The organism is Thiemannella venezuelensis, from assembly GCF_014203605.1.
In the GTDB taxonomy this organism is placed as follows: domain Bacteria; phylum Actinomycetota; class Actinomycetes; order Streptosporangiales; family Streptosporangiaceae; genus Planomonospora_A; species Planomonospora_A venezuelensis.
Map to the genome: position 1 here is coordinate 169,157 of NZ_JACHJJ010000008.1, position 56,524 is coordinate 225,680.

At 72.2% G+C, this 56,524-nt stretch carries 54 protein-coding genes and 2 riboswitches (1 of these 56 only partly in view); of the genes, 17 read left to right on the top strand and 37 right to left on the bottom strand.

What is annotated here, in order from left to right:
- Positions 1-199, top strand: the 3' portion of a protein-coding gene (locus FHS22_RS14570) for a hypothetical protein (protein WP_184941965.1). 20 nt of this gene lie to the left of the window's left edge; 199 of the gene's 219 nt are visible here — the last part of the coding sequence; its start codon lies beyond the left edge, outside the window; its stop codon occupies positions 197-199.
- A gap of 163 nt (positions 200-362) precedes the next feature.
- Here the strand turns inward: FHS22_RS14570 and FHS22_RS38970 are convergent, their stop codons facing one another.
- Positions 363-1,463, bottom strand: a complete 1,101-nt coding sequence (locus FHS22_RS38970; protein WP_184941966.1) for a coiled-coil domain-containing protein — start codon at positions 1,461-1,463, stop codon at positions 363-365.
- Between the two features lie 141 nt (positions 1,464-1,604).
- Here FHS22_RS38970 and FHS22_RS14580 point away from each other — a divergent pair, with 141 nt between their 5' ends.
- The 3 genes from FHS22_RS14580 to FHS22_RS14590 all read left to right on the top strand — a co-directional run bounded on the left by FHS22_RS14580 (position 1,605) and on the right by FHS22_RS14590 (position 4,074).
- Entirely contained in the window at positions 1,605-2,147 is a 543-nt protein-coding gene (locus FHS22_RS14580) for a gamma carbonic anhydrase family protein (RefSeq protein WP_184941967.1), read from the top strand.
- Between the two features lie 92 nt (positions 2,148-2,239).
- A complete protein-coding gene (locus FHS22_RS14585; RefSeq protein ID WP_260407936.1) occupies positions 2,240-3,679 on the top strand; it encodes a hypothetical protein in 1,440 nt (479 codons plus the stop codon).
- A 233-nt stretch (positions 3,680-3,912) separates the two neighbouring features.
- Positions 3,913-4,074 carry a hypothetical protein gene (locus tag FHS22_RS14590; RefSeq protein ID WP_184941968.1) on the top strand — a complete coding sequence of 54 codons (162 nt, stop codon included), beginning with the start codon at positions 3,913-3,915 and terminating at the stop codon, positions 4,072-4,074.
- Between the two features lie 122 nt (positions 4,075-4,196).
- Here FHS22_RS14590 and FHS22_RS14595 read toward each other — a convergent pair whose 3' ends face one another.
- The 6 genes from FHS22_RS14595 to FHS22_RS14620 all read right to left on the bottom strand — a co-directional run bounded on the left by FHS22_RS14595 (position 4,197) and on the right by FHS22_RS14620 (position 10,373).
- Complete coding sequence (locus FHS22_RS14595; RefSeq protein ID WP_184941969.1) at positions 4,197-4,478, bottom strand: metal-sensitive transcriptional regulator; 282 nt, start codon at positions 4,476-4,478, stop codon at positions 4,197-4,199.
- An 18-nt stretch (positions 4,479-4,496) separates the two neighbouring features.
- Positions 4,497-5,573 (bottom strand): glycosyltransferase, encoded by a 1,077-nt coding sequence (locus FHS22_RS14600; protein ID WP_184941971.1) that lies wholly within the window; start codon positions 5,571-5,573, stop codon positions 4,497-4,499.
- A complete protein-coding gene (locus FHS22_RS14605) occupies positions 5,570-6,331 on the bottom strand; it encodes a hypothetical protein (protein ID WP_260407937.1) in 762 nt (253 codons plus the stop codon). The genes FHS22_RS14600 and FHS22_RS14605 overlap by 4 nt, the downstream gene beginning before the upstream one ends.
- A 211-nt stretch (positions 6,332-6,542) precedes the next feature.
- Positions 6,543-8,660 (bottom strand): (Fe-S)-binding protein, encoded by a 2,118-nt coding sequence (locus tag FHS22_RS14610; protein WP_184941974.1) that lies wholly within the window; start codon positions 8,658-8,660, stop codon positions 6,543-6,545.
- Between the two features lie 202 nt (positions 8,661-8,862).
- On the bottom strand, positions 8,863-9,504 hold the full coding sequence (locus FHS22_RS39235) for a TetR/AcrR family transcriptional regulator (RefSeq protein ID WP_184941976.1): 642 nt from the start codon (positions 9,502-9,504) through the stop codon (positions 8,863-8,865).
- 56 nt (positions 9,505-9,560) lie between these two features.
- A complete protein-coding gene (locus FHS22_RS14620; protein WP_184941977.1) occupies positions 9,561-10,373 on the bottom strand; it encodes a sugar phosphate isomerase/epimerase family protein in 813 nt (270 codons plus the stop codon).
- Between the two features lie 279 nt (positions 10,374-10,652).
- On the opposite strand from FHS22_RS14620, the gene FHS22_RS14625 reads away from it, so the two are divergent.
- The gene (locus FHS22_RS14625; protein ID WP_184941979.1) at positions 10,653-11,351 is read left to right on the top strand and encodes a class I SAM-dependent methyltransferase; all 699 of its coding nucleotides are present in this window, start codon (positions 10,653-10,655) and stop codon (positions 11,349-11,351) included.
- Between the two features lie 39 nt (positions 11,352-11,390).
- Here FHS22_RS14625 and FHS22_RS14630 read toward each other — a convergent pair whose 3' ends face one another.
- Entirely contained in the window at positions 11,391-11,987 is a 597-nt protein-coding gene (locus tag FHS22_RS14630) for a phosphatase PAP2 family protein (protein ID WP_184941981.1), read from the bottom strand.
- Between the two features lie 233 nt (positions 11,988-12,220).
- Here FHS22_RS14630 and FHS22_RS14635 point away from each other — a divergent pair, with 233 nt between their 5' ends.
- The 6 genes from FHS22_RS14635 to FHS22_RS14660 all read left to right on the top strand — a co-directional run bounded on the left by FHS22_RS14635 (position 12,221) and on the right by FHS22_RS14660 (position 17,634).
- Positions 12,221-12,601: a MerR family transcriptional regulator gene (locus FHS22_RS14635; protein WP_184941983.1), complete on the top strand. Its 381-nt coding sequence runs from the start codon at positions 12,221-12,223 to the stop codon at positions 12,599-12,601.
- On the top strand, positions 12,598-12,912 hold the full coding sequence (gene trxA / locus FHS22_RS14640; RefSeq protein WP_184941985.1) for a thioredoxin: 315 nt from the start codon (positions 12,598-12,600) through the stop codon (positions 12,910-12,912). The genes FHS22_RS14635 and trxA overlap by 4 nt, the downstream gene beginning before the upstream one ends.
- A 97-nt stretch (positions 12,913-13,009) precedes the next feature.
- Entirely contained in the window at positions 13,010-14,407 is a 1,398-nt protein-coding gene (gene radA, locus FHS22_RS14645) for a DNA repair protein RadA (protein ID WP_184941987.1), read from the top strand.
- Positions 14,408-14,687: 280 nt separating this feature from the next.
- Positions 14,688-15,773 carry a DNA integrity scanning diadenylate cyclase DisA gene (gene disA, locus FHS22_RS14650; RefSeq protein WP_184941989.1) on the top strand — a complete coding sequence of 362 codons (1,086 nt, stop codon included), beginning with the start codon at positions 14,688-14,690 and terminating at the stop codon, positions 15,771-15,773.
- A gap of 312 nt (positions 15,774-16,085) precedes the next feature.
- Positions 16,086-16,889 (top strand): lytic polysaccharide monooxygenase, encoded by an 804-nt coding sequence (locus FHS22_RS14655; RefSeq protein ID WP_184941991.1) that lies wholly within the window; start codon positions 16,086-16,088, stop codon positions 16,887-16,889.
- 67 nt (positions 16,890-16,956) lie between these two features.
- Positions 16,957-17,634, top strand: coding sequence for a DUF305 domain-containing protein (locus FHS22_RS14660; RefSeq protein ID WP_184941993.1), 678 nt, complete (start codon positions 16,957-16,959; stop codon positions 17,632-17,634).
- Between the two features lie 27 nt (positions 17,635-17,661).
- On the opposite strand, the gene FHS22_RS14665 is transcribed toward FHS22_RS14660, so the two are convergent.
- Complete coding sequence (locus FHS22_RS14665) at positions 17,662-18,342, bottom strand: hypothetical protein (RefSeq protein WP_184941994.1); 681 nt, start codon at positions 18,340-18,342, stop codon at positions 17,662-17,664.
- A 103-nt stretch (positions 18,343-18,445) separates the two neighbouring features.
- Here FHS22_RS14665 and FHS22_RS14670 point away from each other — a divergent pair, with 103 nt between their 5' ends.
- Positions 18,446-19,321, top strand: a complete 876-nt coding sequence (locus tag FHS22_RS14670; protein WP_338047752.1) for an HhH-GPD family protein — start codon at positions 18,446-18,448, stop codon at positions 19,319-19,321.
- 45 nt (positions 19,322-19,366) lie between these two features.
- Here the strand turns inward: FHS22_RS14670 and FHS22_RS14675 are convergent, their stop codons facing one another.
- From FHS22_RS14675 to FHS22_RS14700, 6 genes are all read right to left on the bottom strand, one after another.
- Entirely contained in the window at positions 19,367-20,317 is a 951-nt protein-coding gene (locus FHS22_RS14675) for a TIM barrel protein (RefSeq protein ID WP_184941998.1), read from the bottom strand.
- A gap of 409 nt (positions 20,318-20,726) precedes the next feature.
- Complete coding sequence (locus FHS22_RS14680; protein WP_184942000.1) at positions 20,727-23,234, bottom strand: ATP-dependent Clp protease ATP-binding subunit; 2,508 nt, start codon at positions 23,232-23,234, stop codon at positions 20,727-20,729.
- A gap of 289 nt (positions 23,235-23,523) precedes the next feature.
- A complete protein-coding gene (locus FHS22_RS14685) occupies positions 23,524-23,859 on the bottom strand; it encodes a histone-like nucleoid-structuring protein Lsr2 (RefSeq protein WP_184942002.1) in 336 nt (111 codons plus the stop codon).
- A gap of 541 nt (positions 23,860-24,400) precedes the next feature.
- Positions 24,401-24,904, bottom strand: a complete 504-nt coding sequence (locus FHS22_RS14690) for an RDD family protein (protein ID WP_184942004.1) — start codon at positions 24,902-24,904, stop codon at positions 24,401-24,403.
- A 214-nt stretch (positions 24,905-25,118) separates the two neighbouring features.
- Complete coding sequence (locus FHS22_RS39240; RefSeq protein ID WP_184942005.1) at positions 25,119-26,246, bottom strand: RDD family protein; 1,128 nt, start codon at positions 26,244-26,246, stop codon at positions 25,119-25,121.
- Positions 26,247-26,331: 85 nt separating this feature from the next.
- A complete protein-coding gene (locus FHS22_RS14700) occupies positions 26,332-26,916 on the bottom strand; it encodes an amino-acid N-acetyltransferase (RefSeq protein WP_184942007.1) in 585 nt (194 codons plus the stop codon).
- 332 nt (positions 26,917-27,248) lie between these two features.
- Positions 27,249-27,400: riboswitch (cyclic di-AMP (ydaO/yuaA leader) on the top strand.
- 5 nt (positions 27,401-27,405) lie between these two features.
- Between FHS22_RS14700 and FHS22_RS38020 the strand changes: the two genes are divergently transcribed.
- Positions 27,406-28,461 carry a C40 family peptidase gene (locus tag FHS22_RS38020; RefSeq protein ID WP_338047753.1) on the top strand — a complete coding sequence of 352 codons (1,056 nt, stop codon included), beginning with the start codon at positions 27,406-27,408 and terminating at the stop codon, positions 28,459-28,461.
- Positions 28,462-28,495: 34 nt separating this feature from the next.
- Here FHS22_RS38020 and FHS22_RS14710 read toward each other — a convergent pair whose 3' ends face one another.
- The 7 genes from FHS22_RS14710 to FHS22_RS14740 all read right to left on the bottom strand — a co-directional run bounded on the left by FHS22_RS14710 (position 28,496) and on the right by FHS22_RS14740 (position 36,488).
- On the bottom strand, positions 28,496-28,681 hold the full coding sequence (locus FHS22_RS14710; RefSeq protein ID WP_221473640.1) for a helix-turn-helix domain-containing protein: 186 nt from the start codon (positions 28,679-28,681) through the stop codon (positions 28,496-28,498).
- Between the two features lie 398 nt (positions 28,682-29,079).
- Entirely contained in the window at positions 29,080-30,585 is a 1,506-nt protein-coding gene (gene lysX, locus FHS22_RS14715) for a bifunctional lysylphosphatidylglycerol synthetase/lysine--tRNA ligase LysX (RefSeq protein ID WP_184942009.1), read from the bottom strand.
- Positions 30,586-30,685: 100 nt separating this feature from the next.
- Positions 30,686-31,468 carry a type III pantothenate kinase gene (locus tag FHS22_RS14720; RefSeq protein ID WP_184942011.1) on the bottom strand — a complete coding sequence of 261 codons (783 nt, stop codon included), beginning with the start codon at positions 31,466-31,468 and terminating at the stop codon, positions 30,686-30,688.
- On the bottom strand, positions 31,468-34,017 hold the full coding sequence (locus FHS22_RS14725; RefSeq protein WP_184942013.1) for an L-aspartate oxidase: 2,550 nt from the start codon (positions 34,015-34,017) through the stop codon (positions 31,468-31,470). Before FHS22_RS14725 ends, FHS22_RS14720 begins: the two co-directional genes overlap by 1 nt.
- A 144-nt stretch (positions 34,018-34,161) precedes the next feature.
- A complete protein-coding gene (panD, locus tag FHS22_RS14730) occupies positions 34,162-34,578 on the bottom strand; it encodes an aspartate 1-decarboxylase (RefSeq protein WP_184942015.1) in 417 nt (138 codons plus the stop codon).
- A gap of 162 nt (positions 34,579-34,740) precedes the next feature.
- Positions 34,741-35,607 (bottom strand): pantoate--beta-alanine ligase, encoded by an 867-nt coding sequence (panC, locus tag FHS22_RS14735; RefSeq protein WP_184942017.1) that lies wholly within the window; start codon positions 35,605-35,607, stop codon positions 34,741-34,743.
- The gene (locus FHS22_RS14740) at positions 35,598-36,488 is read right to left on the bottom strand and encodes a Rossmann-like and DUF2520 domain-containing protein (protein ID WP_184942019.1); all 891 of its coding nucleotides are present in this window, start codon (positions 36,486-36,488) and stop codon (positions 35,598-35,600) included. Before FHS22_RS14740 ends, panC begins: the two co-directional genes overlap by 10 nt.
- 449 nt (positions 36,489-36,937) lie before the next feature.
- Between FHS22_RS14740 and FHS22_RS14745 the strand changes: the two genes are divergently transcribed.
- Positions 36,938-37,903, top strand: coding sequence for an SAM-dependent methyltransferase (locus FHS22_RS14745; protein WP_338047754.1), 966 nt, complete (start codon positions 36,938-36,940; stop codon positions 37,901-37,903).
- 10 nt (positions 37,904-37,913) lie between these two features.
- Here the strand turns inward: FHS22_RS14745 and FHS22_RS14750 are convergent, their stop codons facing one another.
- The gene (locus tag FHS22_RS14750) at positions 37,914-39,113 is read right to left on the bottom strand and encodes a cytochrome P450 (protein WP_184942021.1); all 1,200 of its coding nucleotides are present in this window, start codon (positions 39,111-39,113) and stop codon (positions 37,914-37,916) included.
- 51 nt (positions 39,114-39,164) lie between these two features.
- Complete coding sequence (locus FHS22_RS14755) at positions 39,165-39,923, bottom strand: TerC family protein (protein WP_184942023.1); 759 nt, start codon at positions 39,921-39,923, stop codon at positions 39,165-39,167.
- A gap of 173 nt (positions 39,924-40,096) precedes the next feature.
- Positions 40,097-40,212: riboswitch (SAM riboswitch) on the top strand.
- A gap of 52 nt (positions 40,213-40,264) precedes the next feature.
- On the opposite strand from FHS22_RS14755, the gene FHS22_RS14760 reads away from it, so the two are divergent.
- Complete coding sequence (locus FHS22_RS14760) at positions 40,265-41,656, top strand: aminotransferase class V-fold PLP-dependent enzyme (RefSeq protein WP_377296369.1); 1,392 nt, start codon at positions 40,265-40,267, stop codon at positions 41,654-41,656.
- 79 nt (positions 41,657-41,735) lie between these two features.
- The gene (locus FHS22_RS14765; RefSeq protein ID WP_184942025.1) at positions 41,736-42,896 is read left to right on the top strand and encodes an NADH-quinone oxidoreductase subunit D; all 1,161 of its coding nucleotides are present in this window, start codon (positions 41,736-41,738) and stop codon (positions 42,894-42,896) included.
- 15 nt (positions 42,897-42,911) lie between these two features.
- On the opposite strand, the gene FHS22_RS14770 is transcribed toward FHS22_RS14765, so the two are convergent.
- The 11 genes from FHS22_RS14770 to dacB form a co-directional block, all read right to left on the bottom strand.
- Positions 42,912-43,367, bottom strand: coding sequence for a DUF3180 domain-containing protein (locus FHS22_RS14770; RefSeq protein WP_184942027.1), 456 nt, complete (start codon positions 43,365-43,367; stop codon positions 42,912-42,914).
- The gene (gene folK / locus FHS22_RS14775; protein WP_184942029.1) at positions 43,364-43,900 is read right to left on the bottom strand and encodes a 2-amino-4-hydroxy-6-hydroxymethyldihydropteridine diphosphokinase; all 537 of its coding nucleotides are present in this window, start codon (positions 43,898-43,900) and stop codon (positions 43,364-43,366) included. Before folK ends, FHS22_RS14770 begins: the two co-directional genes overlap by 4 nt.
- Complete coding sequence (gene folB, locus FHS22_RS14780) at positions 43,897-44,259, bottom strand: dihydroneopterin aldolase (protein ID WP_184942031.1); 363 nt, start codon at positions 44,257-44,259, stop codon at positions 43,897-43,899. Before folB ends, folK begins: the two co-directional genes overlap by 4 nt.
- A gap of 50 nt (positions 44,260-44,309) precedes the next feature.
- Complete coding sequence (locus tag FHS22_RS14785; protein ID WP_184942033.1) at positions 44,310-44,756, bottom strand: nuclear transport factor 2 family protein; 447 nt, start codon at positions 44,754-44,756, stop codon at positions 44,310-44,312.
- Complete coding sequence (gene folP / locus FHS22_RS14790; RefSeq protein ID WP_184942124.1) at positions 44,753-45,553, bottom strand: dihydropteroate synthase; 801 nt, start codon at positions 45,551-45,553, stop codon at positions 44,753-44,755. The genes FHS22_RS14785 and folP overlap by 4 nt, the downstream gene beginning before the upstream one ends.
- A gap of 177 nt (positions 45,554-45,730) precedes the next feature.
- Positions 45,731-46,342: a GTP cyclohydrolase I FolE gene (gene folE / locus FHS22_RS14795; RefSeq protein ID WP_377296372.1), complete on the bottom strand. Its 612-nt coding sequence runs from the start codon at positions 46,340-46,342 to the stop codon at positions 45,731-45,733.
- Position 46,343: 1 nt separating this feature from the next.
- Positions 46,344-48,317 carry an ATP-dependent zinc metalloprotease FtsH gene (ftsH, locus tag FHS22_RS14800; protein WP_184942035.1) on the bottom strand — a complete coding sequence of 658 codons (1,974 nt, stop codon included), beginning with the start codon at positions 48,315-48,317 and terminating at the stop codon, positions 46,344-46,346.
- A 291-nt stretch (positions 48,318-48,608) separates the two neighbouring features.
- The gene (hpt, locus tag FHS22_RS14805) at positions 48,609-49,166 is read right to left on the bottom strand and encodes a hypoxanthine phosphoribosyltransferase (RefSeq protein WP_184942037.1); all 558 of its coding nucleotides are present in this window, start codon (positions 49,164-49,166) and stop codon (positions 48,609-48,611) included.
- Positions 49,167-49,176: 10 nt separating this feature from the next.
- Complete coding sequence (gene tilS / locus FHS22_RS14810; protein ID WP_184942039.1) at positions 49,177-50,283, bottom strand: tRNA lysidine(34) synthetase TilS; 1,107 nt, start codon at positions 50,281-50,283, stop codon at positions 49,177-49,179.
- Between the two features lie 145 nt (positions 50,284-50,428).
- Entirely contained in the window at positions 50,429-51,532 is a 1,104-nt protein-coding gene (locus tag FHS22_RS14815) for a zinc-dependent metalloprotease (protein WP_184942040.1), read from the bottom strand.
- A 78-nt stretch (positions 51,533-51,610) separates the two neighbouring features.
- Positions 51,611-52,972: a D-alanyl-D-alanine carboxypeptidase/D-alanyl-D-alanine endopeptidase gene (gene dacB, locus FHS22_RS14820; RefSeq protein WP_338047755.1), complete on the bottom strand. Its 1,362-nt coding sequence runs from the start codon at positions 52,970-52,972 to the stop codon at positions 51,611-51,613.
- A gap of 113 nt (positions 52,973-53,085) precedes the next feature.
- Between dacB and FHS22_RS14825 the strand changes: the two genes are divergently transcribed.
- Positions 53,086-53,583, top strand: coding sequence for an inorganic diphosphatase (locus tag FHS22_RS14825; RefSeq protein ID WP_184942042.1), 498 nt, complete (start codon positions 53,086-53,088; stop codon positions 53,581-53,583).
- 2 nt (positions 53,584-53,585) lie between these two features.
- Here the strand turns inward: FHS22_RS14825 and FHS22_RS38025 are convergent, their stop codons facing one another.
- Both FHS22_RS38025 and FHS22_RS14835 read right to left on the bottom strand, forming a co-directional pair.
- On the bottom strand, positions 53,586-54,824 hold the full coding sequence (locus FHS22_RS38025) for a C40 family peptidase (RefSeq protein ID WP_184942044.1): 1,239 nt from the start codon (positions 54,822-54,824) through the stop codon (positions 53,586-53,588).
- A gap of 239 nt (positions 54,825-55,063) precedes the next feature.
- Positions 55,064-56,509 (bottom strand): hypothetical protein, encoded by a 1,446-nt coding sequence (locus FHS22_RS14835; protein WP_184942045.1) that lies wholly within the window; start codon positions 56,507-56,509, stop codon positions 55,064-55,066.
- Positions 56,510-56,524: the final 15 nt, after the last annotated feature.

Sequence of the window (56,524 nt, forward strand, 5' to 3'; positions counted from 1 at the left end):
GGCGGAGATAGCCCGGGAGTTTCCCGACTGGACGATCTGGCGGAGCGACGCGGGCAGGTGGTGGGCGACCCGGCACCACCCGCTGACCTCCGCCCAGCGCGAGGCCGGCTGCGCGATGACCATCGACGCGGACGACCCGGAAGGGCTGCGCGAGCAGCTACGGGACCAGGGGGAACGTTTCGACGGAACGTTCCCCTGACGGCCGCCCGGTGCCGGGGCCGGCGGTGTCACGCGGCTCCGGTGCCGGGCATCCAGACGGAGGCCTCCGACCCATCGGGGGCGGAGGCCTCCGCTCGGTCTCCCGGAGGGTCCCAGGCGGTCCTCCCGTACGGCCGCGTGCCCGCACGGCGCCGCCCGGCGCCTCACTTGCGGGCGGCGAGCTCCTCGTCGTCCTCGCGGACCGCGACGAGGTCCGCGCCGGCGTCGTCGGCGACCACGACGTGCCGCCCGTCGGCGGGGAGGCGCTCCTCGCCCTCCCTCTCGTCCACGATCACCCGGACGGCCTCGACGTCGGGGCCGTTCTGCGGGACGGGCGCGATGGCCGCAGGGGCGGGGCCTCCGGCGGGGACGGCCGGAGCCGGGGCGGGGCTCGCGGGGGGCAGGACCGCGCTCTCGTCGATCAGGGCTCCGGCGGCGTTCTCCCGCTGGATCAGGTCGCCGAGGACCGCGCCCATCTCGTTGAGGCGGCGCATGACCTCGCGGTGCGTCTCGGTGAGGTAGGCGACGCGCCGGCCCGTGCTCTCATCCAGGACGGAGGCGCGCTGCTGGGCGGAGGTGAGCGTGGCGTGCGCCTCCGCGGTGGCGGAGGACAGGGCCGACTCGGCCTCGGTGCGGGCGGACGTCAGCGTGGACTCGGCCTCGGCGCGGGCGCCCTCGATCGTCCGCTCGGCCTGGTGCCTGGCGGAGGCGAGCGTGGACTCGGCCTCGGCGCGCGCGCTCCGCAGGGTCTCCTCTGCCTCGGCGCGGGCCGCGCCGAGCTTCTCCTCCGCGTCGCTGCCCGCCTGCGCCAGCATGTGCTCGGCGGTGGCGGTGGCCTCGCCGACCCGGCGCTCGGCCTCCTGCTGCGCGGCGGTCAGGATGCCCTCGGCGCGCTCGCGGGCGGAGCCGACCAGCCGCTCGGCCTCCGCCGCGGCCTCGTCCCGCAGCCGGCGGGCCTCGGCGTCGGCGACCTCGCGCTTGGCCGCGGCCTCCTCCTCGCCCAGCTTCAGGATCTGGCTGAGCCGCTGGCCGAGCTCGTCGTAGTCCTGGGGGGCCTCGGAGAGCCTGCGCCGGGCCTCGGCGAGCTCCAGCCTTCCCTGCTCGGCCTGGTCGATCGAGCGCGCGACCCGCTCCTCCAGCTCGCGGATCTGGTTGCGCGTCCGGATCATGTAGTCGTGGACCTGGCGGCGGCTGTAACCACGCATGACGACCTCGAACGAGTCCTCATGCATCAGGTCGGGGAAGTTCTCGTGCTGGTTCGTCATGGAGTCTGCCCGTAGAGGTCGTGTAGCGGGAAAGGAGGCGTCAGGAGACGACTTTGCTGCCATCTACCCGAGACCGCAACCGGAACGCGTGACCTGCTTGCGGAAATACCGGACAAGCTCACTCCCCGTAACATCCTCCGCATGAGCATCACTCCCTATGTAGCCGCCCTTGACGGTGACGCGTCCCCATATATCCACCCGGAAGCATACGTAGCACCGGGCGCAGCCGTGATCGGCCGCGTCCGGCTCGGCCGCGCGGCGAACGTCTGGTACGGCTCGGTCCTGCGGGGCGACGACGAGGACATCGAGGTCGGCGAGGAGTGCAACATCCAGGACCTGTGCTGCCTGCACGCCGATCCGGGACAGCCCGCCGTGCTGGAGCCCCGGGTCAGCCTCGGCCACAAGGCCATGGTGCACGGCGCGCACGTGGAGACCGGGGCGCTCGTCGGCATCGGGGCGATCGTGCTGGGCGGGGCGCGGATCGGCGCGGGCACGCTGGTCGCGGCGGGCGCCCTGGTCGGGCCGGGCAAGCGGATCCCGGCGGGGGTGCTCGTCGCGGGCGTCCCGGGGAAGGTCGTCCGCGAGCTCACCGACGACGACCGCGCCTCCTTCGCCCGCACCCCGGACAACTACGTGGCCAAGGCCGCCCGTCACCGCGCCGCGGTGCCCGTGCCCCCGGCCTGAAGCTCCCTCCCGCGTCCGTGCGGCACCGGGCCGGACGCCCCGCCGCGAGCCGTACGGACCTGACCCGGGAACTCCCGCCGGGGGGCGGGCCCATGGGTAACATGACCGCCGTGCGGCACTGGGACGGCTTCGACGCCATCGAGAGCGAGGTGCGCGCCATGGTCGCCGATCCCCGCTGGCCGGCCATGCCGCTGCCCGCCCGCGCCCGCGCCGTCGCCCTGCGCACGCTGGCCACGCCGGACGGAGGGCGGTGGCTGTTCGGCGCGCATGCCCGGTGGTACCGGCAGGATCCGGGAGACGGCCGCTGGCAGCTCGCCCCGCCTCCCGCGGACGCGGGGCTCCGCGCCGGGGCGCACGTGGTGGACGCCGCCTCCGCGGTCCTGCCGCACCTGGTCCCGGCCGGTCCCGACTTCACCGCGGACCGGGGATCGGTCCAGGGCTTCGTCGGCCCGGACGTGCCGCCGGAGGTCACCGAGCGGGTCCGCGCGCTGGTCGTCTCCCAGCGCGGCCGGCGCAGGGAGGACTTCCCGCTGCACGGCCCGTTCTCCGAGGTCTTCGCCGGGGAGGTCGCCAGCCCGGTCGCCGCGATCTGGGGCACCCTCATGTGGTGCGCCTACGCCCCGGCCTTCGACGGCAACGAGCTGCTGCTGTCGGTGTTCGGGGAGTTCCTGGCCCGCCCGCTCCCGGGTGACGAGTGGGTCCGCTGGCTCCCGCCGGTCTCGCTCGACGACCTGGCCGCCCTGTACGGCGAGCGGGTCAGGGCGGGCCATCCCGAGGCGGGACGGCGGCTGGTCGCACTGATGGCCGACACCGCCGGAGCCGTCCGCGGCGACCCCCGCTTCCGGCCCCGGGCCGCCGCGCTGGCGGTGATGCTCGCACCGGTCCTCCGCCGGACCGGGCAGGACGCCGCCGCCGCCGGCCTGGGCGACGAGGAGGTACGGCAGGCGTGGCTGTCGCGCTGCCCGCCCCACGTGACGCTGGCCGAGTCGTCTCCCGGCGAACACTTCCAGCACACCGTCTACGACCTCGTGCAGGCCCTGGGCTTCCTCGCGGCCAGGGGGGCCGACCCCCGGGCGGTGGCGGGCGCGCTGCTCGCCGCCGACGTCGCGGCGCACGCCCCGCGGGCGGCCGACCGGCTGTACGCGTGGCTGGACCCGGAGCTCCGCCACGTCCTGCGCGACGTGCTCACCGATCCGGCGCACCCCCTCCGGCGCTGCTGGCCGCGCCCCCGCGGCGCCGGGTCCTCCACCGGTTCCTTCAGCGGGCCCTCCACCGGCTCCTTCGCCGTGCCCTCCCCGGCCCCTCCTCCGGGGCCCGCCACGCTGCCCTCGGCCCTGCACCCGCCCGACCGGGCCTCGGCGGCCGCGCTCCTGGGCGCCGCCTACGCCACCGGGCTCGCCTGGTGCCGCCTGACCGGGACCGCCGTGCCGGAGCGGGGATTCCCCACGGCCTCGGCGCTCGTGCACCGCCTGGCCCACGAGCGGGACGACCCGGTCCCGGGATCCTCGGGAACCTACCCCCGCCACTTCTGACACAACAAAGAAGACTTAAACCACAAATCCAGTTATTTCATCCTTACTACCCCTATATCCTTCTACCACCCCCAGTGTCGGATAATTGGCTGAATTGTGATCTCGCATTCGGGAAATGATCCTTCAGGGTGCACGGTGGGGTCGTACCGAATGGTCCCGATGGGCCATGGGCACGAAAGACCCTCCACCGTAACCTCGAAGTGGGTGTGGGCTGCGGAAGGAAGGACGACGCGGTGGGGCACGACGAGCTGGACCTCAGGGTCCACGACCGTGTCGCGTTGGACGAGATCGCGCTCTATGCCGAGGTACTCAGCGCCGTCGCTGACAGCGAACGGCCCCTGACCCTCGCGGAGCTCGACAACGCGCTCGGATTGAGCGCTTCGGCGACCTGCTGAAGCGGTTGCGAAACCGTACGACCTAGTCCCGGACTCCCCCGGTGGGGTCCGGGACGTGGTACGAAAAGGCCCGGCGGTGACTAGTCACGGACGGCCACGCGGACGGACCTCGCGGGCGGGCGTCACGAGCGGACGAGCCGGGCGATCGCCGCCGAGGCCTCCTTCACCTTCTCCTGCGCCTCCGGCCCGCCGGTGCTGACGGCGTCGGCCACGCAGTGCCCGATGTGGTCCTCCAGCAGACCGAGCGCCACCGCCTGCAGCGCCCTCGTCGCGGCCGACACCTGGGTCAGCACGTCGATGCAGTAGGCGTCCTCCTCGACCATCCGCTGCAGGCCCCTGATCTGTCCCTCGATCCGCCGCAGACGGGTGAGATAGGCCTGCTTGTCTCCGCTGTACCCATGCATGACCCAAAGGTACCCGCGTCAGGGACGGACGGAGGCGGACGCGATCAGTTTCTCCCACCGCTCGGCCACCGCGGGAGCCTCGTACGCGGCCGCGGCGGCCAGCGCGCCGGCCGCCAGTTTCCGGCGCCGGCGCTCGTCGTCGATGAGCGCGAGCAGCGCCGCGGCGTACGCCTCGATCTCGTCCTCCCCCTCCGGGACGAGCACCCCGCTGCGGCCGTCCGCCACGAACTCGCCCGGCCCCCGCGAGCTGTCGAAGCCGACCACCGGCACCCCGCTGGCCATCGCCTCGATCACGGTCATCCCGAGCACCTCGGCCCGCGAGGTCACCGCCACGATCGACGCCTTGGCGAACTCGCCCGTCAGGTCGGGGGTCGTTCCCATGAAATAGACGTGGTTGTGCAGGTTCAGCCCCGCCACCAGGGCCCGCAGGCGTTTCTCCTCGGGGCCGCCGCCGTACAGCCGCAACCGCCAGTCGGGGCGCTTGTCGGCGATGGCCGCGAACGCGCGGATCAGCCGGTCGTAGGCCTTCACCGGCACCCAGCGCCCCCCGGCGGCCACGATGCGGTTGTCCATCCGGGAGCGCGGCCACGGCCCGGCGGGCAGCGCGTCGGGGATCAGGTGGACCGGGACCTCCCCGTCCAGCAGGCGCTCCCATTCCTGGCGGCCGGTCTCGGTGGCGGCGACGACCGCGTTCAGGCGCGGGTAGAACCTCCTGATCGGCCCCGGCACCGGCGGGCGGCCCCACTCGCGGGCGATCCGCACCGTCTCGCGCGGGGCGTGCCGGGCGGCCTGCACGCCCAGTCCCGGCCTGGTGGTGATCAGGACGTCGGCCCTGAGCGCGCGCAGCCGCCGCCAGAGGGCGACCTCGGTCCGGATCTGCCCCTGCGGGAGCAGGTGGCGCACCCCCGGCCTGGCGTCGACCGCCCAGGAGAGCCGCACGCCCGGTTCCACCGGGAAGAACGGCCGGTCCTTGTGCCGGCGGACGCTGAGGATCTCGACCTCGTGCCGGAGTGCCAGCTCTCCCGCGAGGTTGATGGCGGAGCGGACGTCACCGCGCATGCCGTACACCGAGGGGACGAGCAGGCAGATCCTCACCCACCCACCTCGATCATGAGCGCGTCGTCGGCGGTGTAGCGGGGCCTGATCGGCACCCCGTCGATCCGGGCTGCCGGGTAGTGCAGGCGGCGGCGTTTGCCGTCCACGTCGTCCAGGCGCGAGCCCAGGCGGAGCGGCTCGGACAGACCGTCCACCTGCAGCACGGGCTCCCAGGTGCCGGGCTCGTCGGGCGCGGCGTCCACCACGTCGCACAGGGAGAGCGCGGCGTGGAAGCGCACGCCCTGGACCGTCGCGGCGGCGGTCAGCTCGGCGCCGCTCCCGCTGCGGCGCAGCGCCAGGCGCGCCTCGTGACGGGACTCGTCGTCGTCGAGGCCGGTGAAGGCCAGCAGCCCGGTGACCTCGAAGCGGCCCTCCCTGAACCAGACCGCGCGGACCTCGGCGGCCGGCTCCACCTCGTCGATCTTCAGGGCGAGGAAGCCGTTGCGGGTCCGGTAGGCCCGGTAGGCCAGCGCGCGGCGGCTCAGCGCGTAGGCGTCGAGGTGGTCGAGGGAGAAGCCCGGGTCGACGCTGCGCAGCCGGGTCCGCCGGCCGTCCTGCGTCAGGTAGGCGTCCCAGCGGCCCGGGCCGAGCCCGAGCGGGGCCAGGGAGATCGCGAGCGCGGCGTCGCGCACCCGCGCGCCCGGGGTGCCGAGCGCCACCCGGCGCTCGTCGGCGGTGGTCCGGTGGCGCAGCGTCAGCTCCGCGTCGTCGGCGAGGGGGTCGTCGACCGCCAGGCGGAGGGACAGGACGTCAGCCAAGGTGACTTCGGCATCCGTGACGACGACACGCACCGCCAGCCCCCTCCCCGTCGAATGAGCTACGCGACGTTGAGGTTACCGTGATTTTTCCGTAATCAGAAGGAAGAGTTTCGGACCTGTCGTCCTTTTCGCGAATACTTGACCACAGTCAGGTACGGCCCGCAAGTGCGGGCCGCACCCAATCATGATCGTCATTATCCCGGAGACCGGGTCAGGAAGCCTCGACCGGCTCGCCCTTGATGGACTTGATCAGGAGCTGGGAGACGTCCACGACCTCCAGCGTCTCCTTGGCCTCGCCCGAGTTCTTCTTCTCGTTGATCGAGTCGCCCAGCATGACCAGGCAGAACGGGCAGGCGGTGGAGATGGTGTCCGGGTCGGTGGTCAGCGCCTCGTCCACGCGCTCGGTGTTGATGCGCTTGCCGAGCCGCTCCTCCATCCACATCCGCGCGCCGCCGGCGCCGCAGCAGAAACCGCGGTCCTTGTGGCGGTGCATCTCCTGCGTCTTGACGCCGGGCACCTTGGCCATGATGTCGCGGGGCTGCGCGTACACCTTGTTGTGGCGGCCGAGGAAGCACGGGTCGTGGTAGGTGATCTTCTCCTCGATCGGGGTGACCGGGACCAGCCTGCCCTCGTCGACCAGCTTGGCCAGGAGCTGGGTGTGGTGGACGACCTCGTAGGTCCCGCCGAGCTGCGGGTACTCGTTGGCGAGGGTGTTGAAGCAGTGCGGGCAGGTCGCGACGATCTTCTTGACCCCGGCCTCGTTCAGCGTCTCGATGTTCTGCTGGGCCAGCATGTTGAAGAGGAACTCCATGCCCAGGCGGCGGGCCGGGTCACCGGTGCAGGCCTCCATCGGGCCGAGCACCGCGAACTTCACGTCCGCGATGTGCAGCAGCTCGGCGACGGCCTTGGTGGTCTTCTTGGCCCGGTCCTCCAGGGCGCCGGCGCAGCCGACCCAGAACAGGTACTCGGTGTCCTCGGGCATCTTCTCGTCGATGAGCTGGACCTCGAAGTCGAGCTCCTCGATCCAGTCGGCCCGCTTCATCTCGGACATACCCCACGGGTTGCCCTTGTTCTCCAGGTTCTTGACCATGACGCCGGCCTCGGACGGGAAGTTCGACTCCACCATCACCTGGTAGCGGCGCATGTCGAGGATGTGGTCGATGTGCTCGATGTCCACCGGGCACTGCTCGACGCAGGCGCCGCAGTTGGTGCAGGACCACAGCACGTCCGGGTGGATGACGCCTTCCTCGCCGACCAGCGGCTTCTCCAGCAGGGCCAGCACGTCCTGGCCCGCGTGCGCGCGCTGCTCCTCGCTCATCATCAGGTACGGCGCGACCGCGAAGGCGTGGTCGCGCTGGTCCAGGATGAGCATCTTCGGGGAGAGCGGCTTGTCGGTGTTCCACGCCGGGCACTGCGACTGGCAGCGGCCGCACTCGGTGCAGGTGTAGAAGTCGAGGAAGCCCTTCCAGGTGGTGTCCTCGATCTTGCCGCGGCCCAGCTTGTCGCCGTCGAGGTCCTCGTCCTCGAAGTCGACGACCTTGCCGTCGATCCGCATCTCCTGCGCCGCGCCGAGCCCGTCGGGGCGCCGGGAGAAGAGCACGTTCAGCGGCGCGGTGAAGATGTGCAGGTGCTTGGAGTTCACCACGATGACCAGGAACACCAGCATGACGCCGATGTGCAGGAGCAGGCCGATCTCCTCCAGCAGGGTGCTGGCGGGCAGGAGCTTCGCGACGGCCTCGGAGGCGAACGCGCCGGACTCGTACGGGAAGTTGCCGGTGTTGACCGCGGCGCCGCGGGCGAGGAACAGCGTCCAGATCACGTTGAAGATCATGATGAGGACGAGCCAGGCGCCGCCCAGATGCGAGCCGGAGAAGCGGGAGCCGCGGCCGAGCTTCTTCGGGGAGTTCTTGATCCGGATGACCGTGAAGGCGGCCAGGCCGAGGAGGCAGGCGAGCGCGATGAAGTCCTGCAGGAAGCCCAGGACCGGCCAGGTGCCGACGATCGGGATGTGGAAGTCAGGCGTGCCGGTGATCGCGCCCTGGATCAGCGCGCCGTACGCCTCGACGTAGACCGTGCCGAGGATGAGGAACGCCCACATGACGAAGAAGTGCGCCACGCCCGAGGGCGTCCACTTCAGCAGCTTCTTCTGCCCGAAGACCTCGACGAGCTGGGCCTTGACCTCGACGCCGACGTTGTTCCTGGCGTACTCGATCCGCTCGGGGGCGGGCGGGCCGATGACGGCGAGCTTGTACAGGAACAGGACGCGGCGCGCGGCGAGCGCGAGCGCGGCGACTGTCATGACGAGCCCGATGATGGCTACCCAGAGCACGGGTCCTCCCACAGACGGCGTTGGCTGCCAGCGTATGACCGCCGGTCATCCACGGTGACAAGGGGTCACCCTGGATCCTACCCATGAGTAACTTATGTCCGGCATAGGACCCGCGGTAACCGTGGTCACCATATGGTCAATTTGCACTCCGGAACAATGCTCTAGAATACGCGAATCCCCGGAGATTACGCTCCCCGGCCCCTCAGGATCCGTCGACGTAGCGCTGGATCGTGGGGGCGAGCAGCTCGACCAGCTCCTCCAGCCCGGCCGAGGCCAGCGGTTCGAGCCGGATCACGTAGCGCACCAGGACCACGCCGAACATCTGCGCGAACGCCGCCTCCATCCGGATCGGCGGGATCTCCAGCGCCTCGGCGACCTTCTCCAGCAGCGCGTGCGTCATGAACTCCCGGATCATGCCGACGACCCGCTCGTTGGTCATCGCCGTGCGCATCAGCGCCAGCACCGGCTGGCGGGCCTCGGCGTCGGCGGTGATCGTGAGGATGAGCCGGACCAGCCGCTCGCCCGTCTCCTCGCGCGGCCCGGCCAGCAGCAGCGGGACGACCTCCGCGGGATCGACCGGCAGCTCCATCGCCGCGACGAACAGGCCCTCCTTGCTCGCGAAGTAGTGGTGGACCAGGGCCGGGTCCACGCCGGCCGCGCCGGCGATCCCCCGGATCGTGGCCTTGTCGAACCCCTTCTCGGCGAACGTCCTGCGCGCCGCCGCCACGATCTCCCCGCGCGTGTCCGCGGACCCCGGCCTGCGTCCCGGCCGCCGGCGCCCCGCCGCCGTGTTCTCCGGCGCGGTGTTCCCCGGCGTCGTGTTCCCCGGCGCCGCGTCACTCACCCGGCCTTCTCCGCCGCCGTCCGCGCTCGCGCCGCCGCCGCGCCCGCCCCGCTCGCTCACGCGTTGGCCGAGGCCGCGAGGTGCAGCCGGGCGAAGGCCAGCGCCTCCGCCAGGTCGTCGACCCGCTCGGTACGGCTGGCCGCCTTGCGCGTGTTGATCTCCAGCACGACCAGGCCGCCGAAGCCGTTGGCCGCCATCCGCTCCAGGATCGGCGCGCACGGCTGGTTGCCCCGCCCGGGGACCAGGTGCTCGTCCCGGTTGGGGATGCCGACCCCGTCGGCCAGGTGCAGGTGGGCCAGGCGGTCGCCGAGCTTGGTGAACATCTCCCAGGCGTCGGAGCCGGAGACCGCCGTGTGCGACAGGTCCAGCGTGACCTGCGGGAAGTCGTAGTCGACGGGGTTCCAGTCCGGGGAGTACGGCACGACCTTGTTGCCCCGCGCCTTCAGCGGGAACATGTTCTCCACCGCGAAGACCACGTCGGTCTCCTCGCGCATCCTGGCCAGGCCGACCTCGAAGTCGCGCGCGTAGTCGCGCTGCCAGCGGAACGGCGGGTGCACCACGACCGTCTTGGCGCCGACCCGCTCGGCGGCCTGCTGGGCGCGCTTCAGCTTGGCCCACGGGTCCTTGCCCCACACCCGCTGGGTGACCAGCAGGCAGGGCGCGTGGATGGCCAGGATCGGCAGCTGGTAGTGGTCCACCAGCCGCTCCAGCACGTCGATGTCCTGGCTCACGGGGTCGGCGCCCACCATGATCTCAACGCCGTCGTAGCCCAGGCGCGCCGCCAGCTCGAAGGCGTCCGGGGTGCGCTCCGGATAGACCGACGCGGTGGAGAGCGCGATCTTCGCGCTGGGCACCCGGATGACGCTCATCGAGACTCCCTGCCTTCGCGTCCGCGACCGCGAACGCCTCGGTGCCCGCCGGCTCGCTCGCTTCGATCCCTCACAGTGCCAGCCTAAGCGTGCCCGGAAAGGAATGGCGTCCGCCCACCCCCGTGCGGCCGAGATCACACGCCCGGCCCTCCGGGGCCCGCCTCGGGCGCGCGGCGGATCCCGCCCGGAGCACCCCAGGTCACGGCCCGGAGCGCCCGGGGACTCGGCCGCCCCCGCACGCCCGGACGGCCCGCCCGGATCCCTGGCTACGGTGAGGGCATGCCGCGGTTCATGAAAGGGGCCATCCCCAGCCCCAACATCTGGAACACCCCCCACGTCTACGAGCTGGAGAACCGGGCGGTCGACCCCGAGGGCCGGGCCGAGGCCGCGATGGCCGCCGTCCGCCCGTGGACCGGCGCGACCGTCCTCGACATCGGCTGCGGCACCGGCTACCACCTCCCCCGGCTGTCCGCCACGGCGGCCCGGGTGATCGGCGTCGAACCGCACGCCGACCTCGTCGAGCTCGCCGGGCGCCGCTGCCGGGCCCTGCCCAACGTGGAGGTCCACGCCGCCACCGCGCAGGCCGTACCGCTCCCCGACGCCTCGGTGGACGTCGCGATCGCCCGCTGGGCCTACTTCTTCGGCCCCGGCTGCGAGCCCGGCCTGGCCGAGCTCTCCCGGGTCGTACGGCGCGGCGGCGCGGCCTTCGTCATCGACGTCGACGCCTCCCGGGGCGCCTTCGGCCGCTGGTTCAGCCAGTCGATCCCGGCCTACTCCGCCAGGTCCGTGGAGGACTTCTGGTCCCGCCAGGGCTGGACCACCCAGCGGCTCGACCTCCGCATGGCCTTCGAGCGCCGCGCCGACCTGGAGTCCGTCCTGCGCATCGAGTTCACCCCGGCCGTCGCCGAACGCGCCATCGCCGAGACCCCCGGCCTGGAGATCGCCTACCCCAACCTCCTGCGCTGGAAGCTCTACTGAGGGGCCGCCCCGCCGTACCGGCGGCGCACCCGCGGCGGGCTACCGGCGGCCCGCGGCGCCCCCGCCCACCGGCAGGTCGGGCCCGTGCGGCGGGGCGGCCATCATCCACCCGCCCCACCGGCGCACCAGCGGGGTGCCCGCCCCCACCAGCAGCAGCACCAGCAGCGGGGCCAGTGCCACGCCCAGCAGGAACCCGGCCGCGACGTCGTGCGGGTAGTGCACGCCGACGAACACCCGGGAGAAGGCCATCAGCGCGGCCAGCGGCAGCACGAGGGGAGCCAGCGCGCGCCAGGCCAGGACGAGGGTGCCGGCCGCGGCCGCGGCGATCACCGAGTGGTTGCTCGGGAACGACCAGTCCCCCGCCTCCGGGCAGGCCGCGATGGTCACCAGCCCGCGGCACGGCCGGTCCTCCCGGACGAGGATCTTGACGACCTCGCTGAACAGGTAGACGAGGACCACGGCCACCGGGCCGAGCAGGACCAGCGCCATGTCGCGCGGCGGCCGCCGCCGGGCCCGCCACCAGGCCAGGACGAACAGCGCGGCGAAGGCGAACAGTCCCGCGTCGGTGCCGGTCTCGGCGAAGGCGTGCAGCCACCCGGGCGTGCTCCGGGCGAACTCGACGATGTCGCGGTACACGTCCGGCCCCCTGAACGACGATGAACGACGGATGAACAGACGATCCTAGATCTTTCCCGCGCGTCCCGCCCCCTTTCCGGCGCATGACGGCCCCTCCGGGGGTGATCGGCCTCCGGCGCGGCCGGCCTCCCCGCGTGCGCCGCCGCGGCGGAGGCCCCCGCGCGGAACATCGGGGCCGGGCTTGACCTTGACGTTGACGTCAACGATTACGGTGACGGCACAAGGAGGGCCGGATGCGCATCGGGGAACTCGCCCGGCGGGCGGGGATCAGCACCAGGGCGCTGCGCTACTACGAGCAGCAGGGGCTCATCACCGCGCGGCGGGCGGCCAACGGCTACCGGGAGTACGGCGAGGAGGACCTCAGGCTCGTCACCGAGATCCGCTCGCTGCTCACCGTCGGCTTCACGCTGGAGGACGCCAGGCCGTTCGTGGCCTGCCTGCGGGCGGGGCACTCCTCGGGCGGATCGTGCCCGGAGTCGGTCGCGGTCTACCGGCGGAAGCTGGCCGAGATCGACGACGAGATCCGCACCCTCCTGGCCCGCCGGGCCGAGGTGGCCGCGCAGCTCACCACGGCCTGCCCCGGGTGCCCACCGAGAGAGCAGGAGAAGAAATGATCACTCTGACCGCCGACAACTTCGCCGAGCAGGTCCTGGGCAGCGACAAGCCCGTCCTGGTGGACTTCTGGGCCGAGTGGTGCGGCCCGTGCAAGATGATCGCGCCGGTGCTGGAGCAGATCGAGGCCGAGTACGGCGACCGCGTCACGATCGCCAAGCTGAACGCCGACGACCACCCGGAGATCTCCAGCCGGTACGGGGTCCTCGGCCTGCCCACGCTCAGCCTCTTCAAGAACGGCGAGGTCGTCCAGCAGATCAAGGGCGCCAAGCCCAAGCGCATGCTCCTGGCCGACCTCGAGGGCCACATCTGATCCGGGAGCCGCCGGGATCCGCGGGCGCACCGGCTTTCACCGCCCGCGGTACGCCGGGGCGGTGAAAGTTGTCGGTGCGGGCCGGTAGCGTGCGGCCATGGCGAAGAAGGTCGGCTATCGCTGCGGCGAGTGCGGTTGGCAGACGGCCAAGTGGGTGGGGCGCTGCGGCGAGTGCCAGGCCTGGGGGACGGTCGAGGAGGAGTCGGCCCGTTCCGGCGTGACCGTGGCCACCGGCGGGGCGGTCTCGGCTCCGGCGGTCCCGATCGGTCAGGTCAAGGCCGAGGTCGCGCACGCGCGCAGCACCGGCGTGCCCGAGCTCGACCGGGTGCTCGGCGGCGGTCTGGTGCCCGGCGCGGTCGTGCTGCTGGCCGGGGAGCCCGGCATCGGCAAGTCCACGCTCCTGCTGGAGGCGGCCTCCAAGATCGCGAACCAGCAGACCGTGCTCTACGTGACGGGCGAGGAGTCGGCCGCCCAGGTCAGGGTCAGGGCCGACCGGATCGGCGCGATCCACGACGCCCTCTACCTCGCGGCGGAGACCGACCTGAGCGCGCTGGTGACGCACGTGGAGAAGGTCCAGCCCGGCCTGCTCGTCGTCGACTCGGTGCAGACGATCGGCTCCGCCCAGGCGACCGGTGTGCCCGGCGGGGTCACCCAGGTCAGGGAGGTCGCCGGCAACCTGGTCAGGATGGCCAAGGAGCGCGGCATGTCCACGGTCCTGGTCGGCCACGTCACCAAGGAGGGCTCGATCGCCGGCCCCCGGACGCTGGAGCACCTCGTCGACGTGGTGCTCCACTTCGAGGGCGACCGCCACTCCCGGCTCCGCATGGTCCGCGCGGTCAAGAACCGGTACGGCCCGGTCGACGAGGTCGGCTGCTTCGACCTGCACGAGGGCGGCATCGAGGGCATCACCGACGCCAGCGGCCTGTTCGTCTCCCACCGCACCGAGCCGGTCCCCGGCACCTGCGTCACGGTCACCATGGAGGGCACCCGCCCGCTGCCCGCCGAGGTCCAGGCGCTGGTCGCGCGGACCGAGGCCCAGCAGCCCCGGCGCTCCTCCTCCGGGCTCGACCCCTACCGCGTGACGATGGTGCTGGCCGTGCTGGAGCGGCGGCTCAACGCCAAACTCGGCGGCTGCGACGTGTTCACCGCGACCGTGGGCGGCATCAAGCTCAGCGACCCGGCGATCGACCTGTCGGTGATGCTCGCGGTGGCCAGCGCGGCCGGGGACCGGGCGCTCCCGCCGGGGCTGGTCGTGCTGGGCGAGGTGGGCCTGGCCGGGGAGCTCCGACCGGTCCGCGACGTGCGCCGCCGCCTCTCGGAGGCGGCCCGGCTGGGCTTCACCCGCGCCCTGGTGCCGATGGGCTCCCTCGACGTCGGCAAGGGCCGGGGCGGGGGCTCCCTGGTCCGGGTCAACGGCGGCTCCACGAGCTTCGCCCCCGGGTTCGACGTCGTCGAGGCGGAGAACGTCTGGGACGCGCTGACCCACGTCACCTGAGCGCGCCGCCCGGCCCGCGGGCGGCCCCGGAGGGGCCTCGGAGCGGCCTCGGGCGGAAACACGGCACGGCGCCATGCGGTTTGGTAGGTTGGGGCCGTCCGATGGTGGATACCGTCTGACCTACCGCCGGGTCGGCGGGATGTGAAGCCTGTGGAGGCTGTGTAAGACCGTTGGGCGGTTCCCCGTCCCTAGCCTTGACCGGAACGGCAATCGCCTGCGAAGCAGGAAGGCCCGCCTGCGAGGGTGGGAACCCCCAGCTTCCGCCGGGGGAGGAAGTCAAGTGGCAGCAACCTACAAGGGGCTCGACGAGCGCCGCAGGGCCGTCATGGCCTCGCTCGCGCCGGGCACCGCGCTCCGCGACGGCCTGGAGCGCATCCTCCGCGGGCACACCGGCGGCCTGATCGTGCTGGGCTACGACAGCACGGTCGAGAAGATCTGCAGCGGCGGGTTCGAGCTGGACGTCGAGTTCTCCGCGACGCGCCTGCGCGAACTGGCGAAGATGGACGGCGCCATCGTGCTGAACTGCGACGACCACAAGATCGTGCGTGCGGCCGTGCACCTGATGCCCGACCCGTCCATCCCGACCGACGAGTCCGGGACCCGGCACCGCACCGCCCAGCGGGTGGCGGTGCAGACCTCCTTCCCCGTCATCTCCCTCAGCAAGTCCATGCGGATCATCGCCCTCTACCTCGACGGCATCCGCTACGTCCTGGAGGAGTCGGCGGCCATCCTGTCCAAGGCCAACCAGGCCCTGGCCACGCTGGAGCGCTACAAGCTCCGCCTGGACGAGGTCTGCGGCACGCTCTCGGCGCTGGAGATCGAGGACCTCGTGACGGTCCGCGACGTCGCGGCGGTCGTCCAGCGGCTGGAGATGGTCCGCCGGATCGCCGACGAGATCGCGGGCTACGTCGTCGAGCTCGGCACCGACGGCCGCCTGCTCTCCCTCCAGCTGGACGAACTGGTCGCCGGGACCGACGCCGACCGCGAGCTCGTCGTCCGCGACTACCTGCCCACCACCGGCCGCCGGGTCCGCACGCTCCCCGAGGCCCTGCACGAGCTCGACCAGCTCTCCCCGGCAGGCCTGCTCGACCTGTGCCAGGTGGCCCAGGTCCTCGGCCACACCGGCGCCGACGCCCTGGACGGCCCGGTGAGCCCCCGGGGCTACCGGCTGCTGGCCAAGGTGCCGCGCCTGCCCGCCCCCGTCGTCGACCGCCTGGTGGAGCAGTTCTCCGGCCTGCAGAAGCTCCTGGCCGCCAGCACCAACGACCTCCAGGAGGTGGGCGGGGTCGGCGAGACCCGGGCCCGCCACATCCGCGAAGGGCTCTCCCGCATGGCGGAGTCGTCCATTCTCGAGCGCTACGTCTGAGACCCTGGCGGGCGCCGGCCGCCCCGCCGGCCCGGTCCCGCCGTCCGTCCTGCGGCGCCCCGCGCGGCGTCGCGGCCGGAGGAGCTCCCCTGCCCCGAGACAGGCGAACCTCTCCTGACCTGGGGAAATACGACATAGAAGATCGTCTTTTTTGAGGTTATGGATCCTCTAAACCGCATTTAAGGTCCATATAATGATCAATCTTCCTTCTCGCTGTTATAAAAAATCCAGCCTCCTGCGCACCGAGGGTCTCCTCCGGTGGATCCCCCCGAGAGGCCCCCCTTTTCGCCACCCCACCCCGAGGACAACATTTTGAGAAGGACAGCCACGCTCGCTGCGACCGCGGCACTCGCGTTCGGCGCCACGGTGTTCACCGCCACGCCGGCCTCCGCCCACGGGTACGTGTCGTCACCGCCGAGCCGCCAGGCCTTCTGCGCCCAGGGCAAGGTCTCCTGCGGCGCCGTCAAGTACGAGCCGCAGAGCGTCGAGGGCGCCAAGGGCCAGCGCACCTGCCACGGCGGCGTCGCCCGCTTCGCCGAGCTGAACGACGACACGAAGGCCTGGCCGACCACGGCCGTCGGCACCAGCGTCGACTTCAACTGGGTGCTGACCGCCCGGCACGCGACCAGCACCTGGCAGTACTACATCGGCGACAAGCTGATCGCGACCTTCAACGACGGCGGCAAGCAGCCCGGCGCGACGGTCACCCACAAGGTCAGCCTGGCGGGCTACAGCGGCAAGCAGAAGGTCCTGGCCGTCTGGAACATCGCCGACACCGCCGCCGCCTTCTACTCCTGCATCGACCTGCAGGTCGGCGGCACCGGCGGCGGCACCCCCGCCCCCAGCCCGACCCAGAAGCCCACCACCCCCGCCCCCACCCCCACCAAGACCGCGACCCCGGCCCCGCTCCCGAGCCCGACCTCGGTCCCGAAGCCCACCGCGGTCCCCACGACCCACCCCACGACCCCCGCCGGGACGTGGAAGCGGGGCGGGAAGTACGTGATCGGCAACGTGGTGACCTACCGCGGCGTCAAGTACCGCTGCATCCAGTCGCACACCGCCTACGGTGACTGGGCGCCGCCGCTGGTCCCCGCGCTCTGGAAGCGCCTGGGCTGACCGGCCCGTGCCGTACCGCAGCGGACCCCGGCCCCCAGGGCCGGGGTCTCCCCATCGGAGACGATCGATGAAGCGTTTCGCCGCCGTCCTCGCCGCCGCGGGCCTGCTCGCGCTCCCCGCCTGCGGCACCGCGGAGAGCACGTACGGCGCGGGCACCGCGCCGACGGCGGGAACCGCGCAGGCCGCCGCGACCGGCGACGCCGATGCCCGCGACGTCGATACCGGCGACGCCGATGCCCGCGACGTCGATACCGGCGACGCCGATGCCCGCGACGTCGATACCGGCGACGTCAATGCCGCCGACGTGGTGTTCCTGCAGATGATGGTCGCGCACAACCGCCAGGGCATGGAGATGGCCGGTCTGGTCACGGACCGCTCGGCCCGGCAGGGCGTGAAGGAGCTGGCGGCGCAGGCGGGAGCCGTACAGCGGGACGAGGTCGCGGCCATGACCCGCTGGTTGTACGACTGGGACCAGCCCCTCGCGGGGAGCGGCCACGCGCACGGCGACCACGCCGCACTGCACACCACGAGTCCGGAAGAGATCACCACGCTCAGGAGGATGAGCGGCGCCGGCTTCGACACCCGGTTCCTCAACGTGTTCATCGCCCACCAGCACAACGCCGTCGAGATGGCCCGCGCCGAGATCCGCACCGGCAGGCACCCCGGGGTCAAGCGACTGGCCCGCATGATCGACCGGTCCCGCTCCGCGCAGATCAGGGAGATGCTCGGGCACCTGGCCTCCTGAGACCGGTCGGCCATCCGGTGGCTCCCGTCAGCGGAGGTGGAAGACCGCCTTCCGGCTCTTCAGGCCGGGAGCCCGGACCGCGGCCACGTAGGTGCCCGGCCGGGCCGCGACCCGCTTCGCCCTGCAGTCGGACCCGGACCTGTGGCGGTCCCACTCGGTCAGCTGGACGTACGGGATGCCGCGTTCGAGCCTGCGGATCTCGTCGGTCTCGCCGCTCACGCAGTCGGCGGACGACCAGACGCGGTCGGCGCCGGAGGTGATGCGGACCTCCAGCGTCCTGGGGCCCACGTCGGCCGTGCACATCACCTTGCCGGTGTTCACGAGGGTGAGGACGAACCGGGGCCGGTCGGCCGCCCCGTAGACCTCTCCCTGGCTCTGCAGGCTCAGCACGAGGTCGGCGGTGTCGCAGGCGTCGCCCGGCCGCCTGGGCGGGGGGGAGGGCTTGGCCGGCTTGGGCTTCGCCGTCGGGGACGGCGACGGCGACGGGACCGCCGGGGTGACGGCGGCCGTGGGCAGCCCGGCCAGCAGCCCGCCCGGCTCGGTCGGTCCGCCCGCCGCCTGCGGCCTGGCGGCGTTCTGCGGGCCGCTCGACGAGGAGCAGGCCCATGCCACGACGGCGACCAGCACGAGAACGGCGATGAGCGCGGTCAGCCGCCGCCGCCAGTAGACGTCCACCCCGATATCGCTGCGGAACGTGTCCGGATCCATGCGCACAGTATGGGGATTCATGCCGGGCGGCAAGGCAGGACCCGCCGCGCCCTATACCGTTTCAACGGGCGAAGCTGGGAGTGAGCCGCACTATCGTCAAGAGGTGTCCAAGGCCAATCCTCTCCTCGATCCCGTCCTCACCTGGTATGCGGCAAACGCCCGCGACCTCCCGTGGCGCGCCCCCGCGGCCACTCCCTGGTCGATCCTGGTGAGCGAGATCATGCTGCAGCAGACGCCCGTGGTCCGGGTGCTCCCCGTCTGGACCGAGTGGATGGAGCGCTGGCCCACGCCCGCCGCGCTCGCCGCGGAACCGCCCGGCGAGGCCGTGCGGCACTGGGGCCGGCTCGGCTACCCGCGCCGCGCGCTCAACCTGCACGCCTGCGCCCGGGCCGTCGTCGAGCGCCACGGCGGCGAGGTGCCCGCCGACCACGCCGCCCTGCTGGCGCTGCCCGGCGTCGGCGAGTACACCGCGGCCGCGGTGGCCAGTTTCGCCTTCCAGGGCCGCCACGCCGTGCTCGACACCAACGTGCGCCGGGTCCTGGCCCGCGCCGTCTCCGGCGAGGAGTACCCGCCGAAGGCCACCACCGCCGCCGAGCGCGCGCTCGCCGCCTCGCTCCTGCCCGGCCCCGAGGACGCCCCCGTCTGGGCCGTCGCCGTGATGGAGCTGGGCGCCCTGGTCTGCACGGCCCGCACCGCCCGCTGCGCCGAGTGCCCGATCAGCGGCCTGTGCGCCTGGCGGCTGGCGGGCAAGCCCGCCTACGACGGGCCCGTCCGCAGGGGCCAGAGCTACGCCGGGACCGACCGGCAGTGCCGCGGCCGGCTCCTGGCCGTCCTGCGCCAGGCCCACGGCCCGGTGCCCAAGGCCGCCCTCGACGCGGTCTGGGACGACGCCCCGCAGCGCGAGCGCGCCCTCGACGGGCTGGTCGCCGACGGGCTGGCCGAGGTCCTCCAGGACGGCACCTACCGCCTCCCGGCGTGACCTCGGCTTCTCCGGGCTCCCCGGCGCTTCCCGCGGCCGGGGCGGCTACGCGGCCAGGCGCAGGCCCAGGGCGGTGAGGTTGCTGCGCGCCCAGTCGAGCTCCTCGGCCAGCGCGCTGACCAGCGCGCCGGGGCCCTTGGCCCGCATGGGCGCGGCGAGGTCGTGGGCCTCGACCTCGATGTGGGCGGTGCCGTTCACCGCACCGGAGAGCATCGCGGTCAGGGTGTCCTCCAGGACCGACCGGGTGCTCGGCAGCTCCCGGCAGGTCTCGCCCACGTGGTTGTGGACGTGGCTGAGCTTGACCACGGGCGCTCCCGCCGCGGCCAGGCCGCGCAGGGCCTCTCCGGGCTCCTCGGCGCCTCCTGCGAGGTGGCAGGCGTCCAGGCAGACCCCGAGGTGCTCGGAGTCGATGCCGCAGACGCGCTCCAGGGCCTGCTCGGTGGTCTCCAGCACGCAGCCGGGCCAGGGCTCGAACCCGACCCTGATGGTCTTGCCGGTCACGCTGTGCAGGCCGCGCAGCTCACGGGAGAGCCGCTCCAGCCGGCGTGACGCGATGGTGTGCAGGTCGGCGGGCCAGTCGCGGCGCCAGCCGATGGGGATGGTGGAGATGCTGCCGAAGCGCACGTCCTCCGGCAGGAGGAAGGCCAGGATCCTGGCGAGGGCCATCGTGTAGCGGTAGCGCTCGGGCTTGGCCCAGTCGGGGCCGGGGGCGTCCTGGTTGCGGCCGCCGGTGCCGTTGAGGCTGACGACCTCCAGGCCGCGCTCCTCCAGGGAGCGGCGGAGCCGTACCAGCTCGATCCGGTCGGCGGTGAGATGGTCGGCGACGCTCGGGGAGAGCCAGAGGCCGACCCCCATCCGCTCCACGCCCAGGCGCTTGCGCACCGGGACCGCGTAGCGGGTCAGGTGCGCGATCAGGTTCTCCAGGTCCTCCGCGGGGTGCACACCCGCGTTGTAGGCCAGGTGAACGAGCGTCCCGTCCTCGTGCCGCAAACGCATCCGATGCCTCCCAGGCATGCTCCGTGTAAGAGACCCGATCGCCCCACACCCGTGGTCCCGGCCTCATGAGCCGGGAGTCCCTTCTCTCCCGGGAACTCGACCCGGTCCGCCGGGATCATCCCGCGCGGGCACCGGTCTCCGCGTCACTCCCGGAGTTGATTCGTCGGTACGCCGCTGGGCTGATCCCGCGACCGGCCCCGCCGTGCGCGGTCGGCTGGTGAGCCGGCGGCAGGGAGTGGTCCAGTTCGCTCTACAGAGTGTAGTACTACATTTGGTGGTGAAAGGACTCCCTTGGATAACGAAAAGGCAGACCCCGTGGTGAGCATCCTCACCACGGGGTCTGCCTTCGCCCTCTCGTGATCCGGTGGCGGCCTCCGGGAGGACTCGCGTCCGCCCCGGCGCGCCGGGATCAGTGCTGGATCGGCTCCACGATGGACGCGGCCGAGTCCGGAACCTTGTTGCCGGGCATGCTCTCGCCGTTGAAGACGAACTTGGCGTTGTCCCCCTCGCCCTCGATCGCGATCTTCACGACCTGGCCGGGGCGGAGCTCGCCGTACAGGATCTTCTCGGAGAGCGTGTCCTCCAGCTCGCGCTGGATCGTACGGCGGAGCGGCCGGGCGCCCATCACCGGGTCGTAGCCCCGGTCGGCCAGCAGCTGCTTGGCCTCCTGCGAGACCTCCAGGCCCATGTCGCGGTCCTTCAGGCGCTCGGCGACCTGCGCGAGCATGAGGTCCACGATCTTGATGATCTCCTTCGGCGTCAGCTGGTGGAAGACCACGATGTCGTCGACGCGGTTGAGGAACTCGGGCCGGAAGTGCTGCTTGAGCTCCTCCTGGACCTTCGCCTTCATCCGGTCGTAGTTCGACTCGGTGTCGTTGGACTTCGCGAAGCCCACCCCGATGCCCTTGGAGATGTCCCGGGTGCCGAGGTTGGTCGTCATGATGATGACGGTGTTCTTGAAGTCCACCACGCGTCCCTGGGCGTCGGTCAGGCGACCGTCCTCCAGGATCTGCAGCAGCGAGTTGAAGATGTCCGGGTGGGCCTTCTCGATCTCGTCGAAGAGGACCACGGAGAACGGCTTGCGCCGCACCTTCTCGGTGAGCTGCCCGCCCTCCTCGTACCCGACGTAACCGGGCGGGGAGCCGAACAGCCTGGAGACGGTGTGCTTCTCCATGAACTCGGACATGTCCAGCATGATCAGCGCGTCCTCGTCCCCGAACAGGAACTCGGCCAGCGACTTGGAGAGCTCGGTCTTACCGACGCCGGACGGGCCGGCGAAGATGAACGAGCCACCCGGGCGGCGCGGGTCCTTCAGGCCGGCGCGGGTGCGCCGGATCGACCGGGACAGGCCCTTGACGGCGTCCTCCTGGCCGATGATCCGCTTGTGCAGCTCCTCCTCCATGCGGAGCAGCCGCTGGGACTCCTCCTCGGTGAGCTTGAAGACCGGGATGCCGGTGGCGGTGGCCAGGACCTCGGCGATGAGCTCCTCGGTCACCTCGGCCACGACGTCCATGTCGCCGGCCTTCCACTCCTTCTCCCGGCGCTCGCGCTTGAGCTGGAGCTGCTTCTCCTGGTCGCGCAGGGCCGCGGCCTTCTCGAAGTCCTGCGCGTCGATCGCGGACTCCTTCTCGCGCCGCACGTTGGCGATCTTCTCGTCGTACTCGCGCAGGTCCGGCGGGGCGGTCATGCGGCGGATCCGCATGCGCGAGCCGGCCTCGTCGATGAGGTCGATCGCCTTGTCCGGCAGGAACCGGTCGCTGATGTAGCGGTCGGCGAGCTGCGCGGCGGCCACCAGGGCCCCGTCGGTGATGGAGACCCGGTGGTGGGCCTCGTAGCGGTCGCGCAGCCCCTTGAGGATCTCGATCGTGTGGCTGAGGCTGGGCTCGGCCACCTGGATCGGCTGGAAGCGCCGCTCCAGGGCGGCGTCCTTCTCCAGGTGCTTGCGGTACTCGTCCAGGGTGGTGGCGCCGATGGTCTGCAGCTCGCCGCGGGCCAGCATCGGCTTGAGGATGCTGGCGGCGTCGATCGCGCCCTCCGCGGCACCCGCGCCGACGAGCGTGTGCAGCTCGTCGATGAACAGGATGATGTCGCCGCGGGTGCGGATCTCCTTGAGGACCTTCTTCAGGCGCTCCTCGAAGTCACCGCGGTAGCGGGAGCCCGCCACCAGGGCGCCCAGGTCCAGGGTGTAGAGCTGCTTGTCCTTGAGCGTCTCGGGGACCTCGCCCTTGACGATCTTCTGGGACAGGCCCTCGACGACGGCGGTCTTGCCGACGCCGGGCTCGCCCACCAGGACCGGGTTGTTCTTGGTCCTCCGGGAGAGGACCTGCATGACCCGCTCGATCTCCTTGTCGCGGCCGATGACCGGGTCCAGCTTGCCCTCGCGGGCGGCCTGGGTCAGGTTGCGGCCGAACTGGTCGAGCACGAGCGAGGTCGACGGCGCGGCCTCCTGCGGCCCGCCCGAGGCCGCCGGCTCCTTGCCCTGGTAGCCGTGGAGCAGCTGGATGACCTGCTGGCGGACCCGGTTGAGGTCGGCGCCCAGCTTCACCAGCACCTGGGCCGCCACGCCCTCGCCCTCGCGGATGAGGCCGAGCAGGATGTGCTCGGTGCCGATGTAGTTGTGCCCCAGTTGCAGGGCCTCGCGGAGCGACAGCTCAAGGACCTTCTTGGCGCGCGGGGTGAAGGGAATGTGCCCCGACGGCGCAGACTGGCCCTGGCCGATGATCTCCTCGACCTGCTGCCGCACACCCTCAAGACTGATGCCGAGGCTCTCCAGAGCCTTGGCGGCAACGCCTTCACCCTCATGGATCAGACCAAGAAGAATGTGCTCCGTACCGATGTAGTTGTGGTTGAGCATCCGGGCCTCTTCCTGGGCCAGGACGACAACCCGCCGTGCGCGGTCGGTGAACCTCTCGAACATCTCGTCGCTCCTCACAGAGCGGTCAGTCAAGGTCCGGGATATCCGGGCCCTGTCCTCCCGCATGGTAGCCCCGACCCGGCGACCGCTCTATGCAGAAGACGTTCCCCGAGAGCAGGGCGTTCACGCACCATCCAACTACTTGTCGGGGGTGCGATGTTCCCGATACGCCGCAAGCGAACGACGTTTATCGACCTTGAAACGCGTCATGCGGTCATGGCCGCCACCGGACCCCACCGTGACCGCCATAACCGCATGATTCCGGCCGGCGAACCGCTCCGCCGACCGCCGATCAGTGAGCCTGCTCGTAATCCTGGACGATCTGGGCGGCGATCCGGCCGCGCTCGCTGACGGTGTAGCCGTGGGACTTGGCCCACGCCCGGATGTCGGCGCTCTTCTCCCGCGTCAGCGTCCGCGTGCCTCCGGCGCGCTTGCGGCGGGGGACCGCCACGGTGCCGGAACGGCGGGCACTGGCCCGGAAAGGCTCCAGAGAGTCACGGAGCCTCTTCGCGTTTTCGTCACTCAGGTCAATCTCATAGCTGGTGCCGTCAATCGCGAAGGCGACGGTCTCTTTGGCCTCGCCCCCATCGAGGTCGTCGATGAGAATCTCCTGGATCTGCTTGGCCATGTATGCAACCCTTTCACGGAGCATTGTTTCTTGCTAGCCAAACATATACCCGCCCTGACCGGGCAGCAATTCCAGGAAGCCGGGCGATTCCCAGCGAACTCGGAGGAAGAAGGGGAGAGGGGAAGGAAGTGCCCTCAGCCGTTCTGCGACTCGGCCTTGTCGATTGGCTTCGAAGGCCGGCGACCGGCAGCCTCACTGCGGAAGAGCTTGAAAACTCCATACACAAAAGCCCCGCCCACCACCACGGGCGGCGTCAGCGCGGCTATTACCTCGTACATGTCCTCGCTCCGCACGGCCGACAATCGGGACCTGAAATTCCGGTGGCGGGATCCCGGCCCGCCGGGAGCCGCTCGCAGCGAGCGGATCGGCTCACAGAAGACCATAGCGGCCCGCAGGCACGATCTGCCTGACAGGGTGCGCCATACCCTTGCCCCACAGCTTAATACGTCGGGGCAGGCGTCTTACCAGACGGCCCCGGAAAGCACCGGGAAAAAGCCCGCGGAGTGATCAACAGTTGATCACCGAGTGGCGGAGAGCAATGTCAGCGCGGGTCCTTGACCACGACGGTACCCGCCAGCTTGTCGTGAAGTCCCTGCCTGAGCGGCAGGTCGAGGAGGATGAAGAGACCGGCCGCGAAGCCCAGGACCGCCGCCGGAAGGTTCAGCAGAGGAATGCCCGAGGCGAGGAGAACCCCGGGGCAGAGAACCGCCCGCTTCATCAGCGCGGAAGGCGACGGCGCGGCGCCGCCGTACGAGACCACCCGGATCCCCATCGCTTTCTTGCCCGCGGTACGGCCGCTCCTGGCATGCGCCGCGCAGTCATAGAGCAGATAAGCGCCGAAAGCGATCAGCCCGGCGAACAACCCCGGGAGCGCCCGGGGATCCGTCCCGCGGTCCGCGTCCCCGGAGGCGAGGACGGCGTGGAACACGAGCGAGAGAATCCAGTAGAGCACCGCAAAGGCCGCTCCGTCGATGGCGCGTGCGGCCAGCCGTTCCCGCCAATCGGCGGGGGACGCGACAGCCCCGGAAGGCGGCGGCTCTTCCACCGCGGCCGGAGGGGGGCCCGCGGCCGCGGCAGACGCGGGGGCCCGGCGTTTGTCCGCACCGCGGCGTGAAGGGACGGCCATGGCGCCCCCTTCCCCGGTGAATCGGTTCAGGCCTCCACAGCGATCTGCCCGCCGGGGGTTACTCCACACCTTTTCCGGCCGTATACGAAAGCGGGGCCGGCGGTTCCTCCCGCCGGCCCCGACAATCAGGGGACTACTTGACCTTGACGACCGCCGTCGTGGCGACCTTGTCGTGCAGGGCCTGCTGGTACGGCTTGTCCCACAGCAGCCAGAGCACGTTCACCAGGGAGAAGATGTTGGCGATCCAGGAGACGAACGGCACGCCGTTCACCAGGTACGGCCCGTACATCACGCCGGCCCGCTTCATGGCGGCGTCCGAGGAGAGGCCGCCCGCGGTCGAGGCGCTCCCGATCGGGACCACCTTGATGCCCATGACCTTCTTGCCGATGGTCTGGCCGCCCTGCTTGAGCATCAGGAACTCGTAGGCGAAGAAGATCACGCCCGCGATGATGGAGGTGATGATGGAGGCGAGCAGCACCCCGCCGCCGGCGTCGAGCTCGCCGGTCGCGGCGTTGAACGACGGGGCGGTCACCAGGACGGCGGTCAGCACGAAGGTCAGGATGACCATCGGGATCGCCAGGATGACGCCGTCGACGATGCGGGCCACCAGGCGCTGCCACCACTCCGCGAGCGGGGCGGGCACGCCCGGGGGCATCGCGCCCTGCGGGCCGTACCCCTGGTTGTAGGAGGGGGCCTGCTGGCCGTAGCCCTGCTGCTGGCCGTAGCCCGGCTGCTGGCCGTACCCGGGCTGAGCGGCCTGCTGACCGTAGCCCTGCTGCTGGCCGTAGCCCGGCTGCTGGCCGTACCCGGGCTGGGCGGCCTGCTGACCGTAGCCCTGCTGCTGACCGTAGCCCGGCTGCTGGCCGTACCCGGGCTGGGCGGCCTGCTGACCGTAGCCCTGCTGCTGGCCGTACCCGGGCTGGGCGGCCTGCTGGCCATAGCCCTGCTGCTGACCGTAGCCCGGCTGGGCGGCCTGCTGGCCGTAACCCTGCTGCTGGCCGTAATCCTGCTGCTGACCGTAACCCTGCTGCTGACCGTAACCCTGCTGCTGACCGTAGTCCTGCTGGCCGTAGCCCTGCTGCTGGCCGTAGCCGGGCTGGGCCTGTCCGGAACCCGTGTTCTCCGAGCGGTACCCCACGATCGTCACGTCCGGGTCGAGCCCGCTCCGGCCCGTGTTCTGCTGTCCGTATTCCGGCTGCCCCGACGGTGTGCGATCGCGGTCGGGCTCATCCTGCGGATACGGCGGCTGTCCGGTACTCACCGCGTCACCTCACTTCGACTGGGCATGTGGCTTATGCCAGACACATGCTTACTGGTGCACAAGGTATCGATATAGGTAACGACAGTCACCTTTCCGGGGTGTCATCACCAAGGTCATTTTGACCTAGATGGAGCAGCATGCGGGTGTTTCCCAAGGTATTCGGCTTGACGTGCTCCAGGTCGAGGAACTCCGCGACGCCTTCGTCGTAGGAGGCGAGCAACTCGGCGTAGACCTCCGGCGAGACGGGCGTGCCCTGGACCTCCCGGAATCCGTGTCCGGCGAAGAACGCCACCTCGAAGGTCAGGCAGAAGACGCGGCGCAGGCCGAGTTCGCGGGCGGTGCGGATGAGCGCCGAGACGATCAGGTGGCCCACCCCCATCCGCCGGCACGAGGGGTCGACGGCGACGGTGCGGATCTCGGCGAGGTCCTCCCAGAGCACGTGGAGCGCCCCGCAGCCGACCACCGCGCCCGCCCGCTCGGCGACCCAGAACTCCTGCACGTCCTCGTAGAGCGTGACGGTGGCCTTCTCCAGCAGGCGCGGCCCCGCCCCCGCATAGGTGTCGACGAGCCGCCGGATGGCGCGCACGTCCGGGGTCCGCGCGCGGCGGACCGTGATCGTCTCGCCGCCCTGTACGGCCCGCGGGGGGAAGTGCTCCGCAACCTGCTCCATAACCGATCAGCGTACGTCCTCCGCCGCGTGCATTTACGGCTCGTCCTTAACTTCCCTCCCACCGGCATCATGCGGCGCCGATCGGAACTTCCGCCATGATCAACCGACATGTCGGCCGTGTTCGCCCCGCGAGAGGAGAAGGCCTCGGACCTGCAGAGATCTACCTGTGATAGACCCGCGGCGGGCATCAGAGGCGCAATACCCCCGCCGACCGCGTTCTCCCGTGACCTTCCCGTGATTCCCTCGTTGGCGAACCCTTACCGATTCTGTGGTTCCGGTTGAGCTTGAACCTCCCTTTGCACTAATGTCCAGGCCGATGTCGGCTCACCCCGAGAGCCGGCCCGCCGAGTCTCCGCAAGCGGAGAGCCGGGGACCCACCCTCCCGAAGTCCCCGGGGTGAATCCGTGGCGCGCCCGCGCCCGGTAGGGCGCTCTCCCGGCCCGAACCCGTCAGCTAACCCGGTAGGCGGCCGAGGAGAGGAGCCCGTTGGTGAAGCGCACGCGCGACCGTGGAGGACGACATGCGGGCGAGCGCGCCCGCGGTCGAGAACGCACTCCGCGCGCCCCACGCGGGCTCTCCCGCCGGATCGCCGTCATCGCGGCCGCTTTCACGGCCCTGACGCTCGGAACCCCCCTGGTCGCGGCCACGGCCGATCCCCAGCCCGGTCTCCAGGAGCTCGCCAAGCAGGCCGAGAAGCTCCACAACGAGATCGCCCGGCTCACCGAGCAGTTCAACGGGGAGCGGGTCAAGCTCAAGCAGGCCGAGCGGGCCGCCGCGGCCGCGAAGAAGACCCTCTCCGGCAGCGAGGCCGAGCTGGAGGCGCGGCGCTACAAGGCGAGTCTCCTCGCGCAGAGCAGCTACATGTCCGGTGGCCTGACCTCCGGGCTGGCCTTCGCCGGATCCGGCGACCCCGACGCCTTCCTCGACCAGGCCGCCACGGTCTACGCCCTGCAGCAGCAGCAGAGCGAGGAGGTCGCCCAGGTCAGCCAGGCGATCAAGGCCGCCGAGCGGGCCAAGGCCGGTGCCAAGGCGCGGACCGCCCAGGTCAACAAGCTCCTCGACGAGATCGAGACGAAGCGCACCAAGATCCAGCGGCTGGTCGCCCGGGTCGAGAGCGACCTGTTCCGGAGCGTGCGGGAGAGGGCCGGTTCCGGCGGCCGGCGGGTCAAGGTCGACGTGCCCATCGTGGGCAGCGGGAAGGCCGCGCAGGCCGCCCGCTGGGCGCTCACCCAGCAGCTCAAGCCCTACGTCTGGGGTGCCGAGGGTCCCAACGGCTTCGACTGCTCCGGCCTGGTCATGTGGGCCTACCAGAAGGTCGGCATCAGTCTCCCGCACTACACGGGCGACCAGTGGGGCGCGGGCACCCACATCTCCAAGGCCGAGTTGCGCCCGGGCGACCTGGTCTTCTTCTACAACGACCTGCACCACGTCGGGATCTACATCGGCGGCGGCATGATGGTCCACGCGCCGCGGACCGGTGACGTCATCCACATCGCCTCGATCGAGAACCGGCCGTTCGCCGGCGGCGTGCGGATCGCGAACTGAGCCGGCCCCGACCGGGCCGGAGGACGGCGGCCGGCTAGATCAGGCGGCGGCGGGCGGCCCAGGCCACGGCCTCGATCGCGGTGGCCACGCCGATGCGGTCGCAGATGCCGCGAAGCCTGCGGCGCACGGTGCGCCCGCTGATGTCGAGGCGCCGTCCCACGCGGTCCACGGTGACTCCCTTGGCCAGCTCCGCCAGGAGAACGAGATCGTCATCGCTCAAACCGACCTCGCGCGCGCCCGGAAGACTGTCGTCACGACGGAAATCCACCACAACTTCGGGATATGCCATCTAGAGGTCCTCCCCCCGGACCGGAAACCAGCCGTGAGTTTGATCGGAACCAATGCCGCCCGTCAGGAACGGTAAACGCCTTCTTCAAAGGTCGTCAAGTTCTGTTCTCCATAGAGGTTCTGCGCGCCATTGACATAGTGCTTGCTACATGAACTACTCACGATATGTCGGCGCCTTTACTGTTAAGTCCGTCCGAAATCCAGGTCCGCAGCATGATCCATCGTTATCGGCCGCCCGGAGCGCCTTCCGGCCGGAGTCCGGGAGAACCGGGGGCCGCATGACGAGAAGGCGGCCGCCACCGCGGGCGACCGCCTTCGAAAGAATGTCCGTCAGGCCCCGCCGGTCGGCTTGACCAGCGGGAACAGGATCGTCTCCCGGATGTTCTTACCGGTGAAGGCCATGATCATACGGTCGATGCCGACCCCCACGCCTCCGGTGGGCGGCATCGCGTATTCCAGGGCGGTGAGGAAGTCCTCGTCAAGCTGCATGGCCTCCGGGTCGCCGCCCGCGGCCAGCAGCGACTGCTCCACCAGCCGGCGGCGCTGCTCGACCGGGTCGACCAGCTCCGAGTAGGCGGTGCCCAGCTCGGTTCCGAACCCGATCAGGTCCCACTTCTCCGTCAGCAGCGGGTTGCCGCGGTGCTGGCGGGTCAGCGGGGAGGTCTCCAGCGGGTAGTCCATGACGAACGTGGGCTGGACGATCCTGTGCTCGACCAGCGCCTCGAACAGCTCCTGGACGACCTTGCCCTGGCCCCACTTGGGGTCCCAGTGGACCTCCCGGGCGTCGGCCAGCTTGCGGACCGTCTCCAGGGGGGTCTCGGTGGTGATCTCCTCGCCGACCGCCTCCGAGACGGAGCCGTACAACGTGATCCGCGGCCACTCGGGCAGCCCGAGGTCGATCTCCTGGCCCTCGTGCACCACGACCGCGGTGCCCAGCGCGGCGACCACGGCCTTCTGGTACATGCGCTGGGTCAGGTCGGCCATGTCGTTGTAGTCGAGATACGTCCCGTACGCCTCGAGCATGGTGAACTCGGGGTTGTGGGTGGCGTCCGCGCCCTCGTTGCGGAAGTTGCGGTTGATCTCGAAGACCTTCTCGACGCCGCCCACCACGAGCCGCTTGAGGTAGAGCTCGATCGCGATGCGGAGGTAGAGCTCCATGTCGTAGGCGTTGATGTGGGTCTTGAAGGGCCGGGCCGCCGCGCCGCCGTGGATCGGCTGCAGCATCGGCGTCTCGACCTCCAGGTAGCCCTCCTGGTGCCAGAAGTCGCGCACGGCGCGCACCGTGTCGCTGCGCAGGCGGGCCATCCTACGGGCCTCGTCGTTGACGATGAGGTCCACGTAGCGCAGCCGGACCCGCGCCTCGGGGTCGGTGAGCCCGGCGTGCTTCTCCGGCAGCGGGCGCAGGCACTTGGAGGTGATCGCCCACCGGTCGGCCAGGATGGACAGCTCACCCCGCTTGGAGGTGATGACCTCGCCCTCGACGCCGATGTGGTCACCCAGGTCGACGTCGCGCTTCCAGGCGGCGAGGGACTCCTCGCCGACCCTGTCCAGCGAGATCATGACCTGGAGGTCGCCGGAGCCGTCCCGGATCGTGGCGAAGCAGAGCTTGCCTCCGGTCCTGGAGAGCATGACGCGGCCCGTGACGCCCACTTTGTCGCCGGTCGCGGTGTCAGCGGCGAGATCGGCGTATTTCTCGCGGATCTCGGCGGTGGTCGCGGTGCGCGGGAAACTCACCGGGTAGGGGTCGACGCCCTCGGCACGGAGGCGGTCGAGCTTCTCCCGGCGCACCCGCATCTGCTCGGGCAGATCCTCGGCTGCAGTCACATGGTCGGTCACGGAGCCAAGGGTACCGACACCGCGGCACGCGCGGTGTCCGCGGGGACCGGCCTGCGCGGGCCCGTCCGGCCGCGTCGCGGCGGCCGCCGGGCCGCCCGGCTCAGGCCGTGTTGCGGTGGTAGATGAGCCGGAGCCCGATCAGCGTCAGCCACGGCTCGTGCACGTCGATCGTGGCGGCCTCGCCGGTCACCAGGGGGGCCGCGCCGCCGGTGGCGACCACGGTCACGTCGTCGGGGTCGTCGGCCAGCTCGGCCGCCATCCGCTCCACGATCCCGTCCACCTGCCCGGCGAAGCCGTAGATGATGCCGGACTGCAGCGCCTCGACCGTGTTCTTGGCGATCACCGACCGGGGCCGGATCAGCTCCACCTTGTGCAGCTGCGCCCCGGCCGCCGCCAGCGCGTCCACCGAGATCTCGATCCCGGGCGCGGTGACGGCCCCGACGTACTCTCCCTTGGCGGAGACGGCGTCGAAGGAGGTCGCGGTGCCGAAGTCGACGATGATGCACGGCCCGCCGTACAGCTGGATGGCCGCCAGGGCGTTGACGATCCGGTCGCTGCCGACCTCCTTCGGGTTGTCCATCCGGACCGGCACCCCGGTGCGGATGCCCGGCTCCACGATCACCGCGGTGACGTCGCCGTAGTAGCGGCGGCACATCTCGCGCATCTCGTTGAGCACCGAGGGCACCGTGGAGCAGATCACGATGCCGTCGACGTCGGCCCCCTTGAGCAGCGGCGACTGCGCGAGCAGGCCCTGCAGCACGACGGCGACCTCGTCGGCGGTGCGCCGGGCGTCGGTGGCGATCCGCCAGTGCTCGATGACCTCCTCGCCCTCGAACAGGCCGAGAACGGTGTGCGTGTTGCCGACGTCGATGGCGAGCAGCATCAATTCCCCCGAAGGTCCAAGGCGATGTCAAGAGCCGGAGCCGAGTGCGTGAGCGCGCCCACGGCAAGGTAGTCCACGCCAGTTTCGGCCACATCACGGGCCGATTCCAAGGTCAACCCTCCGCTGGACTCCAGACGCGCCCTGCCCGCCACGAGCCGTACGGCCTCCGCCAGCTCGGCCACGGTGAAGTTGTCCAGCAGGATCTCCTCCGCCCCCTCCGCGAGCACCGGCTCGATCTGGTCGATCCGGTCGACCTCGACCTCGATCGGGAGGCCGGGGTAGGCGTCCCGGACCGCGCGGAACGCCTCGGCCACCCCGCCGGCGGCCACAACGTGATTGTCCTTGATCAGAGCCGCGTCCGAAAGGGACATGCGGTGGTTGGCCCCGCCGCCCGCGCGGACGGCGTACTTCTCCAGCGCGCGCAGGCCCGGCAGGGTCTTGCGGCTGTCCCGGACGCGGGCCCCGGTCCCCTCGACCGCCCGGACCCACCGGCCGGTGAGCGAGGCGACGCCGGACAGGTGGGTGAGCAGGTTCAGCGCGGTCCGCTCGGCGGTCAGCAGGTCCCTGGTGGCGCCGGTGACGGTCATCAGCACGTCTCCCCTGCCCACCCGCTCGCCGTCCTTGACGTGCCGCTCGACACGGCCCGCGCCGAGCCGGGCGAACACCGCCTCCGCGACCGCGAGGCCCGCCACCACGCCGTCCGCCCGCGCCACCACGTCGGCCGTCGCGACCTGGTCCGCCGGGATCGTGGCGAGGCTCGTCACGTCCCCCGCCTCCTGCAGGTCCTCCCGGAGCGCGGCCTCGATCACGGCGCTCACCCCGGCGGGGTCCAGCCCCGCCGCGGCCAGTTCCTCGGCCACGTGGGCGGGCAGGGCGGCGGGAGCGTGCGGTCGGTAGCTCATGATCAGTCCCTCTCCGGTCAGGGTCATGTCGAGGTGGCTCAGCCACCGGGCGTCGTCGCGCTCGGGGAAGTCCTCCCGCCAGTGCGACCCCCGGGTCTCCTCCCGGGTGCGGGCGGCCTCCACCAGCGCCGAGGCGACGGTCAGCAGGTTGGTGGTCTCCCACGCCTCGGTGCACGGCTCGACCGCCACCGGGGTCCAGCGGGAGCCGAGCAGCGCCCGGCTGACCTCGTCGAGGCTCCCGCCGCTGCGCAGCACGCTCGCGCCCCGGCTCATGTGCCCCTGGATCCTGGCCCGCGCCCGGGGGTCGACCAGGCCGGCCGGGCGGCCGTCGGCCACCGGCGCGCCGGGCGGGATCCGTACGGCCCCGCCCGCCCGCGGCCGCCGTCCTCCGTGGATGTCGGCGGCGATCCGCTCGGCGAAGACCAGGCCCTCCAGCAGCGAGTTGGAGGCCAGCCGGTTGGCGCCGTGCACGCCGGTGCACGCCACCTCGCCGCAGGCGTACAGGCCGGGCACGCTGGTGCGGCCGTGCAGGTCGACGCGGACGCCGCCGCTGGCGTAGTGGGCGGCCGGGGCGACCGGGATCGGCTGCGTCACCGGGTCGATGCCGTGTTCCAGGCAGACCGCGTGGATGGTGGGGAAGCGGGTGCGCCACTTCTCCCCGCCGAAGTGGCGGGCGTCGAGGTACATGTGGGCGGCGCCCGTCTCGCGCATCCGCCGCATGATCGCCTTGGCCACGACGTCGCGGGGGGCGAGGTCGGCGAGCTCGTGCGCGTCCTTCATGAACCGCACGCCGTCGGCGTCGACGAGGACCGCGCCCTCGCCGCGGACCGCCTCGGAGATCAGCGGCTGCTGGCCGGTGGAGTCCTCGCCGAGCCAGAGCACGGTCGGGTGGAACTGCACGAACTCCAGGTCCCGCACCACGGCCCCGGCCCGCAGCGCGAGCGCGACCCCGTCCCCGGTGGAGACGAGCGGGTTGGTGGTGGCGGCGTAGACCTGGCCCATGCCGCCGGTGGCGAGCACCACCGCCGGGGAGTGCACCGCGCCCACGCCGTCGCGGGTGCCCTCCCCCATCACGTGCAGGGTCACGCCCGCCGTACGGCCCGCGGCGTCCTTGAGCAGGTCGAGGACGAGCGCGTGCTCGATCACCTCGATGCCCGATGACGCCCGGACCGCCGCGACGAGCGCCCGCTGCACCTCGGCGCCGGTGGCGTCGCCGCCGGCGTGCACGATGCGGTCGCGCCGGTGGCCGCCCTCCCGGGTGAGCTGGAGCTCGCCGGAGGCGTCGGTGTCGAAGCGGGCGCCCGCCGCGATCAGGCGGCGCAGCGCGCCCGGCCCCTCGGTCACCAGCACCCGGACCGCCTCGGCGTCGCAGAGGCCGACCCCGGCGATGAGCGTGTCGGACAGGTGCTCCTCGGGGGTGTCCTCGGGATCGAGCACGGCGGCGATGCCGCCCTGGGCCCAGCGCGTGGACCCGGCCGAGAGCACGTCCTTGGTGACGACCAGGACCTTCGCCCCCGGGTCGAGGACGGCGTGGCGCAGCGCCAGGGTCAGGCCCGCGATCCCGGAGCCGACCACGACCACGTCCGCCTCGACCGTCCAGCCCGGCTCGGGCGCGGTCAGCCGCTGGGGGATGGCGGGAATGCTCATGATCGTCTCCTGTCTGCGCCCACGGCGGCACCGGCGCGGCGCGGCCCGGGGGCCGGTGCCCCCTCGCGGGACCCACGTATTTCGTCAATATGACGATAACGCTTCGCAAAGCGCGGACCTTCCCCGGGGGGCGGCCGGAAGGGGTCAGCCCGCGACGAGGTCCCCCCGCAGGCCCGCGGAGCCGGGGGCGGGCTCGGCGGGGTCGTCGCCGAGCCCGACCACGCGGTTCTCCCGGTCGACGTGGACGACGTGCGGGCGGAAGGTCCTGGCCTCGGCGTCGTCCATCTGGCCGTAGGCGATGATGATCACCAGGTCGCCCTCGTGGACGAGGCGGGCGGCGGCGCCGTTGATGCCGATGACCCCGGAGCCGCGCGGCCCGGCGATCGTGTAGGTGACCAGCCGGGCGCCGTTGTCGATGTCCACCACGTGGACCTGCTCGCCGGGCAGCAGCCCGGCCGCGTCCAGCAGGTCCTCGTCGATGGTGATCGATCCCACGTAGTGCAGGTCGGCCTGGGTGACGGTGGCACGGTGGATCTTGGAGGTGAGCATGGTGCGGAGCATGCGCCGTTCGCCTTTCTCGGGGTCGCGCCGCCGGAGGCGTGCACGCCGGACAGGGAGATATGCAGGGTATAGATCGACCCGCCGGCGGGACAACGCCGCCGGCCGGACCTCGGGTGACGTCACCGGGTCCGGGAACGGCACCGCTCCTCGGCCCGCGGCCCCTCAGCCCAGCGTGAGAACAACGTTGTCGATCAGCCGGGTAGTCCCGACCCGGGCCGCGACGGCCAGGACCGCCTCTCCTCCGTGGTCGTCGCCGACCTCGGCGAAGGTCGCCGGGTCCGCCAGGATCAGGTAGTCGACGTCCGCCCCCGGCTCCGCGTCGAGCACGGCGCGCGCCGCCCGCCGGATCTCCCCCGGCGTGCTCCGCCCCGTCTCCGCGAGCTCCGCGCCCGCGAACAGCGCCCGGGACAGCGCCAGGGCCGCGGTCCGGTCCTCCGGCGAGAGGTAGCGGTTCCGGCTGGACAGCGCCAGGCCGTCCGCCTCCCTGACCGTGGGGGCGCCCACGATGGAGATCGGCAGGTTGAGGTCGGCGGCCATCCGCCGGATCAGCGCGAGCTGCTGGGCGTCCTTGCGGCCGAACACCGCGGCGTCCGGCCGGACCAGGTTGAACAGCTTGAGCACCACGGTCAGCATGCCGTCGAAGTGCCCCGGCCGGAACGCTCCCTCGGCGACCGTGCCCATCTTCCCCGCCGAGACGCTGACCTGGCGGTCCGGCAGGTACATTTCCTCGGCGGAGGGGGCGAAGACGACGCCCGCGCCCTCGGCGGCGCAGACCTCCAGGTCGGCCTCGAACGTGCGGGGGTAGCGGGCGTAGTCCTCACCGGGGCCGAACTGGAGCGGGTTGACGAAGACGCTCACCGCGACGTGGTCGGCGTGCTCCCCGGCCAGGCGGATGAGCGAGCGGTGTCCCTCGTGCAGGGCCCCCATGGTGGGCACCAGCGCCAGCGTGCCGCCGCCCGCCCCGCCCACGCCCAGCGCCTGCCGGGCCCCGGCCAGCTCGGCGCGGTCGTTCGCCACGATCATGTCCATATGTTTCCTCCCAGCGCGTCCAGGAGGCGTTCCGCGGCCTCGGGCTTGAGCAGCCCGGCCGCGAGCGCCCGGTCCGCCGTGAGCCTAGCGAGGGCCACGTAGGCGTCCGCGGCCTCGGGGGCGGCCAGGATCAGCGCGTCCACGTGCCTGCGGACCGTTCCCGCGTCGCCGCGGACCACCGGACCGGTCAGCCCGGCGATGCCGAGCCGCAGCACGTTGTCCAGGGCCGCGCCGAGCAGCGGCCCGAGCATCCGGCCGGGCTCGGCCACCCCGATCTTCTCCAGCAGGTCGGAGGACTCCGCGACGAGCGTGACCATGTGGTTGGCCGCGCCCGCCAGGGCCGCGTGGTAGAGCGCCCGGTCCTTCTCCTCGATCCAGACCGGCTCGCCCTCCATCTCGATGACCAGCGCCTCGGCCACCATGCGGAGTCCGTCGGGCGCGGTGACCCCGAACGAGATGCCGGTGAGGCGGCTCAGGTCGTCGTCGCCGCCGGTGAAGGTCATCACCGGGTGCAGCGCCAGCGGGATCGCCCCGGCCCTGGTCGCCGGGTTCAGGACCGCCAGGCCGTACGCGCCGCTGGTGTGGACCACCAGCTTGCCCCTCAGGTCGGCGCCGGTCTCCGCCAGGCCCGCCACCAGATCGGGCAGCACGTCGTCGGGGACCGTGAGCAGGACGAGGTCCGCCTTGGCCACCACGTCCTCCGGGGTGCTGGGCGCGAGGCCGAGCCGCTCGGCCGCCCGGCTGCGGGAGGCGTCCGAGACGCCGCTGGCGGCCACGATCCGGTGCCCCGCCCGCGCCAGTGCGCCGCCGAGCGCCGAGCCGACCCGTCCGGCCCCGAGCACTCCGACTGCCAGCCGCGCCGGGCGACCATCTGTGTGCATGACGTCCCGTCCTTCGCCACCTGGGGCCCCGTGCCCAGTTGACCAGCGTAACGGGCCGGGGGTCCGCAACCCCGTCGCGGCGTGCTGCACGAGGCGGTGGCGCGTGCCGTGGGCCGGGAGCGGCCCGGAGCGGCCCGGAGCGGACGGCGGCGCGGGGCCGGGCCCGGAGACGGGCGGGCAGGACCGGGCGGGGCGGGAGCACGCGGAGACGGGACGGGGAGGGCCGGGCGGGGGCGGGGTCCGGGCCCTCGCTCGGGCCCGGCCCCGCCGGGGAATCCCACCGCCGAGGCGCAACGGACCGTGCCCGCTGGGGGAGCGGGCCGGGACGATGATCGCCGCCGACAAGGCAACGTTAACGCAAAGCGACGACAATACGTAGTCACCCGATTCCCCCGCGTGTCATCCGGAGCCCATGCCCGGCCCACTCCGGGACCGGTAACGTCGCAGGCGTGTGGCTCACCTGGCGTGCCGCGATGCGGCGGGCGCTCTACGGCGCGAACGGCTTCTACCTCCGGGAGCGCCCTTCCGGGCACTTCCGGACCTCCGTCGGAGCCTCCCCGGTCTTCGCCGAGGCCGTGCTGGGCGAGCTTCTCGCGGTGGACGCCGCCCTCGGCCGCCCCGGCCGCCTCGACCTGGTGGACGTCGGCGCCGGCGAGGGCGGGCTCGCGGCCGGGGTGCTGGCCGCCGCGCCGCCGGAGCTCCGGGCCAGGCTGCGGGTGACCGCGGTCGACCTGGCGCCCCGGCCGGCCCGGCTGCCCGGGGAGGTCCGGTGGGCCCAGGACGTGCCCGAGGGGATCCGCGGCCTGGCGGTCGCCAACGAGTGGCTGGACAATGTTCCGGTGGACGTCGCCGAGCAGACCCCGGACGGGCCCCGGCTCGTGATGGTCGACCCCGCGACCGGAGGCGAGCGGCTCGGCGACCGGCCGGAGGAGGCCGATCTCGCGTGGCTGGACCGCTGGTGGCCGATGCGCGCGGCGGGCGAGCGTGCGGAGATCGGCAGGCCGCGCGACGAGGCCTGGGCCTCGGTGATCGTACGGCTGGCGCGCGGGCGGGCGATCGCGGTCGACTACGCCCACCGGGCCGACGGCCGCCCGCCGTACGGCACGCTGGCCGGCTACCGCGACGGCGCGGTCGTCGCGCCCGTCCCCGACGGCTCCTGCGACATCACCGCGCACGTCGCGCTGGACGCCGTCGCGGCGGCCGGGGAGCGCGCCGGGGCCGCCGGGACGGTCCTGACCACGCAGCGCGAGGCCCTGCGCGCCCTCGGCGTCACCGGGACCCGCCCGCCGGCCGGGCTGGCCCGGACCGACCCGCGCGGCTACCTCCAGGCGCTCGCGAGGGCCTCGGAGGAGGGTGAGCTGATCGCCGCCGAGGGTCTCGGCGGCTTCGGCTGGCTCGCCCAGTCGCGCCCGTGACCCGTGCCGCTCAGATGCGGACGTGGAGGGACTCCAGGCCGCGGATGATGTAGCCGGGGCCCCACACCGGCTCGGCGGCGAGCTCCATCTTCGGCGCCCGGCGCAGCAGCGCGCCGAACGACTCGGCGAGCTCGACCCGGGCCAGCGGGGCGCCCAGGCAGAAGTGGATGCCGGCGCCGAAGGAGATGTGCGGGTTGTCCGCCCGGCCCACGTCGAGGCGGTCGGGGTCGTCGAACGCCTCGGGGTCGCGGTTGGCCGAGCCGAACAGCAGCGCCACCTCGCTGCCGCGCGGGATGTCCACCCCGCCGACCGTGATGTCCTCCAGCACCCAGCGCTCGAACATCTGCAGCGGGGTGTCCCACCGCATCAGCTCCTCGATCGCGGTCGGCAGCAGGCCGTGGTCGGCGCGGAGCCGCTCCAGCTCGGCGGGGTTGCGGAAGAGGGACCACCAGCCGTTGCCGGTGACGTTGACGGTGGCCTCGTGCCCGGCGTTGAGGAGCAGCACGCAGGTGCCGACCAGTTCCTCCTCGGTGAGCGCGTCCCCCTCGTCGGCGACCTGGGCGAGCGCGCTGATCAGGTCGTCGCCGGGCTCCGCCTTCCTGGCCCGGGCCAGCCCGACGAGGTAGTCCGAGAACTCCGAGGCGGCGCGCACGGCCGCGTGCTGCGCCTCGGCCGAGGGGTTGAGCTCGTACATGCCGCAGATGTCGGCGGACCACGGCCGGAGCAGGTGCCGGTCGGACTCCGGCACACCGAGCATCTCGGCGATCACGGTCACCGGGAGCGGCTCGGCCACCTCGGCGATCAGGTCGCCCCCACCGCGCTCGGCGAAGCGGTCCACGAGCTCCCCGGCGAGCCGGGCGACCTCGGGGCGGAGCGCCTCGACCATGCGGGGGGTGAACGCCTTGGAGACCAGCCGCCGCAGCCGGGTGTGGACCGGAGGCTCGACGTCGAGCATGCCGGCCCGGATCACCCGCCAGAACGGGTCCTGGAACTCCGGGTCGTCCGGCCTGCCGAACTCCGCGTGGGTCGCCGTGTGCAGGTAGGAGCGGCCGAGCCTGCGGTCGCGGAGCAGTGCGTTGACGTCGGCGTGCCGGGCGACCAGCCACTGGCCGGTCGGCTCGAAGAAGCCGACCGGCCGCTCCCGCCTCAGCTCGGCGTAGACGTCGTAGGGGTGGGCGACGAATTCCGGATTCCAAGGATCAAAGCGCACAAATTCATGGTAAGCCGGGCTTCTGCATCGCCGGCCCCCGTCCGGCGGGCGTCAGGACGCGGCGGGCTCGTCCTCCTCGTAGCGGTGGTGCAGCTCGACCGGCTTGTCCGCCTTGGTCCGCATGCGGATGTTGAGCAGTTCCACCGCCAGCGAGAAGGCCATCGCGAAGTAGATGTAGCCCTTGGGGATGTGCTGCTCGAAGCCCTCGGCCAGGAGCACGACCCCGATCAGGACGAGGAAGGACAGGGCGAGCATCTTGATGCTCGGGTGCTTGTCCACGAAGCGGCTGATCGGCCCGGAGGCGACGAGCATCACGACGACCGAGACGATGACGGCCGCGACCATGACGCCGATCTCGTCCACCATACCGACCGCGGTGATCACCGAGTCGAGGGAGAAGACGATGTCCAGGATCATGATCTGGATGATCACGGCGGTGAAGGAGGCGGCGACCTTGCCGCTGGCGTGCCCGGACTTGCCCTCCAGGCTGTCGTGCATCTCGAAGACGCTCTTGCCCAGCAGGAACAGGCCGCCCAGGATCAGGATCAGGTCCCGGCCCGAGACGCCCTGCCCGAAGACCTCGAAGAGCGGGGCGGTGAGCCGTACCACCCACGACAGCGCCAGCAGCAGCGCCAGGCGGCTGAGCAGCGCCGCCAGCAGGCCCAGCCTGCGTGCCCTGTCCCGCTGCTCGGGCGGTAGCTTGCCCGCCAGGATCGAGATGAAGATGACGTTGTCGATGCCCAGGACGATCTCCAGGCCGACGAGGGTGAGGAACCCTATCCAGATCTGCGGGTCTGTCACCCAGTCCATCGCTCTCTCCTTCGCGGAACCACGCTGTGCGGCTGCGGCACCACGGCACGCGTCCGTGGGGCATCACGTCGCATGACGATCGGCAGGCGTCATGAGTTCCTGCCCGGGCAGGTCGGGTCGTCCCGTTCCGGACTTGCAAAAGCATGCCGGGGGATGGTTATAGTTCGGCCGTAGGTCATGAGTGCCAGTGACAAGCCCCGGCTCGCTGGCCGGCAACCCTCGCGCTCGCGGCGGGGTGCCCCGGGTGAGGACCTGGTCCGGCACGGAGTGTGCCGGGCAAGCGCGGGCTCCACGCACCAACGCCACGGCTTGGGGTCCGATGACCTCGAAGGAGCCCCGGCGTGTCCGCACTCAGCATCTTCACCGCCCCCGCAGCCTCCGCAGCCTCCGCAGCGACCGCCGCACCCGGCGGCCTCGCCTCCCCCGGCCCCGGCGCCCTCCGCGCCGCCGTCCCCGCCGCGCGGCCCTCCGCGGACCGCCCGATCCCGGCGGTGCTCGGCGCGGACCTGGAGGTCCCGGTCAGGGGCGGCAGGCTCGTCCCCTACGCCAACCTCGACTACGCCGCCAGCGCGCCGTGTCTGGAGCCGGTGGGCGCCGCCGTCGCCGCCGCGCTCCCGGCCTACTCCAGCGTCCACCGCGGCGCCGGTTACGCCTCCCAGCTCACCACGGCCCGCTACGAGCAGGCCCGGCACACGGTCCGCGCCTTCGTCGGCTCCCGCCCCGACGACGTGGTGATCTTCACCCGCAACACCACGGACGCGACCAACCTGCTGGCCCGCGCCCTGCCCGAGGGGACCACCGTCGTGGTCTTCGACACCGAGCACCACGCCTCGCTGCTGCCCTGGGCGGACGCCGTACGGCTCGCGCCGCCCGCCTTCCCCGGCGAGGCCGTCCGCGCGGCCGACGAGGCCCTGACCGGGATCGACGGGCCCGCACTGCTGGTGGTGACCGCCGCCTCCAACGTGACCGGCGAACTGTGGCCGATCGCCGCCCTGGCGCACGTCGCCCACCGCCACGGCGCCCGCATCCTCGTCGACGCCGCCCAGCTCGTCCCGCACCGCCGGCTCAACCTCACCGCGCTCGACCTGGACTACGTGGTCTTCTCCGGGCACAAGCTCTACGCCCCGTTCGGCACGGGCGCGCTCGTCGGCCGCGCCGACTGGCTGGCGGAGGCCGAGCCGTACCTGCGCGGCGGCGGCGCGGTGAAGGCGGTGAACGGCGAGGCGGACGCGGACGGGACGGCGGGTCCGGGCGCGGCGGGGATCGAATGGCACGACCACCCCGAGGCCCGCCACGAGGCGGGCACCCCCAACGTCCTGGGCGCCGTCGCCCTGGCCGCCGCCTGCGACGCCCTGACCGCCACCGGCTGGAGCGCGCTGGTCCGCGAGGAGGAGCGCCTGATCGGCCGCCTGCGCGCCGGGATCGCGTCCGTCGAGGGCGTCCACGAGCTCTCCCTGTGGGGCCCGGACCACCCCCGCGTCGGCATCGTCTCCTTCGTGGTGGACGGCTTCACCGCCCGGGAGGTCGCCGAGGCGCTCTCCGACGAGTACGGCATCGGCGTCCGCGACGGCAAGTTCTGCGCCCACCCCTTCGTCCGCCACCTCCTGGGCGCCAAGGACGGCGGCTGCGACGACCTCACCGCCTCCGCCGTACGCGCCTCGATCGGCGTCGGCACCACCGACGAGCACATCGACCGCCTGATCGGCGCCCTGAAGGACCTGACCGCCCGCTGACCCCCCGCCGTACGGCGGGAGCGGGCGAGCGCGGGCCGGTGTATGGGCGGGGCGACGGGAGCGTGGCAGCATGGCTGTCATGACGGAACGGGTCGTGGGGATCGGTGCGGGCGCGGACGCGGTCGGCGGCAAGGAGCTCGCCACCGAGGACATGATCCTCAACATCGGGCCGCAGCATCCCTCCACGCACGGGGTGCTGCGGCTCCGGCTCACCCTGGACGGGGAGCGGATCAGCGCGGCCGAGCCGATCGTGGGCTACATGCACCGCGGGGCGGAGAAGCTGTTCGAGGTCCGGGACTACCGGCAGATCGTCGTGCTGGCCAACCGGCACGACTGGCTCTCGGCCTTCGCCAACGAGCTGGGCGTGGTCCTGGCCGTCGAGCGCATGCTGGGCATGGAGGTCCCGGTCAGGGCCGTCTGGACGAGGACCCTGATGGCCGAGCTCAACCGGGTGCTCAGCCATCTGATGTTCCTCGGCTCCTACCCGCTGGAGCTCGGCGCGATGACCCCGATCTTCTACTCGTTCCGGGAGCGCGAGACGCTCCAGGCCGTCATGGAGGAGATCTCCGGCGGGCGCATGCACTTCATGTTCAACCGGGTCGGCGGCCTGAAGGAGGAGATCCCCGAGGGCTGGACCGGCCGGGCGGCCGGGGCCGTCGCCGACGTGCGGCGCCGGCTGCCCGACATCGAGGGGCTCATCGCCGGGAACGAGATCTTCCTGGCCCGCACGCGCGGCGTGGGCGTGCTCACCCGGGAGCAGATCATGCAGTACGGCGTGAGCGGCCCGATCGCCCGCGCCTCCGGGGTCGACCTCGACCTGCGGCGCGACGAGCCGTACCTCGCCTACGGCGAGCTGCCGGTGAAGGTCGTCACCCGCTCGGCGGGAGACTGCCACGCCCGGTTCGAGGTGCTGCTCGAACAGGTGAAGGTCTCCCTGGACCTGGCCGACGCCTGCCTGGAGCGGCTGCGCGAGCTGCCCCCGGGCCCGGTCGACCAGCGCCTGCCCAAGGTGCTCAAGGTTCCCGAGGGCCACACCTACGCCTGGACGGAGAACCCGCTCGGCATCAACGGCTACTACCTCGTCTCGCGCGGCGAGAAGACCCCCTGGCGGCTGAAACTCCGCTCGGCCTCCTTCAACAACGTCCAGGTGCTGCGCGAGATGCTCCCCGGGCACCTGGTCGCCGACATGGTCGCCATCCTCGGCTCGATGTTCTTCGTCGTCGGTGACATCGACAAATGATCCCGCCGGCGGCGGTCAGCGGGAGGTGTCGGCTCCCGGGTCCTTCGGCACCCGGCAGCAGTGCTCCAGGTAGAGGGCGGCGCAGACCAGCAGCACGCAGGCGACGAACGAGCCGCCGGTGATGAAGAAGTCGCGGCGGGGCGTGCCCTGGTCGAGCAGGTCGGCCGTGTAGAGGGCGAACCCGGCGAAGACGCCCGCGAAGACCGCGCCGCCGTACGCCGAGGCCTTGGCCAGGGCGACGAGGCGGGCCACCGCCAGCGGCTCCACCGGCCTGGCGTCGGGCTTGCGCTGGATCCGCGCCCTGGTCATCCAGCCGGTGTAGGCCTCGCCGACCGCGAGCAGCAGGACCGTCGGGATCGCGGTCCACGGCACGGTGGGGATGGAGACGTAGAGCGGCTGCAGCACAGCCCAGGTGAGGAGGGCCACGGCGACGAAGATTCCGGCGAGGACGCCGGGGTGGCTCGGCTTCACGCGGGCGCCTGCAGGGTCAGGTCGGCGCGGAGCCGTACGTAGCCCTTGTCGAGACCGGCCAGCAGCTCGGCGACGGGCCGCCCGAGGAGCGTCGCCCCGGGGTCGGCCTGCAGCCACGGGACGAGCACGAACGCGCGCTCGTGCGCGCGCGGGTGGGGCAGGGTGAGCAGCGGGTCGTCGGAGACGACGTCCGCCCCGGCCCCGTCTCCCGTGCCGCCCCCCGCCGGGTCCTGCAGCGCGATCAGGTCGACGTCCAGGGTGCGCGGGCCCCAGCGCTCCGCCCGGACCCTGCCGAATGCGTTCTCCACACCCTGTGCACGATCGAGGAGCGTCCGGGGTTCCAGCGAGCTCTCCGCGACCACGACCGCGTTGAGGTACGGGTCCTGCTCGGGGCCGCCGACCGGGTCGGTCTCGTAGACCGGCGAGACCGCGACGAACTCCAGGCCCGGGGCGCCGAACAGCGAGTCGATCGCGCCCTGCAGCGTGCCGAGGCGGTCGCCCAGGTTGCTGCCGAGCGCCAGCACGGCCTTCACGACCGGCTCCGGGTGATCGTCACGACCACGTCGTCGAACGGGAGCGGGATCGGGGCGGCGGGCTTGTGCACGCTCACCTCGGCCGCCTCGACCGGCTCCCGGGCCAGGCAGACCTCCGCCAGCCGCTGGGCCAGGGTCTCGATCAGGTCGACGGGCTCCCCCTCCACGACCTTCACCAGGTCCTCGGCGAGCTCGCCGTAGTGCACCGTCTTCGTCAGGTCGTCCCCGGCCGCGGCGGGGGACGTGTCGAGGAGGAGCGTGACGTCGACGATGAACTCCTGGCCGAGCTCGCGCTCCGCCGCGAGCACGCCGTGCCGCCCTCTGGCCCGCAGTCCCCTGAGACTGATCCGGTCGGTCACGGTTCCTCCTTCGCCGGCCCCGCGGCCGGTGGCGCCCTCGCCCCGCCCGGTCACAGCGCCCCCTCCTCTTCCTCTTCGCCCTCGTCGTCGCCCTGCAGCACCGGGGAGCCGTGGTGCAGCCAGAGCCGCCAGCCCTCCGGTGTCCTGACGAACGTGTTGCTCGCCACGACCTTGCCCGCGGCGAAGCTGGAGTCGCCCTCGTCGCCCGCGGTGAGGATGTTCTCCTCGCAGGTCAGGACGGCGACGTCGCCGAGGATCATGACACGCACGTCGGTCAGCACGAACTGGATGTAGGGCGTGTTGGCCATGATGAGCGCCCAGGAGCGCAGCACCTCGGCCCGGCCGCTCAGGATCGGCCATCCGGGGTGCACGCAGCTCACCTGCGCGTCACCGGTCTCCTCGGCCCAGATCTCGGTCATCCGGTCCAGGTCGGCGTTCTCGATGGCGGTGTAGAACTCCTGGTTGACCGTCTCGACGGCCGCGGTGTCAACGCTCATGATCTCGCTCCCCGGACTGCGGCGGCCACGCGGACGGCGTCCGCGTTCGGGCGTACGTCGTGCACCCGCACGCACCACGCCCCGGCCTGCGCGACCAGGGCGGTCACCGCGAGCGTGGCGTCGTCGCTGCCGCTGAACGGGCGGGGGGTGCCGTCCTGGCCCGCCAGCAGGCGGCCGAGGAAGCGTTTCCTGGAGGCGCCGACGAGCAGCGGGTACCCGAGCTGCGCGAGCTCGTCCATCCGCGCGATCAGGGCCCAGTTGTGCTCGGGGTTCTTGGAGAAGCCCAGGCCCGGGTCGAGCACGATCTGGCTCTCCGCGACACCCTCGGCCAGCACGGAGGCGACCCGCTTGGCCAGCTCCTCGCGCACCTCGGCGACGACGTCGCCGTAGACCGCGCGGCTGTCCATCGTGTGGCTGTGGCCCCGCCAGTGCATCACCACGTACGGCACGCCGGAGGCGGCCACCACCCGCGGCATGTCGGGGTCGGCCAGGCCTCCGCTGACGTCGTTGACCAGCCCCGCCCCGGCGTCCACCGCGACCCGCGCGACCTCGGCCCGCATGGTGTCCACGCTGACCGCGACGCCCCGGCGGCTCAGCTCCCGGATGACCGGCTCGACCCTGGCCAGCTCCTCCTCCAGCGGCACCCGCGCCGCCCCGGGCCTGGTGGACTCGCCGCCGACGTCCACGATGTCGGCGCCCTGCTCGACCAGCTCCAGGCCGTGCCGTACGGCGTCCGCCGGATCGAACCAGCGGCCGCCGTCGGAGAACGAGTCGGGGGTCACGTTGACCACGCCCATCACCAGGCAGCGGTCCGCACCGGGCGGCCGCGCCGGTGACGGGAGCCGCCGGCGAGGGTCCGGACCTTCTCCCGGTGACCCATGAGACGTCGTCATACGGTCAAGCCTAGGCGCTCGCGCCGGGCCGACCGGCGCGCGGGCCCGGCCCGCCGATAACGAATCGGCACCCGCGCACGGTCAGCGGAGGATGAGGGCCATCGCCTCGGCCCGGGTCCTGTCGCTGTCGCGGAAGCTCCCGCGGACGGCCGAGGTGGTGGTCTTGGCGCCGGGCTTGCGGACCCCGCGCATGGTCATGCACAGGTGCTCGCACTCGATCACCACGATGACCCCGCGCGGCTCCAGCACGCGCATGAGCGCGTCGGCGATCTGCGAGGTCATCCGCTCCTGGACCTGGGGCCGCCGGGCGTACACGTCGACCAGGCGCGCGAGCTTGGACAGGCCCGTGACCTGGCCCTTCGTGTTCGGGATGTAGCCGACGTGGGCGAGGCCGTGGAACGGGACCAGGTGGTGCTCGCAGGTCGAGTAGACCTCGATGTCGCGCACCAGGATCATCTCGTCGTGGTCGACGTCGAAGACCTTGGTCAGCACGTCCTCCGGGACCTGCCCCAGCCCGGCGAACTGCTCGGCGTAGGCGCGGGCGACACGGCCCGGGGTGTCCTGGAGCCCGTCGCGGTCGGGGTCCTCCCCGATCGCGATCAGGATCTCCCGAACGGCCTTCTCGATGCGGGCGTGGTCCACCTGGAGCGGCTCACGCCCGATCTCGTCGTCCTGAAGTGGCTCTCGGTCCACGTCAGTTCCCGTCCACGGCCTTCGGGTGGTCCGCCGTGTGGCTGCCGGCCGGGAGCGCGCCGTTGCCTGCCTGCTCCTTCGGGGTCAGGATCGGCGGACGGTTGGAGGGCAGCCGCTTGCCGTACCCGGAGTAGGACGGGCGGTGCTCCTTGACCACGACCGGCGCGAAGATCTGCAGGACCTGCTCGCGGGAGAGGGTCTCCTTCTCCATCAGCTCCAGCACCAGGTTGTCGAGCACGTCGCGGTACTCGACGAGGATCTCCCAGGCCTGGTCGTGCGCGGTCTCGATGAGACGGCGCACCTCCTCGTCGATCGTGGAGGCGATCTTCTCGGAGTAGTCGCGCTCGTGGCCCATCTCGCGGCCGAGGAAGACCTCGGCCTGGCCGCTGCCGAACTTGCGGGCGCCGAGCTGCTCGCTCATGCCGTACTCGGTGACCATGCGGCGGGCGATGGAGGTGGCCTTCTCGATGTCGTTGGAGGCGCCCGTGGTGGGCTCGTGGAAGACGAGCTCCTCCGCGGTCCTGCCACCCAGCAGCATGGCGAGCTGGTCCATCATCTCCGAGCGGGTCGCGAGGAACTTGTCCTCCATCGGCAGCGTCATCGTGTAGCCGAGGGCGCGGCCGCGGGACAGAATCGTGATCTTGTGGACCGGGTCGGACTTGGGCAGCGCGTGCGCGACCAGGGCGTGACCGCCCTCGTGGTACGCGATGATCTTCTTCTCCTGGTCCGACATGACGCGGGTCTTGCGCTCGGGACCGGCCATGACGCGGTCGATGGACTCCTCCAGGAGCTCCATCGTGATCAGCTTCTGGTCGGCGCGCGCGGTGAGCAGCGCGGCCTCGTTGATCACGTTGGCCAGGTCGGCGCCGGTGAACCCGGGCGTCCGGCGGGCGATGATGTCGAGGTCGACGCCCTCGGCGAACGGCTTGCCGCGGCCGTGCACCTTCAGGATGCCCTTGCGGCCCTCCAGGTCGGGGCGGTCGACGGTGACCTGGCGGTCGAAGCGGCCCGGGCGCAGCAGCGCCGGGTCGAGGATGTCGGGGCGGTTGGTCGCGGCGATGAGGATCACGCCGCCCTTGACGTCGAAGCCGTCCATCTCGACGAGGAGCTGGTTCAGCGTCTGCTCGCGCTCGTCGTGACCGCCGCCGAGACCCGCGCCGCGGTGGCGGCCCACCGCGTCGATCTCGTCGATGAAGATGATCGCCGGGGCGTTCGCCTTGGCCTGCTCGAACAGGTCGCGGACGCGCGAGGCGCCGACGCCGACGAACATCTCGACGAAGTCGGAACCGGAGATCGAGTAGAACGGCACGCCGGCCTCACCGGCGACGGCCCGGGCGAGCAGGGTCTTGCCGGTGCCGGGCGGGCCGTACAGCAGCACGCCCTTGGGGATCTTCGCGCCGATCGCCTGGAACTTGGCCGGGGCCTGCAGGAACTCCTTGATCTCCTGGAGCTCCTCGATGGCCTCGTCGGCGCCCGCGACGTCGGCGAAGGTGGTCTTGGGAGTGTCCTTGCTGATCAGCTTGGCCTTCGACTTGCCGAAGCTCATCACCTTGGAGCCGCCGCCCTGCATCTGGTTCATGATGAACAGGAAGAGCAGCACGATGAAGACGATCGGCAGGAAGCTCACCAGCAGGCCGAGGAGGAAGTTCTCCTTCGGCACGTCGACCGTGTAGCCCTTGGGCAGCTTGCCGGCGTCCTTGGCCGCCTCCAGCTTGTCGGTGAGCTGGACGCCCTGCCCGGTCACCCACGAGGAGTAGTAGCGCTTGCCGTCGGCCAGCGTGACCTCGATGCGCTGTTCCTTGTCGGTGACCTTCGCGTTGGAGACCTTGCCCTCCTCGATCCAGCCGACGATCTTGGAGGTGTCGGTCTTCTCGAAGTTGCCGTCGCCGCCCCACAACGTGGTGACGAGAGTGAGCAGCACGACGATGCCCAGGATCCACAGCAGTGGCCCACGTGTAAATCGCTTGAGATCCATCCGATGCGGAACCCCGGCGGGCCCGTCCCTTCCTGACCAAGGCCTGGCAACCCCGGGCGACGCCCGGGGCGCGGTATCCCTAACCGCTCCAACTGACTACCCAGAGACGGCGCGAAGCCACCTCTTGGCGTCCGAAGGTACACCGGTGCGCCGCGCAGGGTAACCGCCCGGGCGACACCGGCTCTGCCTTAACCAACGTACGTCAGGGGCGTGCGTGTTCCCCGGCGCTATGACCAAATGTCGTTTTCCGGGTTAAACGAAGGGGCTCCGCTTCGCGCAGAGCGTATTTTTTCAGCCGGCTCCGTACACGTGCGGGGCGAGCGTCCCGATAAACGGAAGATTGCGGTACCGCTCCGCGTAGTCGAGGCCGTAGCCGATCACGAACTCGTTCGGGATGTCGAACCCGACGTACTTCACGTCGATCGGCACCTTGACCGCCTCGGGCTTGCGCAGCACCGTGCAGATCTCGACGGAGGCGGGGTTGCGCGACTTCAGGTTCTGCATCAGCCAGGAGAGGGTGAGGCCGGAGTCGATGATGTCCTCGACGACCAGCACGTGACGGCCGGCGATGTCGGTGTCCAGGTCCTTCAGGACGCGGACCACGCCCGAGGACTTGGTGCCCGCGCCGTAGGACGACACGGCCATCCAGTCCATCTGGACCGGCAGGCTCAGCGCCCTGGCCAGGTCGGCCATGGCCATGACCGCGCCCTTGAGCACACCGACGATCAGCAGCTCCCTGCCCGCGTAGTCCGCGTCGATCCGGCCCGCCAGCTCCTTGATCTTCGCCTGGAGCTCTTCCTCCGGGATGAGGACCTTCTCGAGGTCCTTGCCCATGTCGGCTGCGTCCACCTGGGATTCCTCACACGTCGTCGGAGCGGTCGCGGCGCCGGCGCGCCACGGCGAATATCAGGGTGCCATACCGGCGGACCGCTCCAACCCCTCCCGGCACATCCACCCGCCTCTGCCCCCGCCACTCGGTGACCAGGCGGTCCACCTGGAGGACGTGCCCGGCCGAGAGCGTCCCCGGCGGCGCTCCCGCCGCGATGGCCGCACGCCGCAGCACGCGCCGCCGGACCGCCGGGGGAAGGCCCTCCAGCTCCGGTACGGCCAGCACCACCTGCGGGATATCGCTTAAAGCTGAATCCGGGGCCGCCTCTCCGCCGGGTCCGGGAAGGTCCTCCCGCGCGGTGCCCCCACCGGCGGCGGCCCCTCCCGCGCGGGCCGCCGCACCGGAGGCGACCGCCCGCGCGTAGGCCGCCTCGGCCCAGGCGTCCAGCGCGTCGGCGTCGTCCCGGCACAGGCTCGCGGTGCGGGCGAGCGCCCCGGCCACCCCGGGCCCCAGCTCGTCCTCCAGCGCCGGGAGCAGCCGCTCGCGGACCCGGACGCGCGTGTAGCGGCCGTCCCGGTTGTGCGGGTCCTCCCACGGCGTCAGCCCGAGCGCCGCGCAGGCCGCCACGGTCGTGGCGCGGCCGAGCTCCAGCAGCGGCCTCCGGTAGACGCCGGTCCGTGCGGGCATCCCCGCGAGCGAGCGCGTCCCGCTCCCCCTGGCCAGCCGGAGCAGCACGGTCTCGGCCTGGTCGTCCCTGGTGTGCCCGAGGAGCACGGCCGCCGCGCCGAGCCTGTCCGCCGCCCGCGACAACGCGGCGTACCGGGCCTGCCGCGCGGCGTTCTCCGGCCCTCCCGCGGTGCCCACCTCGACCGTCAGCACCTCGGCCGGGTCCAGGCCGAGCGGGAGCCGTACCACCTCGGCGGCCTGCCGCGCCGAGCCCTCCTGGAGCCCGTGGTCCACCGTGAGCAGCCCGGCCCTGAGTCCCGCCCTCGGCGCGGTGAACGCCAGGGCGGCGGCCAGCGCCAGGGAGTCCGCGCCGCCGCTGCACGCGGCCAGCACGAGGTCTCCGGGCGCCAGATCGGCCAGCGAGAGCCGTACGGCGCGGCGGACGTCCGCGACGGCGGGGTGAGGGCCCACCTATGGCCGTGCTCCGCACGGCGGCTCGGGGGCTGGTAACCGGCGCCTTCCCTCGTCGCTCATCCGCTTCGCTCCTTCGCTCCTCAGTCCAGTGCACCGGCGCCCCCTCGCGGGTGCCGTGACTCGGAAGGCAACTACGGCGCCTTCACTCGGCCTCGGGAGCGGAGCCGTCGGCCTCCGGGAGGGCCGGGGAGCCGATGACGCGGGCGATCCACTGCTCGGGCCGGGCGATCTCGTCCAGGGTGGGGAGGGTCTCCGGCGAGGTCCAGACCTTGTTGAAGCCGTCCATGCCGGCGCGGGCGACGACGGTGTGCACGAAGGCGGAGCCCTCGGCGTACTGCTTCATCTTGAGGTCGAGGCCGAGCAGCTTGCGGACCGTGCGGTCGAGGCGGGAGCCGCCCTCGCGGCGGTGCTGGAACTTCGCGCGGATGTCGGCCACCGAGGGGACCACGGCGGGGCCGACGGCGTCCATGACGTAGTCGCCGTGCCCCTCGACCAGCGTCATCACCGCGGTGAGCCGGTCGAGGATCTCCTTCTGCTCGGGGGTCTGGATCGCGTCGATCAGGCTCCCCTCACCGCCCCGGACGACGTCGGCGACCGCGTCGGCGGCGGAGCGGAGCCGGTCGAGGAGGGTGGGCAGGTCGAGGTCGGAGGCGAGCAGGAACTCGGTCATCTGGGCGCGGACGTACTCGCGCAGCCAGGGCACGCCGGTGAACTGGACCCGGTGGGTCTCCTCGTGCAGGCAGACCCAGAGGCGGAAGTCCCGCGGGTGCACGCCGAGCTCGCGCTCGGCGTGGACGATGTTGGGCGCGACCAGGGTGAGCCGCCCGACGGGCGCCTCTCCCGAGGGGTCCGGCGGGAGGAACAGCTCGTACTGCCCCAGCACGCGGGAGGCGAGGAAGGCCAGCACCGCGCCGACCTCGACCCCGGTGATGCGGGAGCCCACCGCGGACACGATCGCCGGCGCCTGGTCCTTGCGGGCGGCCATGCGCTCGGTCAGCGGTTCGAGCACCACGCGGAAGCCCTCGACGTTGGCCCTGATCCAGCCGGACCGGTCGACGATGGTGGCGGGCTGCGGCGAGGTGTCGGCGGCCATCTGCGTGAACTCGCGGACGTGCCCCTCCGCCTCGCGGGAGAGCCGCCGCAGTTCGGCGACCGCCTGTCTGGCCTCCTCCTTGCTCACCTGCGGCCCGGGGCGCACCAGGCGCGTTCCGGTCGCTACGGCCAGGTCCCAGTCGATCACCTGCATACCGTCCACCGTACGTGCTCTGTCCCCGTGCCGCGCGGATTCACCCCCGCGCGGATTCACCCCCGCGCGGATTCGCCGTCAGCCCGCCACCGCGGCCGCCAGCCGGTCGAGGGCGGCCTCGGCCTTCCCCCACCCGGGCGGGACGTCGTCGGCCATGAACGCGAACGCGACCAGCCGCCCGTCCCCGGTGGTGGTCGTCCCGGCGAGCGTGCTGACCCCGTCGAGGGTGCCCGTCTTCGCGCGGACCAGGCCGTAGGCGGAGTCGCTCTCGCCGAACCTGTGCCCCAGCGTGCCGGTGAACCCGGCGACCGGCATGCCGCTGATCACCGGGTGCAGGCCGGGGTTGGCGGGAGAGGCCGCCACCGCCACCAGGCGGGCCAGGGCCGCGGGAGTGATCCGGTTCTTCGGCGAGAGGCCGCTGCCGTCGAAGACCTGGACGCCGTCCGCGGCCCGCAGCCGGGTCAGCACCGCGCGGACGGCCGCCGCGCCGCCGTCGAAGGAGGCGGGCTCGCCCTCCTTGACGGCCACGTGCCTGGCCAGAGCCTCCGACAGGTCGTTGTCGCTGAGCGTCAGCGCCCGTTCGACCAGCGCGTAGACGGGCGCCGACTCCACCCTGGCGATCTCCTCGGCGTCCGCGGCGGCCTCGGCCCGCCTGGCCGTCCTGTTCGCGACCTTGACGCCGTTCTTGGCCAGCAGCGAGACGAACGCGCGGTGCGCGGCCGCCGGCGGATCGGAGACCCGCCGCCGGTCGCCCGGGGCGACCTTGCCGGAGTCGACCATGAGCGCCGCCACCGGGGCGACGCTGCCCTCGGGCACGTAGCCCGGCTTCCAGCTGGCGGCGGTGCGCGGCCCCGTGTAGAGGGTGTCGTCGTAGGCCACGGTCACCCTGGTGATCTTCGCCGCCTTGAGGGCCTTCGCCGTCCGGAGGGCGAGGGCGGCCATCGAGGCCTGGGCCGGGTAGACGCCGGGGTCGGCCTTCCCCCCCGCCAGGGTCGGGTCCCCGCCCCCGACCAGGATGATCGAGCTCGGCGAGGAGCCGCGCACCACCCGGGTGCTCAGCCGGGCGTCCGGCCCCAGGGAGGCCAGGGCGGCGACGGCGGTGACGATCTTGGTGGTGGAGGCGGGGGTGATGCCGGTGTCCTCGTCGCTGCCGAACAGCGGGGCGCCGGTCTCCGCGTCGACGACCGCGGCGCCCACCCGGTCGCCCAGGGCGGGGTCCCCCAGCGCCTCGGTGAGCCGCCGGGCCAAAGTACCCTTGGGAGGGAGAGGTCCGTTCCCGCCCGCGGCCAGCACCGGACCCGCGGTGACGACCGGGATGGGAGGCGGCTCGGGCGAAGCGACCGGTTCGGGCTTCTTGTCCGTCAGCGTGTCGCTGGCGAGCAGGTGGGCCCCGGCCGCGACGACGAAGAGCTGCAGCATGACGAGAGTGACCAAGGCCACCCATCGATCGCGCTGCATCATGTCGCCGACCTCTCACTGATTCGGGTAATTAGCGCCTACGAGACATTAACGCCCAGCCGGGGGTGCCCGGGGGCTTGAGCGGAGGAACCGCGGTGGAGTTCGACGTTCTCGTTGAGATTCCCAAGGGACAGCGGAACAAGTACGAGGTGGACCACAAGACCGGGCGGATGCGGCTCGACCGGATGCTCTTCACCTCCACGCAGTACCCCGCCGACTACGGCTTCATCGAGGGCACCCTGGGCGAGGACGGCGACCCCCTCGACGCCCTGGTCCTGCTGCAGGAGCCGACCTTCCCCGGCTGCCTGATCGAGTGCCGCGCGGTCGGCATGTTCCGCATGACCGACGAGAAGGGCGGCGACGACAAGGTCCTGTGCGTGCCCGCCAACGACCCCCGGATGGAGCACATCCGCGACATCCACCACGTGCCGGAGTTCGACCGCCTGGAGATCCAGCACTTCTTCGAGGTCTACAAGGACCTGGAGCCCGGCAAGTCCGTCGAGGGCGCCAACTGGGTCGGCCGGACGGAGGCCGAGGAGGAGATCGCCCGCTCGATCAAGCGGGCCGAGGAGCAGGAGCACGACGGGCACTGAGCTCAGACCGGACGGGTCGCGCCGACGAGGTCGCTGCGCCAGATCGGCGCGATCCGCACCACGTCCCCGGTCTGCGGGGCGTGGATCATCAGACCCCTGCCGATGTACATCCCCACGTGGTGGATGTCCCCGGGATTCTCCGTGATCCTGCCGAAGAACAGCAGGTCGCCCCGGCTGAGCCGGTCGAGCGGGATGCGCGGGCCCGAGGTCCACTGGGTGCCGGTCCAGTGGTCGAGCCTGACGCCGGCCCGCTCCCACGCCCGCATGGTCAGCCCCGAGCAGTCGAAGGAGGCCGGCCCGTCCGCCGCCCAGACGTACGGCTTGCCGAGCTGGCCGAGCGCCCAGTCGGCGGCGCGGTCGCCCCGGGTCGAGACGGAGCCGTGGTCGAACGCCCAGCGGGGGACCAGCCCGCTGAAGGCCGCCGAGACCCGCGCGCCCCCCTGCCCGGTCGTCGCGGCCCGGATCCTCGCCTGGCGGGCGAGCCTGGCCCGCTCCAGGGCCGCCTGCCGCGCCCGGGCCAGCCGCTCGGCGGTGCTGCGCGCCGCGTCCGCCCTCCGCTCCAGCACCGCCTGCTCCGCCCTCAGCCTGCGGGTCTCGACGATCTGCCTGGCCACCGCCTGCTCGGCCGCCGCCCTCGCCACGGCCACCCGCGCGGCGGCCTCCCGCTGCTCCTGGTAGGCGGCGGCGGCCTGCTCCCGCAGGACGGTGAAGGCCTCCTGCGCCCCGGTCAGCTGCCTCAGCATCTCGGCCTGCCCGCCCTTCATGTGGGCGAGGATGCTGGCCCGCTGCAGGTAGCCCTGGTCCGTCCCGTTGCCGAAGTCGGCCATCATGGCCATCATCGGGTCCATCTCGCCGTAGCCCTGGGAGGTGATCGCGAGCACCGTCTGGCGCACCGCCGCGACCTGGGCGCCGGCCGCGCTCGCCCGCTCGCTCGCGCTCCGGTGGAGCTCCGCGGCGCGCGCCGTCCTGACCCGCTCCCCGTTGTAGGCCTCGATCAGCTTCTCCGCCTCGGCGGTCAGCCTCTCCAGTTCGGTCCGGGCCGCGGCGAGCCGGGCGGTGGCCGTACCGAACCGCTCGCTCCGCTCGCGCGCCTCCGCCCTGGCGTCCGCGACCTCGTCCGCCGACGGGCCGGGCCGCAGCGGCACGGCGTCGACGGGGGCGCAGGTCCCCACGACCAGAGCACAGGCGAGACCCGTCACCACCGAGGCGCCGCGGCGGCGCCTCCTTCTGCCGGAGTGCATGCATCCCCTTCCCGAACCGCCGCGTGTCCCCCTGCGACAGGCGATCGGGTTCAAGATTCCCTGCGGTGACTCTAAGCACACGCACCGCACACGTGTGGTAGTCGACGCGGGTGGAAAGGGTGTCTTGTCCAGCGGCGGAGGCTCCGGTTACCCGGACGAGGAATGCCACGTGCGGCGGAACCCGGACGAGGACCGCCGCCTGCGGCCGAACCCGGACGAGGACCGGCGTCCCGGCGGGCTCAGGAGCCGGGATTCGGATCGGGGGCCGGCGTGGACGCGGTCGGGCTGGGCGTGGAGCCGCCCGTCGGCGTGACCGAGGCGGACGGCTGGGCCGTCGTGGGCATGGGCTTGGGGGTGACCGGCTTCGACGTGGGCGCCGTCCTGGACGGGGCCGGGCAGGGAGTCGGCCGGGAACTCGGCCGGGAACTCGGCCGCCCGCCCTGGTGGTCGCGCGGCGGCTGGGTCACCGACGAGGGGGCCGGCGCGGGCCCGCCCGCCGGGTCGGGCCGGGAGGGCGAGCCCGGCCTCGACGGGCCCGCGGGCCCGTCCGGCGAGGACGTCCCGGACCGCTGCCGCTGGGGCAGCGGCTCCGTCCGCACCGCGGTGATCGGCTCGGCGGGTCCCGCCTGCGGGTGGACGGCCGGCTTGCGCGGGATGAGCTCCAGCGTCATCGGGCCGTGCCCGGTCTCGGGGTCCCACGGCAGGCCGACGCCCGCCGGTTCACCGGTCGTGGGGAAGGCGCCGGAGGCGATGTCGACCACCGCCGGACCGGACCGGTCGCCGAAGAGGGTGAAGATCATTGTGATGGCCGCCGCCGCCGCGACCGCAGCCGCCGCACCGGCAAGCGCATGAGCCCAGCGACGGTCCCGGCGAACCCCCTCGACGGGAAACCCGGCGGCGTCGAGCAGGCCGACCCTCCGCGCGGCGTAGCGGCGGTAGGGGACGAGCTCGGGGTCGGCGAAGCAGCTCAGCACCCGCACGCGGAGCGTCTCCGGCGCGGGCGCCTCCGGCAGCAGGTCGAAGACCTTCCCCTCGGAGACCTGCCGGGAGCGGTGCGGCGCGCAGGTGTCGCAGCCCGCGATGTGCCGGATCACCCGATCGCGCATCCCGGGAGCGAGCTCCCCGGCGAACCCGGTCAGGATCCGGGCCCGGTCCGCGCAGTCGTAGGGGCCCTTCCGGGCGAGGACCTCGGCGGTCACCGCGTCGCGCAGCCGCTCCCTGGCCGCCTCCAGCATCACCTCAGCGATCTTGACCGGCACTCCGAGCACCGTGACGGCGTCGGAGAGGGACAGCCCGTGCCGGGTCAGGAGGTCGAGGATCTCCCTGTCGTCCGGCGGCAGGCTCCGGATCGCGTTCCAGGCGATCACCCGCAGGTCGGCCTCGCCGGCCCCGGCGACCGGCGGTTCGCCGGAGCCCGCGCCCGCGTCCCCCGCCGGGCGGAGCCGTACGCACTCCTGCCGGGCGAGCGCGTACAGCCAGACCGTGAGCCGCCCGGGGTCGGTGAGCGCGTGGACGTGCGCCTCCGCCGCGATCAGGGTGTCCCGCAGGGCCACCTGGGCGCTGTCGGGATCGTCCAGCATGGCCAGGCAGTACCGGTAGAGGTTCTCGGCGCGGGAGTCGTAGAGGGCCGCGAGCGCGCCCGGATCGCGCGCGCGGAGGGCTTCGACCAGGACGCTGTCGTTCATGTGACCGACGGTAAT

Excerpts from the sequence above, each read along its gene's own strand:
- FHS22_RS14725 (WP_184942013.1), bottom strand. The coding sequence starts at position 34,017 with ATGAGCATTCCCGCCATCCCCCAGCGGCTGACCGCGCCCGAGCCGGGC.
- ftsH (WP_184942035.1), bottom strand. The coding sequence starts at position 48,317 with ATGGATCTCAAGCGATTTACACGTGGGCCACTGCTGTGGATCCTGGGC.
- FHS22_RS14580 (WP_184941967.1), top strand. The coding sequence starts at position 1,605 with ATGAGCATCACTCCCTATGTAGCCGCCCTTGACGGTGACGCGTCCCCA.
- FHS22_RS14635 (WP_184941983.1), top strand. The coding sequence starts at position 12,221 with ATGCGCATCGGGGAACTCGCCCGGCGGGCGGGGATCAGCACCAGGGCG.
- FHS22_RS14585 (WP_260407936.1), top strand. The coding sequence starts at position 2,240 with ATGGGTAACATGACCGCCGTGCGGCACTGGGACGGCTTCGACGCCATC.
- FHS22_RS14785 (WP_184942033.1), bottom strand. The coding sequence starts at position 44,756 with ATGAGCGTTGACACCGCGGCCGTCGAGACGGTCAACCAGGAGTTCTAC.
- FHS22_RS14620 (WP_184941977.1), bottom strand. The coding sequence starts at position 10,373 with ATGAGCGTCATCCGGGTGCCCAGCGCGAAGATCGCGCTCTCCACCGCG.
- FHS22_RS14675 (WP_184941998.1), bottom strand. The coding sequence starts at position 20,317 with ATGCGTTTGCGGCACGAGGACGGGACGCTCGTTCACCTGGCCTACAAC.
- FHS22_RS38025 (WP_184942044.1), bottom strand. The coding sequence starts at position 54,824 with ATGCACTCCGGCAGAAGGAGGCGCCGCCGCGGCGCCTCGGTGGTGACG.
- FHS22_RS14595 (WP_184941969.1), bottom strand. The coding sequence starts at position 4,478 with ATGCATGGGTACAGCGGAGACAAGCAGGCCTATCTCACCCGTCTGCGG.
- FHS22_RS14625 (WP_184941979.1), top strand. The coding sequence starts at position 10,653 with ATGCCGCGGTTCATGAAAGGGGCCATCCCCAGCCCCAACATCTGGAAC.
- folP (WP_184942124.1), bottom strand. The coding sequence starts at position 45,553 with ATGGGCGTGGTCAACGTGACCCCCGACTCGTTCTCCGACGGCGGCCGC.
- FHS22_RS14755 (WP_184942023.1), bottom strand. The coding sequence starts at position 39,923 with ATGGACTGGGTGACAGACCCGCAGATCTGGATAGGGTTCCTCACCCTC.
- FHS22_RS38970 (WP_184941966.1), bottom strand. The coding sequence starts at position 1,463 with ATGACGAACCAGCACGAGAACTTCCCCGACCTGATGCATGAGGACTCG.
- FHS22_RS14680 (WP_184942000.1), bottom strand. The coding sequence starts at position 23,234 with ATGTTCGAGAGGTTCACCGACCGCGCACGGCGGGTTGTCGTCCTGGCC.
- trxA (WP_184941985.1), top strand. The coding sequence starts at position 12,598 with ATGATCACTCTGACCGCCGACAACTTCGCCGAGCAGGTCCTGGGCAGC.
- FHS22_RS14740 (WP_184942019.1), bottom strand. The coding sequence starts at position 36,488 with ATGCACACAGATGGTCGCCCGGCGCGGCTGGCAGTCGGAGTGCTCGGG.
- FHS22_RS14665 (WP_184941994.1), bottom strand. The coding sequence starts at position 18,342 with ATGGATCCGGACACGTTCCGCAGCGATATCGGGGTGGACGTCTACTGG.
- panD (WP_184942015.1), bottom strand. The coding sequence starts at position 34,578 with ATGCTCCGCACCATGCTCACCTCCAAGATCCACCGTGCCACCGTCACC.
- FHS22_RS14765 (WP_184942025.1), top strand. The coding sequence starts at position 41,736 with ATGACGGAACGGGTCGTGGGGATCGGTGCGGGCGCGGACGCGGTCGGC.
- FHS22_RS14815 (WP_184942040.1), bottom strand. The coding sequence starts at position 51,532 with ATGCAGGTGATCGACTGGGACCTGGCCGTAGCGACCGGAACGCGCCTG.
- FHS22_RS14835 (WP_184942045.1), bottom strand. The coding sequence starts at position 56,509 with ATGAACGACAGCGTCCTGGTCGAAGCCCTCCGCGCGCGCGATCCGGGC.
- FHS22_RS14685 (WP_184942002.1), bottom strand. The coding sequence starts at position 23,859 with ATGGCCAAGCAGATCCAGGAGATTCTCATCGACGACCTCGATGGGGGC.
- radA (WP_184941987.1), top strand. The coding sequence starts at position 13,010 with ATGGCGAAGAAGGTCGGCTATCGCTGCGGCGAGTGCGGTTGGCAGACG.
- FHS22_RS14660 (WP_184941993.1), top strand. The coding sequence starts at position 16,957 with ATGAAGCGTTTCGCCGCCGTCCTCGCCGCCGCGGGCCTGCTCGCGCTC.
- panC (WP_184942017.1), bottom strand. The coding sequence starts at position 35,607 with ATGGACATGATCGTGGCGAACGACCGCGCCGAGCTGGCCGGGGCCCGG.
- FHS22_RS14700 (WP_184942007.1), bottom strand. The coding sequence starts at position 26,916 with ATGGAGCAGGTTGCGGAGCACTTCCCCCCGCGGGCCGTACAGGGCGGC.
- FHS22_RS14720 (WP_184942011.1), bottom strand. The coding sequence starts at position 31,468 with ATGCTGCTCGCCATCGACGTCGGCAACACGCACACCGTTCTCGGCCTG.